This is a genomic window from Providencia rettgeri (genome assembly GCF_001874625.1).
In the GTDB taxonomy this organism is placed as follows: domain Bacteria; phylum Pseudomonadota; class Gammaproteobacteria; order Enterobacterales; family Enterobacteriaceae; genus Providencia; species Providencia huashanensis.
Genome location: NZ_CP017671.1, coordinates 3,689,596 through 3,747,266, shown reverse-complemented (window position 1 = coordinate 3,747,266; position 57,671 = coordinate 3,689,596). Strand labels below are relative to the sequence as shown.

The following is a 57,671-nucleotide window of genomic DNA, read 5'->3' as shown; positions in this document are numbered from 1 at the left end:
CGCACTAGTCACATACTTATGTATGCTCCTAGCGACTCATTTACTTGCCGCCTAGCGACAACATGAATTATTTAAAGTATGGGTTATTCGTAACCCAATTCGTGGTTTTAGTTTAGGGTTTAAATAGTTATAGATTTAATAAAATATTTGTTTAATTACAAAGGGATACTTTTATTTAAAAAATAGATATCCCTTAATTTTTATAAAACTAAATTTAAAATAAAGTTTTAGTTAAGTTTGGTTGATTTGATACTTTTGGTCTTTATTTTTTGCTAGTTAATGAATATTTGGCTTATTCCTTTCAGTTACAAGTCATGTTTTTTTAGCATTTCAAACCTTAACTTTTACACCATATAGTCAATTTTATATTTCATATAATAAGTTTATATAAAGATGGGTGAGCAAGATGGATTATTTACCGTTATTTGTCGATGTGCGTACGCGCAAAGTAGTGTTGATTGGCGGTGGCATAGTGGCTGCACGCAAAGCTGAATTGCTCATCAAAGCACAAGCTCAACTTGTGGTTATCTCCCCGTCGTTATGTCCTCAATTACAAGCTCAGTGCCAACAAAACCATTTTATTTGGTTCGCTGAGGAATATCGCTCTTCTTTATTGGATGACGCTTTTTTAGTGATTGCGGCGACGGATGACACGAAACTTAATGAAACCATTTTTTACGATGCTAATGAGCGAAAAATTTTTGTCAATGTAGTGGATGATCAACCTTTATGCTCGTTTATTGTTCCTTCAATTATTGACCGTTCTCCGGTGATTGTGGCGGTTTCCTCTGGGGGAACAGCACCCGTTTTAGCCCGTTTATTGAGAGAAAAATTGGAAACAATGCTTCCTGCTTCTTTGGGGAAAATGGCTGAAATTGCTGGGCGTTGGCGCGGTAAAGTCAAAGAAACGCTGGTCAATATGCGGGAAAGAAAGCGCTTTTGGGAAAAAAGTTTTAGTGGGCGCTTTGCATCACTAGTTGAAAAAGGCCAATTAAGCGAAGCAGAGTTGCAATTAGAACGCCAACTTTATGAACCCGATAACCATGGTGAGTTAATTCTTGTAGGAGCCGGGCCCGGTGATGCGGGGTTACTTACGTTAAAAGGGTTGCGTGTTTTACAAAGTGCCGAGGTGGTTTTATATGATCACCTTGTTAGTGAGGAAATTCTGGAATTGGTACGTCGTGATGCCGACAAAATTTGTGTGGGTAAACGAGCTGGCAATCACAGTGTTTCTCAAGAAGAAACTAACGCATTGATCGTGAAATTTGCTCAGCAAGGCAAAAAAGTTGTTCGCCTTAAAGGGGGGACCCGTTTGTTTTTGGTCGCGGAGGTGAAGAGCTACAAGTTGCTGTTCAGGCAGGGGTCCCATTTCAAGTGGTACCAGGGGTGACCGCGGCGATTGGTGCAACTGCTTATGCAGGGATCCCGCTGACGCATCGGGAATACTCTCAGAGTATTACATTTATTACTGGGCATTGTCGTGAAAATGGCGCTGATTTGGATTGGCAGGCACTTGCTCGTGGTCAACAAACCTTAGCAATTTATATGGGCACAGTAAAAGCAGCCAATATTAGTGAACAACTGATTAAATTTGGGCGAGCGAGTGATACCCCTGTCGCTGTTGTAGGTTGTGGGACAAGGCGTGAGCAAAAAGTGGTTACAGGTAGTTTATCTGAGCTGGAAACATTGGCACAGCAAGCACCATCACCTGCTTTGATCGTGATAGGTGAAGTTGCGGCATTACATAAACAATTAGCATGGTTTGGCACACAAACTGAAGATATCAGTTGGCGTAGTGCTGTACTGGAATTGGCTTAATTTAGGAGGCGCTTGTGAACGAAAAAACATTGACTCACTTACAGCAATTAGAGGCAGAAAGTATTCATATTATTCGAGAGGTTGCCGCCGAATTTGCTAACCCAGTGATGCTTTATTCTATTGGAAAAGATTCGTCTGTCATGCTGCATTTAGCTCGGAAAGCTTTTTACCCTGGGAAATTACCTTTTCCTTTGTTGCATGTAGATACAGGATGGAAATTTCGCGAAATGTATGAGTTTCGTGATGCAACAGCACAGAAATATGGCTTTGAATTATTGGTGTATCGTAACCCTGAAGGGGAAAGATTAGGGATTAACCCATTTGTACATGGCAGTGCAAAACATACCGATATCATGAAAACCGAGGGGCTAAAGCAGGCTTTAGATAAATATGGCTTTGATGCGGCATTTGGAGGGGCACGACGAGACGAGGAAAAATCTCGAGCAAAAGAGCGGATCTATTCTTTTCGTGACCGATCTCACCGTTGGGACCCGAAAAACCAACGCCCAGAACTTTGGCATAATTACAATGGGCAAATAAACAAAGGTGAAAGTATCCGTGTATTTCCATTGTCAAATTGGACTGAACTCGATATTTGGCAATATATCTATTTGGAAAATATCGATATTGTTCCATTGTATTTTGCAAAAGAGCGGCCTGTTATTCAACGAGAAGGGGCCTTGTTGATGGTTGATGATGACCGTATTGATTTACAAACGGGGGAAGTTATTCGCCAGCAAACAGTACGTTTTCGAACTCTTGGCTGCTGGCCTCTTACGGGAGCCGTACCATCAAATGCGCAAACCCTGCCTGAAATTATTGAAGAAATGTTGGTTTCTACTACCAGTGAACGGCAAGGGCGGTTAATCGATAGCGACCAGTCAGCATCGATGGAACTGAAAAAACGCCAAGGCTATTTTTAAGGACTGTGGGGAAGGTTAATACATAACGTCAGGGTCAATACGTAAGGTCAGGAGAAAAATCATGGCACAGGCCGTTTATAACGAATCAATTGCACATCAAATTGAGCAGCAAGGTGGTGTGGAACCTTATTTACTGGCTCAGCAGCAAAAAGGGTTATTACGTTTTTTAACTTGTGGCAATGTAGATGATGGCAAAAGTACTTTAATTGGCCGTTTACTGCATGATACCCGCCAAATTTATCAAGATCAGCTCTCAACACTGCAAAGTGATAGTAAGCGTATAGGTACGCAAGGCGAAAAACTGGATCTTGCGTTATTGGTTGATGGGCTCGCAGCAGAGCGTGAGCAAGGGATCACCATCGACGTTGCTTATCGCTATTTTTCCACGGAAAAACGCAAATTTATTATTGCCGATACACCTGGTCATGAGCAATACACGCGTAATATGGCGACAGGCGCATCAACATGTTCACTTTCTATTTTGTTGATCGATGCGAGAAAAGGGGTACAAGAGCAAACTCGACGCCATAGCTTTATCAGTACTTTGTTGGGGATACGCCATCTTGTTGTCGCCGTAAATAAAATGGATCTGGTAGGTTACAGCGAAGCTGTATTTGAGAAGATTAAACAGGATTATCAACAGTTTGCAACAGAATTACCCGTTGAATTGAATGTATGGTTTGTGCCAATTTCAGCGCTTGATGGCGACAATATTGTGAATAGCAGCCATCACTTACCTTGGTATCAAGGCGAAACACTATTATCGATTTTAGAAAATGTTCAAGTGGAACAAAAGGCCGTAGAACAGGCAATGCGTTTTCCAGTGCAGTATGTTAATCGTCCAAACTTAGATTTTCGAGGCTACAGTGGAACGTTATCGTCAGGTATTGTACGGGTAGGGCAAAACATTAAAGTCTTACCGTCGGGGGCGACATCTCAAATTAAACAGATTGTGACTTTTTCTGGTCCACAAGAGTTTGCTATTCCGGGGGAAGCTATCACGCTCGTTTTAGCGGACGAAATTGATATTAGCCGCGGTGATTTATTGGTTGCAGAAAATGAAACCTTACAAGCGACACAACATGCGTCAGTTGATGTTGTGTGGATGTCTGAGCAGCCTTTAGTCCAAGGGCAGCAACTCGATATAAAAGTGGCTGGTAAGCGTAGTCGAGCCAAGGTTGAAAATATTCAATATCAAGTTGATGTGAATAATTTAACGCAAAAAGTTGCCACAGAGTTACCTCTAAATGGAATAGGTTTAGTGGAGTTTTCTTTTGATGAGCCGCTATTGTTAGAAAATTATCAGCGTAATGCGGATACTGGCGGTATGATCCTGATTGACCGGTTAACTAATGTCACCGTAGGAGCAGGGCTAGTTCGCGAGACACAAGCCCCTATTTTTGAGCCAACTAGTGAATTTAGTGAATTTGAAATTGAATTAAATAAATTAGTTCGTCGTCATTTTCCGCATTGGGGCGCTCGTGATGTTCTTGGTGGAAAATAACTATGATGACAAAAGCAAATAATATAGTTTGGCATCAACATGCTGTGACTCGACAGCTACGGGAAAGCAATAATGGGCACAAAGGTGCAGTATTGTGGTTTACAGGGTTATCGGGTTCAGGGAAATCTACCCTTGCAGGGGCGATAGAACATCAATTAGCTTCAATGGGGAATAAAACCTATTTATTGGACGGTGATAATGTTCGCCACGGGTTATGTCGTGATTTAGGTTTTAGCGAAGCGGATCGGCAAGAAAATATCCGGCGGATCGGGGAAGTGGCTAAATTAATGGTAGATGCAGGCTTAATTGTTGCTACTGCATTTATTTCCCCGTTTCAACATGATCGGCAAAAGGTGCGCGATTTATTTGAGCCGAACCAATTTTTTGAATTGTATGTGGATACTCCTGTCAGTATTTGTGAACAGCGCGACCCAAAAGGTTTATATCAACAAGCCCGAGAAGGTAAAATCAAGCAGTTTACAGGGGTTGACTCCCCTTATGAAGCCCCGCAATATCCGGAGCTACAGCTTAATGGTCAACAACCGATTTCAGACTCCCTTTCTCAAATTATTGCGTTATTATTGCGCAATCAAATCATTCAAGTGGATTATTAATTGCCTTTAAATATCCCTCTTTTTTATTAAATGGTAAAATAAGAGGGAATATTTAGTGCATTTAAACCAGACTTATTCTGACTTTTTATCACTATTTTAGTATCACAGTAGCGTCATTCGTTGAGTTATGGGATGATTAGCAAATCATTTCAGGGGGCAAGATGGGTAAATTAACGCTACTATTAATCGCGATATTAGCATGGTTACAATATTCCTTATGGTTAGGTAAGAACGGCATACATGATTACGTACAGGTCAAAGATGATGTTGCTGCTCAGGAAATTGTTAACTCGCGCTTGAAAATGCGTAATGAACAGCTATTTGCGGAAATTAATGATTTAAATGATGGGCAGGATGCGATTGAAGAACGAGCTCGTAGTGAGCTTGGGATGATCAAGCCTGGGGAATCTTTTTATCGGGTGGTTAAAGAAAGTAATAACCAAAAATCCACACAATAATAACGATGCAAAAATGGTATGCCCATTAGCCTGATTATTTCTGATGTAAGAATCTAATAATGATAAATCCAGACAATACCCCACAAACCCGAGCCCTACAAAACAATGACCCTCAAATTGTTGCGCTAATTCCTGCGGCAGGGATAGGGAGCCGCATGAATGCCGATTGCCCCAAACAATATCTACGGGTGGCTGGCAAAACGATCATTGAACATACACTGAGTGCATTGCTAGCAAATAATAATGTTAAACATATTATCATTGCACTAAGCTCAGAAGATGAATATTTTCAGCAGCTAGCTATTTCAACAAACCCTCGAATTACTGCGGTTATTGGTGGAAAGGAACGTGCAGATTCGGTCCTTGCCGGTGTCAATTTTTTAGCGGCGCAACCTGAACTCTCAAATTGTTGGGTGTTAGTCCATGATGCTGCTCGTCCTTGCCTCCACCAGTCAGATTTAAATAAAATTATTCAATTAACAACAGAACAAAACTGCTGTGGTGGGATACTCGCGGCGCCTGTTCGTGACACCATGAAACGCAGTTTAAAAGCCAGCCAGTTAATCGACCATACTGTTGAACGTGAGGCTCTATGGCATGCGCTGACACCACAATTTTTCCCGCTATTATTATTACGGGACTGTCTAAGTAAAGCCTTGAAAGAAAATGCAGTGATCACAGACGAAGCCTCTGCACTTGAATATTGCGGTTATCAACCGGTATTAGTTCCGGGGCGCGCAGATAATCTAAAAGTGACACGCCCAGAAGATCTCACCTTGGCGGAGTTTTATCTTTCAAGAATGAACAATTAAGGAAAAAAAATGAGAATCGGACACGGTTTTGACGTACACAAATTTGGTGGTGAAGGCCCTATCATCATTGGTGGCGTGCGCATCCCTTACGAGCAAGGCCTACTCGCGCACTCGGATGGTGATGTTGTATTGCATGCATTAACTGACGCAGTACTCGGTGCTGCTGCGTTAGGAGATATCGGTAAATTATTTCCAGATACTGACCCTGCATTTAAAGGGGCTGATAGCCGTGTGTTACTAAGGGAAGCCTTTTGTCATGTACGTGCTAAAGGTTATCGTATTGGTAATATTGATATTACCATTATGGCTCAAGCGCCTAAAATGTTGCCGCATATTGCTCAAATGCGGGTCAATATTGCTGAAGACCTTGAATGTCATATGGATGATGTTAATGCGAAAGCCACGACGACGGAGCAGTTGGGGTTTGTGGGGCGTAAAGAAGGCATTGCCTGCGCCGCGGTTGTTCTTTTAGTCAAAGATAATAGTAATGAAAGCAATGAATGTTCAGTACCTGCATGGTAAGCCGTTGTCTTCTGGTACGCTAAAAAGTGTTCCTGAAGATTTTATTGTCAAAGAAGATTTAGGCTTTGAGCTCGATGGTGAAGGCGAACATGTCATGGTTCGTGTCGAAAAAACAGGGTGTAATACGCTGTTTGTTGCTGAGCAATTAGCAAAGTTTGCTAAAATTTCAGCTAGAGCTGTCAGCTATGCAGGTTTAAAAGATAGGCATGCGGTGACTGAGCAGTGGTTTTGCTTACAAATGCCGGGTAAGGAAACGCCAGATTTTTCTGCATGGCAGCTTGAAGGATGCCGCGTGCTTGCCACTACACGGCAAAAACGGAAATTACGTATTGGTTCCTTGAAAGGAAATCAATTTGAAATCACTTTGCGTGATATTTCAGATGCGAAAGATGTTGAACAACGCTTAGAAAAAGTCGCATTATCTGGAGTACCTAATTATTTTGGTGAGCAACGCTTTGGTCGTGGTGGGCAGAATCTGACCCAAGCATTACGTTGGGCAAACCAAGAGATTCATGTTCGTGAGCGGAATAAACGCAGTTTTTATCTTTCTGCGGCTCGCAGTGCAATGTTTAACCATATCGCGAGTGAACGTATTGCGAATAATACGGTACATCAAGTGCTATTAGGGGATGCATTACAGCTAACGGGTCGGGGGAGTTGGTTTGTTGCAACTTCGGATGAGTTATTAACACTGCAAGAACGTGTGTTATCAACAGAGTTAAGTATTACTGCCCCTCTTCCTGGTGATGGCGAGTTAGGTTCGCAAGATGACGCATTAGGGTTTGAAATTCATTGCTTAGAAGATTATCAGCCATTTATGGCTTTAATGAAAAGTGAACGCGCATCTTTGGTGAGAAGAGCCGTTATTATCAAGCCTCAGGGATTGCAGTGGCAATGGTTAGATAACACGACAGTAAAGCTAACATTTTTCTTAAACTCAGGTAGTTTTGCGACAAGTGTAGTAAGAGAAATTATCAATCAAAATGGGCAGGATAATGCCGATGCTAAAGATTTTATTGAGTAATGACGATGGCGTAAATGCACCGGGTATCCAAACCCTAGCGGCTGCGCTACGCCAATATTATCATGTTCAAGTGATTGCCCCAGACCGCAATCGCAGTGGTGCGTCGAATGCACTAACATTAGATAAGCCTTTGAGAATTCAAACGTTAAGTAATGGTGACCTTTCGGTACAAGAAGGCACGCCAACAGATTGTGTGTATATCGGGGTAAATAAAGTGGTGCGCCCACGGCCTGATATTGTGGTCTCAGGTATCAATTGTGGGCCGAACTTGGGGGATGACGTGATTTACTCAGGTACAGTCGCTGCGGCTACTGAGGGGCGTCACTTAGGCTTACCGTCGATTGCCGTGTCATTAGATGGAGATACTCATTATGAAAGTGCGGCAAGGGTAACATGTGATATCTTGATGTTGCTGCAAAAGAGCCCTCTGCGTGCGGGTAATATTTTAAATATCAACGTACCTGATATTCCTTATGAGGATATTAAAGGTATCAAAGTGACTCGCTGTGGAAGCCGGCATGCTGCATCTGAGGTATATAGCTTAGAAGACCCGAAAGGTAATATGCTGTATTGGCTAGGCCCTGTTGGTGAAATTCGAGATGCTGGTCCGGGGACCGATTTTGAAGCTGTACAACATGGCTATGTTTCGATAACCCCATTGCAAGTTGACTTAACAGCCTATAAAACGCACACGTTAGTGGAAGAATGGCTAGAAAAATCAGGAGTGCTAGTAAAATGATAACAGGGCTCATGAAAGATCTTTTGGCTCAATTACGCCAACAGGGAATTCACGATGAGCGCCTATTAGACGCAATTTCACTCGTGCCTCGAGAACGCTTTGTGGATGAAGCTCTTTCACATAAAGCGTACGATAATATTCCATTGCCGATAGGCTATGGTCAGACTATTTCGCAACCATACATAGTGGCTAAAATGACCGCCTTGCTGTCTTTGTCACCGAATGACAAGGTGCTTGAAATAGGGACAGGGTCTGGCTATCAAACGGCAGTACTTGCTCATTTAGTTGAGCATGTTTTCTCTGTTGAACGAGTGAAAAGTTTGCAATGGTCCGCAAAGCGGCGTTTAAAACAGCTTGATTTACATAATGTGTCAACTCGCCATGGTGATGGTTGGGAAGGGTGGCAATCAAAGGGCCCTTTCGATGCTATCATTGTGACAGCTGCGCCGACTGAAGTGCCAACCATGTTACTGGAGCAATTGAAAGATGGTGGGCGGATGGTTTTACCTGTTGGAGATAAAGAACAATCTTTAAAGCTCATTACCCGTCGTGGTAATGATTACCATGCTAATGTCATCGAGAAAGTGCGTTTTGTTCCATTAGTTGCGGGTGACCTTCTTTAATCTATTTGCAATGGTATTTATCCATCACCGCACTGGGTAATTTTGTATCATTAGTCTACATAAATACTATTGCGAATACTTCATTAACTCAAATAGCAGTAAAACTATTCTAAATATGATAGTTTAACCCTCTTAAATTGGATAATAGGCTCAAACTATTGAGTCATAATCTCAAATTGTTATATTTTTGATATATTTAACTTGTTCACTATTTTGTATTTCTGTTTTAATAAGTGAAATATTTTATGGTATCTCTATTACTGACATTATTTTGCATTGTCACGTCAGATTTTTCTTCACGGGAGAAGAAGCATGAAAATTGTTAGCCCTATAAGCAGAATTCGATGGGCAGTCATCTTTTCATTTAGCGGAGCACTATTGGCAGGCTGTTCCACGCCTTATCATACGGCAGCACCTATTTCCAGTGTGAATGATAGCCAATCTCGCCAGCCAACGACGCAAAGAGTGGCACCCGTATCGTCATCAAATACGGGGGTGAGTACGGCAATGCCGTCTGCACGCCCAAATTTATCAAGTAATACCAATACACAACCGGTTAGTCGTACTTCATCTTCAGGGCCTGTTACGACCAATGGAGAAGGGCGTATTGTGTATAACCGTGACTACGGCAATATACCAAAAGGCAGTTATAGCGGTAATAGTTATACTGTTCAGCGCGGTGATACGCTATTTTACATTGCTTATATAACGGGTAATGATTTCCGTGAGTTAGCATCTCGAAACAATATTCCTGAGCCATACAGCTTAAATGTAGGGCAAGTTATTAATATTGGTAACACAAATGTGAACTCGAGCACTCAATTAGCCTCAAATTCATCAAATAGTCATCAGCAACCGGTTGATCTTCGAACAACTAATGCGTATCCTGAAAATAGTGGTGGTCAAACTACGGGTAAGATGTTGCCTAATAATAAGAAACCTGCAACGCAAGTTTCAACGACGACAACAGCTCCGACGACCACAACTGCTTCAACCGCAGCTAGTAGTACAAATAATTCGTCAATAAAATGGCGTTGGCCGGCAGATGGGAAAATGATTGAAAGTTTCTCAGATGCTCAAGGCGGGAACAAAGGGATAGATATTGCAGGTTCTCGTGGTCAAGCTGTACTTGCTGCTGCTCCAGGAAAAGTCGTTTACGCAGGTAATGCTTTGCGTGGATATGGAAATCTAATAATTATAAAACATAACGATGACTACTTGAGTGCCTATGCACACAACGATACGTTGCTTGTGCGTGATCAACAGGATGTCACTGAAGGTCAAAAAATAGCCACCATGGGTAGTACTGGAACAAGTTCGGTTAGATTACACTTTGAAATTCGTTACAAGGGAAAATCAGTAAACCCGTTGCGCTATTTGCCGCAGCGATAAACTGGGCGGAATGCTTTGACATTCTGTCCGCATTATCAAGGGTAGGAGTCACTGATGAGCCAAAGTTCGCTGAAAGTTAACGAGTTATATAATGACCTCGACGAAAGCAATTTAGATGATGCATTTGATGAGAGTCAGTTTAAAGAAGAGGATCTAGTTTCAGAGCAGGATGAAGAAATGGATTTACTCCAGAACACAAACCAACGTGTTCTGGATGCCACCCAAATTTATCTCAGTGAAATTGGATTCTCACCGCTCCTTACAGCTGAAGAAGAAGTCTTTTATGCAAGGCGTGCATTGCGCGGTGATCTTGCGTCGCGTCAACGCATGATTGAAAGTAATCTTCGTTTAGTTGTAAAAATATCTCGCCGTTATAATAATCGAGGTCTTGCTTTACTCGACTTGATCGAGGAAGGGAATCTTGGGTTGATCCGTGCTGTTGAGAAATTCGATCCTGAAAAAGGGTTTCGATTTTCGACGTATGCAACATGGTGGATACGTCAAACGATAGAACGTGCTATCATGAACCAAACTCGTACAATTCGCCTTCCTATTCATATCGTTAAAGAACTCAATATTTACCTTCGTACTGCACGTGAATTAGCCCAAAAGCTGGACCATGAGCCAAGCCCTGAAGAAATCGCTGAACAGTTAGATAAACCTGTCGAAGATGTCAGCCGGATGTTGCGCTTAAATGAACGTATTACGTCTGTTGACACTCCAATTGCAGGGGATTCAGAAAAATCTTTGCTTGAGGTATTGTCTGATGATAATGATTCAGGTCCAGAAAATACAATTCAAGATAATGATTTAAAAGAGAATATTGTTAAATGGTTATTTGAATTGAACCCAAAACAAAGGGAGGTTTTAGCACGACGTTTTGGGCTTTTAGGTTATGAAGCAGAAACTCTGGAAGAGGTTGGGCGCGAAATTGGGCTCACTCGAGAAAGGGTTCGTCAGATCCAAGTCGAAGGTTTAAGGCGGTTAAAAGATATTTTACATGGTGAAGAGCTGACATTAGAAGCATTATTCAACATGTAGAGCACTAACTAGGTTAGTTATTCAAAATCCCTATAGATGAAAGTTTATAGGGATTTTTTTATATCAATATGCACGAGTTAAAGTGATTGGTACACCACTATGAAACTTAAAATCATCATCAGGGGTAGAAATTAGTTCAGCTTCAATAATACCAAAGTAATTAATACGTTCAGTGATATCCTGTTTGCTAATTAATTGCGCTAAGTGTAAATAATCTTGGTAATGACGTGCCTCAGAACGCAATAATGAAATATAAAAGTTAGCCAGTTGCTCATCTAAATAAGGTGCCAGTTTCGCAAAGCGTTCACATGAACGGGCTTCAATATAAGCACCAATAATGAGTTTATCAACCAAGGTTTTAGGGTCATGAGGGCTAATATAGCTAAATAAGCTTTTTGCATAACGCCCTGCGGTTATCCCATCATAGGGAATATTCCTTTGGTGCATAATTTCAAGAACTTGATAAAAATGGTGAAGCTCTTCTTTGATAAGCAATACCATTTTATCAATTAAGTCTTGGCTATAAGGCGATTGTTTTTTCGCGAGTATTTGCTTGGAAATTTGGTTTTTATTTTTTAACGTATATATATCGCCAATTCGATCATAAGCGAATGCTTCATAGGGTTTAAACCATTCAAGTAATACAGTAGCACTTTGCTTATCTACCGCATATTTGCGAATTAAAAACATGGCACTTTGCGCGGCTTTTAGTTCGCATAATAGGTGGTCTTTTAAAATAATGGGTAAGCTTTCAGGTAAACATGCTTTTTGCACCCAAGCATCGGGTGTTTCACATTGCAAAAACTGGCGGATTGGCGCCAGTAATTGTTGATACTCATTCATGTTATATATTCATGTCCTTTAAACGATAAATCCAATCAAGGGCTTGGCGAGGTGTGAGTTTATCCGGGTCAATACTGTCTAATGCCGCTAGTGCGGGTGAGGGCTCGGCTTCTTCTGTGGTTAAGAAGCTAAGTTGCGCACTATCAACATGGCTGGTATTGGCATTATTGGAGATAACCTCAAGTTCTTTCAATTTCTGTTTAGCTCGCTTGATGACATCCTTAGGGACACCAGCAAGAGAGGCTACTGCTAGGCCATAACTTTTACTGGCGGCACCATCTTGGACATTATGCATAAAGGCAATAGTATCACCGTGTTCAATGGCATCAAGGTGGATGTTGACAGCACCTTCGAGCTTTTCTGGCAGTGTAGTTAACTCAAAATAGTGGGTAGCAAATAATGTCATTGCTTTGATTTTATTCACTAAGTTTTCAGCACAAGCCCAAGCGAGTGAAAGCCCATCATAGGTGGAAGTCCCTCGTCCTATTTCATCCATTAATACTAAACTATGTTCAGTTGCATTATGGAGAATATTCGCTGTTTCAGTCATTTCAACCATGAAGGTTGAGCGGCCAGAAGCAAGGTCATCGGAAGCCCCAACACGGGTAAAGATCCGGTCAATTGGACCAATAACCGCTTTACTCGCAGGCACAAAGCTACCGATATAGGCTAGCAATGTGATCAATGCAGTTTGGCGCATATAAGTACTTTTACCACCCATATTTGGCCCTGTGATGATCAGTAGGCGACGCTGCGGTGACAGTGATAGAGGGTTAGATATAAAGGGTTCACTCAGTACTTGCTCAACAACTGGGTGGCGGCCTTCAGTAATCTGAATACCTGCTTTTTCAGTGAGTTGTGGGCAAGCATAGCCTAAAGTATCTGCGCGTTCAGCAAGGTTTGCTAATACGTCTAGCTCAGCTAGTGCTTCTGCACTGGTTTGTAATTCAGCAAGATGAGGAAGTAACATATCAAATAGCTCATCATATAATGCTTTTTCAATTGCTAACGCTTTCCCTTTTGATGTCAGTACTTTATCTTCATATTCTTTTAATTCAGGAATAATATAGCGTTCTGCATTTTTTAGGGTTTGACGACGAACATAGTGGATTGGAGTTAGGTGGCTTTGACCTCGGCTGACTTGGATATAGTACCCGTGCACCGCGTTATAACCAACTTTAAGTGTGTCTATCCCCAGTTTTTCCCTTTCGCGAATTTCCAGTTTATCTAGGTAATCTGTAGCACCATCTGCGAGTGCACGCCATTCATCGAGTTCACTGTTATACCCTGGGGCGATGACGCCGCCATCACGAACTAAGACTGGCGGAGCATCGATAATAGCTCTTTCAAGTAACGCTTGTAGTTCGTCAAATTGGCCAATCCGTTGTTGTAAATCTTGCAAGTAGGCGCTATTGGATTGCCCCAAGATTTGATGAATATCTTGGTATTGTTGGAAAGCATGGCGCATGCGCGTTAAGTCACGAGGCCGTGCAGAACGTAACGCAAGACGGGCCAATACACGTTCTAAATCCCCAATTTGACGTAAAAAAGGTTGCAGTTCAAAACCACATTCCTGTAGAGCCCCAATAGCTTGCTGGCGGTTATTCAAGACTTGAATGTTTCTTAAAGGTGTATGCAGCCAGCGTTTTAACATGCGGCTACCCATTGGGGTGACACACATATCTAAAATTGCGGCAAGGGTATTTTCTGTACCGCCGGCTAGGTTTTGTGTGATCTCTAAATTTCGACGAGTTGCTGCATCCAAAATGACATTATCATTTTGTTTTTCCATCACAATACTGCGAATGTGGGGTAACGAAGTACGTTGTGTATCTTTCACATATTGCAGTAAACAGCCTGCTGCACGAAGGGCTTTGTGGGCATTTTCGACGCCAAACCCGACTAAGTCTTTGGTACCAAACTGTAAGCCAAGCTGCTGTTTTGCCGTATCGAGTTCATATTCCCATAATGGGCGACGACGTAACCCTTTATTATGTTCAATAAGTGACATGCTAGCGAAGTCTTCTGGGTACAGTAACTCAGCAGGGCGAGTGCGCTGAAGTTCAGCTTGCAGTGCTTCTTCGTCGGCAATTTCGCTAATAATAAAACGCCCAGAGGTAATATCTAAAGTGGCATAACCAAAACCTTGTGGGTCTTGCCAAACCGCGGCCAGTAAGTTGTCTTGCCGCTCATTTAAAAGAGCTTCATCAGTAATGGTGCCGGGGGTGACAATGCGTACGACTTGGCGCTCTACCGGCCCTTTGCTTGTTGCTGGGTCGCCAATTTGTTCGCAAATTGCGACAGACTCACCCATTTGCACCAATTTGGCTAAGTAGCCTTCGGCGGCATGGTGAGGAACCCCAGCCATTGGTATAGGTTGCCCCGCAGATTGCCCGCGTTTAGTGAGCGAGATGTCCAATAATTGAGAGGCTTTTTTTGCATCATCGAAGAAGAGTTCGTAAAAATCACCCATACGATAAAACAGCAGTATGTCTGAATGTTGTGCTTTTAGTTTTAAATACTGCTGCATCATGGGGGTGTGGGATTCGAAACTTTGCTTATCAGTCATAATATTGTCTGTTCTAACGTATTGAGTTAACTAAATTCTGTGAGTTTATTCGAAGATTGTATTCAGGTAATAAAATACCACAGATCGTAATAAATGAGTGTAGATAAAAGTACATGTCGCATAATTCGCTATAGTATGACGTGGTTATGAGCAGGGGCAACAGTATTGGGAAATAAAAGCTCTGAAATGTGTGTATTCTCTCGGGATGTTGATCCGGTGAATATCTTATGATTGTTTTATATTCAAGAACAATTTAGTTTAGAATTATATTAGAGGAAGGAGTTAGCTTTGCTAGCTAAATTAATTTAATGTATATGGTTATTTGTAGACGATAAATCTCAGCTAATATTTTTTTATTAATGTTAATCAACTGGTTATGGATGGGCGCTGACCTTTATCCAGAATGGATTTATTACGAAGAATCGCTTAAATATAGGTTCACAAAAATAACTAAGACTAATCCATAAATCAGGTACTTGTGTAGACCTTAATATTAGAATGGGTTAAAAAGTTAATTCATATACGAATTGAGAGGTTTTCATGAAATTTAGCACATCAAAAGCGCTAATTATCGCTACGGCAATTGCTATACCGGCATTCTCTTATGCTGATGCTACCCCAGATACTAAAGTCACAGAGGGCCCTCTCAAAGAATGCTATGAGCAAATTGCAGATGCTCCACGAACTGCGGTTCAAGCTTGTTTGCAAAGTAAATTAGATAAAGCCGATGAGCTAATGAAGCAAGCACTTACCGACAATGAAACACATCTAAAACAGTTGAATTCATCTGCGACGACACAGGCGATTACATCATTAAAAAAATCGCAGGATGATTTCCTTGCATTTAGAGTTAGTGAGTGCCAACGTCAGGCAGATGCATTACTCGGTGGAACCGGAATGGGGGATGTAATGCTAGCGTGTAAAGTGCAGCTAACTTACTCACGAATTGAAGCGCTTAACCCATAAAAGTTGTTCTTATCGGGGTGCCTTAAGTTTTTTATGCATATGGCAGTAAATTGCTTTCGTCATGGTTGCGATAAACAAGATAAGAAATGTATCCAATATGGGAATTCACCCTTATGACTGGCAATTTGAGCCCCTTAAGTTCGTATTAAGGGGCTTTGTTGGTTATTGCGCTGCCTTTTTCAGCTTTTCAACTTGCTCAACGGTAACAGGGGTACTTTGTCCTCCCCATTCGGCTCGCGCCCATGAAATTAAATCGGCTATCTCTTGTGATGTTAAATCATCTGCAAAACTTGGCATGGCGTACATACGTTGGCCATTAGGGAACGTTGTTGTCGGGATACCGGTTAATACCACACTTATAAAAGTCTCGGGGCTATCCATTGCTAAAATAGCGTTACCTTTTAAGGCTGGAATGCCATTAGGAACGCCTTCCCCTGTGATGCCGTGACAGCCTGCGCAGGTCGACATATACATCAGACGCCCTTGCTCCATAGTCCCTGCGGTATCAGCCATTTGTTGGCTATTAGCTTCAGGAAGTGGAGCTGGCGGCTCTTTTTTGCCAAGTACTTTTCCTTGTTTATCGGTCATTAAATAAATAGCCATATCATCGACATCACTTTTTTTCATCTGACTAGTGGAAAAGTGTGTGACAGTGCTCATATCTGCAAAAGCAGAGCCTTGTGGTGCGTTACCTGTGAGTAAAAATTGGCTTAGTGAGGCAGTATCATAACCATGCTTAGACAGTGCTGCGGCAGTAATATTAGGAATTGCCAAACCTGCTTCCTCTCCACCTTGAAGTGAACGTGAAAACTCTACGCCCATCATAAGGTTACGTGGTGAATGACAGGCGCCACAGTGAGCTAACCCTTCGACAAGATAAGCACCGCGGTTCCATTCGGCAGAACGTTGCGGGTCATGTGGTGCATTTCGTTTCGGGAAGTTCAGTAGTGTCCAAAAATTCATAAACGGACGAACTGGGAGGACAAAAACCCCTGTATTTTCTTTGTTTGGCACCGCCATGGGAGGAAGTGACATCACATAAGCATATAAGGCATCAATATCTTCTGATGTTGTCATATGTGTAAAGACAAAAGGCATCGCAGGATAGAGGTTCCCTCTTTCTTTGCCAATACCGTCTTTTAATGCTCGATGGAAATCGGCACGCGTATAGTTACCGATGCCGAATTGTTTGTCGGGGGTGATATTGGTGGAATAAATGGTCCCAAATGGCGTTTCAATGGCTCGTCCTCCTGCCGCTAGCGGCCCCTCAGGCAAAGAATGACAACCAAAACAGTCTCCTGCTGTTGCCAATTCTTGGCCTCTAGGCAGTAATTTTGCGATTTCTTCTGAGGTCAGTGGTTTATCGATATTAGTTGCGATACTTGAGGTTCGAAATGCACCGAATAGGATAGCAAGCATAAGCGCTATGAATATTACGATGATGATATAGAACGTTTTACGTATGGAGCTAGATTTAGTCATTGTCTTTCCCCTTAGTCTATTACACAGCCGGGGGTGTCGAGAGCAACTTTTCTCACCGCTTCATAATAACGTACATAGCCGGTACAACGGCAAATATGTTCGTTGAGAGCTTCTTCTATTGCATGTTCTAGCTCTGCGCGTTTAATTGGGTGTTTCTTGAGCTTATCAAGAAATACCGTCGCGCCAGTGACAAAACCAGGGGCACAATACCCACATTGGAAAGAGAAGTTTTCGATAAAGGCTTGCTGGATTGGTGTTAATTCAATGACGTTGCCTTGTTCATCAAGTTTAGCTTGCCCCTCGATGGTGACAATATTTTTATGATTAAAGTAATGAGCACCAAAGATGCAGGTGCGGCTTTCAATCGTTGAGCCATCGGGTTGAATTTCCATGATGGTGCAAGCGTGGCAGATCCCTTGCCCACAGCCGAAGTGAGTACCAGTGAGGTCTAAATATTCATGTAAAAATTCAATCATTGGCATACCAACAGGGACATCAATAGGACCAATTTTTTTGCCGTTAATGGTCAGTGTTAATGGCTTGCGCTCAATAATCGGAACGGCATTTTTGATATTCATGAGAGGGCCTTTTTAATTTTATCAACCGTAATCGGGAATTCGTAGAAACGCTTGCCTGTAGCGTGGGTTAATGCATTACTAGTCGCTGGTAAGATGGGGATCATTCCAAGTTCAGCCATACCTTTTGGTGGTGAGGTCTCAGAAAGGGGCGGTAAGTAATCGATGGTTTGCTGCCATACGGCGACATCTTTAGCTCGAGGCAGAACATAGCGGTTAAAATTCCATGTTCCATTACCGGGGCCATCTTCATATAACGGGAGCTCTTCCATTAATGCGTGACCAATCCCCATTGCGGTGCCACCTTGGATTTGCCCAGATACTAATTCAGGTACAATCATAGTGCCGGGGTCCATAATCATATGGTGACGCATGATCTCGACTTCGCCAGTCATGGTATTGACATTGAGCTCAACTAAACAGGATGCGGGCGTCACTGTAGTCGGGTCGGCTTTTGCGCGCTGTGTCGGCGGGTAGTAGGCAATATTACGTTTAATGAAATGATAACCGCCTGTTGTCATTTGTTTTTTCAATTTTTGTGATGCACCATCACCATAACGTACAGATATCGCATCAAGAGGGAGGTTTTTTAAGCCAACAGTAGGAATATCAAATTCTGCACGAGCCCATTGCCAGCTTGAGTATCCATGTACGGCGACGCCTGTAATTAACCCCATTTCATGAGCTCTTTTTGCAAGTTTGTCGAAGGGAATTGGTTTCATGCCTCCGCCGCCAATACCTTCAGGCCCTACTCGGATATCTGCGAATTCGACATTTAAGCCATTGAAAGCTCCACCACCAGGACCTTCACTCCAAATACTTTTTGCGGCAGGCCAGAGTGTGTTTTCCAATAGAAAATGCCCGGCTTGGCGAGTACCGAAACCAATGTAGTAAACGCCACTAGATGAGCTCATATCAGGGATAAGAGCGGGCGTCCAATAAGGATCAGTTTTAGATAACTCATCTTGTTTTTTCTGGTCTGCCCAACTGGTTTTAAGGGGTAACTCCTCAAATTCAGTGACGCCAAACTCGACAACATCAGGGGCTTTACTCAGCGCCTGCCATACCATCACTTGTTGTGCGGTTGTGCCGCCAGTACCAATTTCTTGCATACAATGGCGCATGGTGAGTTTGCCATTGGCGTCAAATTCTAGGGAGAGGATAGTAGGAACGCCACTTGAGCCGTAAACTTGTTGTACTTGAGCAAAACCAACACCGTAGAGTTTCCCCGGGTTTTTTGCTTCATATTCTGCTTTATTTTTATTACGTTCGACCCAAATTGGGTGGTTTTCTGCTAGGTTTAACATTTCTACATTGCGAGGATCGCCTGCAATAACACCACCTTGAGTATTTGGATAACCTTCTAAAATAGCGTTACGGCGGCGTAACTCGATAGGGTCAATGTTAAGATCATGGGCGATTTCATCGACCATTAACTCGGTGACCGCCATAGATTGTAATGACCCAAAACCACGCATAGAGCCGGCTTCAACTGCAGGGGTCGCCATTGCTAAGGCTGTTAAGTCCGATTTAGGGAAATAATAAATCGATTGGGCTCCACGGACAGCAACGTGAGATACGGCAACGGAAAGGTTTTCACGACCTCCTCCATTACAGTTATAAGTACCTTTTAATACATCAAATTTACCCGTTTTTTTATCACCCACAATGGTGACATCCATTTCAATGGAATGGCGTTTCATCCCCATTTGAAATTGTTCATAGCGGTCGTTTGCCATACGTACTGGTAGCCCATCGGCATAGAAACTTGCCACCATAGAATAGAACGGGAAAACCGAATAGTCTTTTGAGCCATAACCTACCGTAGAGCCAGTTAATAGCACAATATTCTCGACTGAAAAGTGTTTATTGTTTTTAGATAACTCTGCTGCTGCATTTACTACACCAGCAGGTGATTGTGTCGCGGTTAAAATATGCAGTGTTTTGGTTTGTGCATCATACCAAGTGTTACAGTTATCTGGCTCCATAGCACAGGGGTCGATAGACTGAGAAAAACCGTGGCGTTCAATGACAAATTTATTGGGGTCCTGTTTTGCAGCTTCGACCTCTTGCTCAATTTGCCGTGCGTAATCCATGGCTTTTTCTTGTTTATCGGGGTGTTTTTCTGCTTGGTGTAAGGCTTGAATAAAACCACCCCCGCGATCTTTTCGAATGACGGGTGGAATGGTTAGTGCATGTTTAGGGTCATAAGGGGGCCAAATGGGGGTATTACCATCAAAACCGCCTTTAATTCCTGAATCTTGGTAAGGAGAAAAAATGGAAGGGGAAAGTGGTGTTTCACCCCCAATGCGAACGTAACGGGCTGCTCCATAGTTAGCTGGCGGTTTGGGGCCGGTGACGGCACCGTATTTTACCGTGTTCGTTGCAAACCGTAGCATTCGTTGTGCAGCACTAAAATGATCAAAATCCTGATAAATTAAGATGGCAACAGGGTGGCCGATAATAGGGGGCGTCTCACCAAGAGGGACTAAAATATTGGTGCCATAGAACCCTTTTCCCATACTAGTATCTTGAGGAATATTTAAACCATCTCGTATAAGGTCTTCTTGCAAAACAATTTTATCGGGTTGTAGATTTGGCCCTAGCATTGAAATGTCGATGCCTTCAAAGGTTTTATTCGCTTCCGTTGCTTTTAACATAAAGGCATAACTTTGTTTTTTAGGCCAGCCAGGAATATCTTTTGCTCGGTAATCGCGTGCAAAGTTTTTGCGTCCTGTTATCTTCTCCACACCGTCCCAACGAAAACGAGCTTTACCATTTTGACCGATCCAAGCTGTTGGGGGTGAATCTGAATCAAGCTCCATTGCACTAGCAAAAGGTAATTTACCGACCATAACAGCAATACCTGCAATGGTTCCGAGTTTGATAAAATTGCGTCTAGAAATTTGTCCCGACATTTAGTGCTCCCTGATTATATTCTTAGGAGATTTTATTAGTGATGGAGATAAATAATTCATCTTAATTGTTAATAGTAATATTATTTTGTTTCGATGATATCTATTCTAAAATTGATGATTAATATCAGATTGCTCAGTAAGTTAGATAAGAAATTATGTAAATAGTAAGGTTATCTATAGAGGTATATCAAGAATGAGTAAAGGGATTTATTCAAGAAAGTGAATAATATTGTTAGAGTCATCTTAATATGACAGTATTGAATAAAGTCACTGAGTTTTATCAGGGTATGATTTAATTAAATCAAATGAAATATTATTAATAAATACATAAAATCAACATGTATTTAATGATATAGAATCAGTTGTTATGCGCTGATTTGGTGGCGAACTATCGAGCTTGTTAATATTGCTACAAGCTCGATAGCTGCTTTTTAGTTGTTACTGACGTAATGCTTTAATTTTATCTGGGGTGACATCTGCGGGTTGTCCCCCCCATTGGACCCGAAGGAAATTTACCAAATCACTGATTTGCTCATCTGTAAGTTGGCCTGCAAATCCAGGCATACTTTGCATGTTTTGGTTATTTGGGAATGGTTGTTCAGGTAAACCATCCAAAATGGTATTAATTAAATTAGTACTATCTACATCACGAAGCGTTGAATTACCTTTTAGCGCAACAGCGACATTAGGTTTTCCTTCTCCATCGTATGAATGGCAGCCAGAGCAAGTTTCCAAGTAAATTTGGTGGCCCTGTGGAGAACCCTCACCTATATTTAATGGTGAAGTTGCGGGTGGGTTGTCGCCCATTAAATAGGTCGCAATGGCTTTGTTATCTTCAGGTGTGAGATGTTGTGAGCTAAGATAAATCACCGGGTGCATATCACTGAAAGCAGACCCTTGCGGAGCGATACCGGTCATAAAAAATTGTTGCAAGTCCTTTGTTGTCCAACCGCGAGCTGCGAGAGCTTCAGGTGTAATATCTGGCGCCATAAAACGGCCTAAAGACCCACCTTTCATAAAGTTATCTAAATCCATTTCACCAAGTTTTCCTCTTGGAGTATGACATTCAGCGCAGTGCTCTAACACATTGACTAAATACTTTCCTCGCAACCATTCAGGAGAGCTACCTTGTGAACTATTTGGTAGGGGCTTATCGTTAAAAAACAATAAATTCCAGCCAATCATTGCCATACGTTGGTTTAGTGGAAAGGGCAGTTCGTTCTCAGGAGGAGCGACATCGACAGCAGGTTGGCTCATGAGGTAGCTGTAAATAGCATCAGAATCTTCACGCGTTATTCCTTTATAAGAGGTATAAGGCATGGCCGGATAAAGGTGCTTGCTAGGGGGAGAAATACCCTGAGTCAAAGCGGTATAGAACTCGTCTTTTGTCCAACGACCAATACCGAAATCAGCGGATGGCGTTAAGTTACTGCTGTAAATTGTCCCGAATGGCGTATCCAGAGGGAAACCGCCTGCCAGTGGTGCGCCATTGGCACTTGTATGGCATGCAGCGCAGTCACTCGCAAGGGTAAGGTAATGGCCTCGTTCGATTTCTTGTGCTGTCGCGGTAACTTTTTGCACTGGGCCATCTAATGTACGGCTTTCGTACCAATACAGCACAGCCCAAACGATAACAATGATGGCTATAAGCCATAATAGAATGCGTTTAATCATTTTATGGTCTCCTTGAGTAACCCTGGAGTACTGAGGACCACATCGCGTACGGCTTCGTAATAACGCACATAACCGGTACAGCGGCAGATATGATTATTAAGGGCTTGTTTAATCGCTTCTTCTAAATCTTCTTCGGCAATTGGGTTTTTCTGCAGTTGCTCAATAAAAATAGTTGCAGCATTAACAAAGCCGGGGGTGCAATAACCGCATTGAAAACTAAAGTGTTCAACAAAAGCTTGTTGCACTGGGGATAAAGTAATGTCGCCGTTTTCTTCTTTAGTTGCAGTGCCTTCAATTGTGCGAATACTTTTATTATTAAAAAAATGAGCCCCTGTGATGCAGGTTCGTATTTCTTCACTTGTACCGGATGGGTTGTCTAATATCACGACACAAGCGTGACAAATACCTTGCCCACAGCCGAGCCTTGAGCCTGTTAGGTCTAGGTATTCATGTAAGAAATCAATCATCATTAGGCCAGCAGGGACATCTATCGGTCCATAGGATTGGCCATTGATAGTTAGGGTGAGAGGAAGGAAGTTTATGCTCATGATATTACCTCTATGATGTCTTCAGGGCGAACTGGCAGGCGCAGGAAGTGATGTCCTGTTGCGTCAGCAATGGCGTTAACGATAGATGAAACGACAGGGATCATTACGACCTCTGCGACACCTTTAGGGGGATCTGTTTCTGAAAGCCCCGGTAGGATTTCATTTGTCTGCTTCCAGACGGCAACATCACTGGCTAACGGCATATGATAACGGTTGAAATTCCATGTTCCGTTACCCGGTCCATCTTCATAGAGAGGTAAATATTCGTGTAATGCGTGGCCTATCCCCATCGCGAGTCCACCTTGGATCTGCCCTGAGACAAGCTGAGGTACAATAAGGTTGCCACATTCAACAACAGTATGATGATCTAGAAGTTCAACATGTCCCGTTGCCTTATCAATTGAGAGCTCAGAAAGTGTAGCAACAGCACTGTAGTAGGTGACACCTGCATTATTACGTTGTGTGTCAGGATAATAGGCTTTTTCACGATGCCAAACTTGGTAATCTTGATCTGCAAAGCGTAAAGAAAGACCATCAATGTATAAACGACGTGTCTCACCATTAATTTTGAAGTCAGCTTCAGCCCATTGCCAGCGGTTAAATACGTGGCAAACAGCGCCTGTAACCCCACCCATTTGAAAAGTTCGTTCAACTAAGCGAGATAAACTCAGTACTTCTAATCCATTAGCGGTTAAGCCATTTTCAACCCAACGCGCATCTTCACGTCGAACAACGAGAGGAGCGGCTTGTCCATTACCAATACCTTCTTGCCAAATAGACATCGCAGCAGGCCATAAACCATATTCGAATATTAATCGAGCGGCTTCATTCGTACTTTGAGTGAAATAATAAGCGGAATTACTCGCACTTGCTGGTGAACAATAATTAGGTGTCCAAAGAGGGTTCTGTGCTAAGCGTTCCTGTTCTTCTTGTGACATAGCGAATGGATTACCACTCGAAACCATCGGTAATACAGACCAATCAACGACAGAAAAATGAGCTTCTTCTGCAGGTTTACCTAGCCATTTAGCGCAAACCACCGACTGAGAGGTTGACATACCTGTGCCAATTTCCGCTCCACTGTGATAGATAGCAATTTTACCTTCAGGAGTTAGCTCGACGCGGGCAAATGAAGATTCAGCTCCTGTACCAAAGTCTTTTTGTACGCATGAAATACCTGTGCCAAATAGTTTTCCACTATTTTTTGCTTCAAAGTCGGCTTTACGTTTGGCTCTTTCTAGCCACATGGGGTGCTCAGCGCAACGGGATAGCACTTCATCGGCACGAATTGCGCCGCCAGGGATAGCGCCTTGGGTATTTTTCATACCTGATTTAATCAGGTTTTTCATTCGAAACTCTATAGGGTCTGCATTCAGTAATTTTGCGGCTTCTTCCATCAACATATCGGTGGCAGCCATTGCTTGCAAAGTCCCATAGCCACGAGCTGAGCCAGCATCTACAGCCCTTGACGCAATCCCGACTGCTGAGAGATCACTACGAGGGACGTAGTAGATTGCTTGGGCGCCAGTTGCCCCGACCATAACAACCGAAGGGGTAAAGTTACAGCGCCCGCCACCATCGCCAATGAATGATGCAGAAAGCGCTTCGATTTTGTGGGTTTTTTTATTAACGGCTAACGTGTAATCCATATCAAAAGCATGGCGTTTAATACTGGATTGAAATTGCTCATAGCGGTCATTGGCTAACCGAATTGGTACACCATCACCATAGAGTGTTGCCATAGCACCATAGTATGGAAATGGTGCATGGTCTTTGGAACCATAACCCACGGTAAAACAAGGATGTAAGAAAATTTGTTTAATCGGAAATTTTGATTTTGCCAACATCTCAGGTAGCGAAGCTGCGACTTCTTGAGGAGATTGAGTTGGAATAACTAAATGGAATGATTGGTTTTTTGCATCATACCAACCATTAGCATTATCAGGCTCAAGTGCTGCGGTATCAATAGATTGTGAGAAATAGTTACGTTTAATAATTAGCCAATCTTCAGGTGGGTTTTCTAACTGCTTGGCGAGTTCATCAGCATAAAACATGCCTTCTTCGTCCAGTTTTCCGCCTTCACGCCCTTCGGGCCAAACTGGTAGATGTTTTTTCATCCCGATAGGGGAAATTGGCATGTCTTTTAAACTAGAGTATACATCTGGTGAATAAGGCGTTTCTCCGCCAATTCTTACACCGCGGTAAGTTCCCCAAGGATTGCGTTCGAGAGGGCCAGTATAAGCGCCATATTGAATGATATCATCACGGAATTTTAGCGTTTCTTTCGCGAAGTTAAATCTAGCGAAGTCATGATAAATCAATAAAGCGACCGCTTGACCTAGATATGCGGGGGTTTTCCCTGTAGGTAACAACATGTCATCACCATAAAAGTCAGGGAAGGCGACACCATCTTTTTCTAAATCTGCTGCCGTCACAAGGCGATCAGGCATTAACCCATCTTTAAGACGACTGAGGTCAAAACCTTGATAGATTTTATCGGCTTGAGTAACTCGAAGTAGAAATGCATGACCCTGTTTTTTGGGCCAGTGAGGGATATCGCGAGCGCGTATATCTCGAGCAAATACTTTTTCTCCTTGAACTTTGGAAAAACCATCAATTCGAAATTTTATTTGCTTATCTACGGGATTCCAATCTGGAGATTGAAGGATTTTTTCCTCGAATAGCACGTCAAAGGCACGGCTATACAAAGGCGCTAAATAAACAGATATCCCAGCAATAACGGCACATTTTAGAAAGTGTCTGCGGGAGAGTTCGACATTGCTTTTGCTCATAATACACCCTTACACTTATTTTTACTGTATCAGTGTTTTTATTTTTATAATTGCATTGATATTTATTCTATATCCATTTAACTATTGTTCAACTACTAATAATTAGCAAATTAATGAAAACTAAAGCTTGTTATCTTATTGAATATACCTTATCTATGAGATACGCAATAAATATATATACACATAACGTAACCTATGAATATTGGCATTTTAATATTAGCAGCAGGAAAAAGTGAACGTTTTCAAAAGGCTGGAGGTAAAGGTAGTAAATTAAATCTCGTGCTTGATAAGCAAACAGTTTTTGAGAAAACTTTATATAATTCAATGGGTAGTGGGCTTCCGATTCATGTGGTTACTCGCCCAAATAATGTTGATGTTATTAATAATTGCTTACAGTTTAACATTTCATTTTCATTGTTAAATAGTGATGGGCTGGGTGATTCTATCGCATTAGGTGTTAAAGAAACATGGCACTTAGATGGGTGGTTGATTCATTTGGCGGATATGCCATATATAAATAGTGAGTTATTTGTATGTGTAGCTAATGAATTAAATTATCATTCATTAGTAAGACCTATATATCAGGGGTGCCCTGGTCATCCTGTGGGGATATCTGCTAAATACTATTTAGATTTAATTAGATTGACGGGGGATGAAGGTGCAAAATCGCTATTACACCATAATGTTGTTTATGAAATGGATATAAATGATAAAAATGTTATTAAGGACATTGACTATCCAAGTTTTGATAACAAATAGGGAGCAAATATGTTGCGTGAAGATGTTTCTGTTATCTCTCAAGCGGTTGTTTGGATAAAAGAAGGGCCTATCTGGCTATGTACCGTATTGAATACTTATGGCTCTTCACCTAGAAGCCCTGGCTCTCTTTTGGTTGCAAGAAGTGATGGTCAGTATTCAGGCTCGCTTTCTGGAGGTTGTATTGAGGAAGACTTTATTCAACGAATTAAACAGACTGAATATACGGATAGCAGCCAAGTCGTACGTTATGGGCGAGGTGGCATCGAAGCCAAAGTAAATTTACCCTGTGAGGGGAGTTTAGATGTTTTAATAGAATATTTACCAAATAATGAAAAATCACTTAATTATCTAATCGAAATTCAAAATGCATTATTGGGTTATTCTGCAATTATCAAAAAAGTGACATTGCCGCAGCCCGGAATGATTAATACGGTAAAGGATATTGAGTTTTCAACACAGATAGAACGAGATGGTCACGATATTCAATTATACATTGCAGCTCCCCCAAAACTGATTATTGCTGGCATTTCAACAGTTGGCGCTTATTGTGCTAATTTTGCACTCACTTTAGGCTTTGAAGTGATTATTTGTGATCATAGAAATGATGAGTTATCACGTTTTTCGCAGCAAATTCCCTCTCAGATAGAAACTATACCTGTATTTCCTGCCCGTTATTTAGAAGAAAAGGGGTGTTCTCCTAATAGTGCAATAGTTTCATTAACTCATGACCCGCGGATCGATGATTTGACATTAATGGAAGCGGTAAATACAGATGCATTCTATATTGGTGCAATGGGCTCTGTAAGAACAAGCGCTCGTCGAAGAGAGCGTTTAGTTGAGACGGGCGGTATGTCAGTCGATGAAATTAAGCGTATTCATGCACCTATTGGTATTCCTATTGGGAGCAAAACCCCCCCTGAGATAGCATTAGCTATTATGGCGGATATTGTTGCTTATAAAAATGGGGTGAATTTGTCTAATCAGGTATGTGATAAGAAAAAGTTGATGACGACAGCTTAAATAGCATGTGATATTGAAAACTAAAGTTTCCTAACCATGGCTTGGATGAAAAAACAGTGAGCCTTTAATTTTAGGCCTCACTGTTTTTATTGATAGCGAGGTATACAGTTAAAGTATATTAGGACTGGGAAGCAATAACCATAATCTCAACAAGTACTTGGTCACGAGCCATATTAGCTTCAACCGCTGCACGCGCAGGGCTATTTTCTACAGGCATCCAATTTTCCCATGCTGCATTAAAGGCGGAAAAGTCTCTCGCCATATTTTTAATCCAAACTTGAGCAGATAAAATACGGGTTTTATCACTGTTGCTTGCTGCTAATAAAGCATCTATTTTCGCAAAAACTTCTTCAGTTTGTTGCGTAATATCGCCAGTTAAATCATTCGGTACCTGCCCTGATAAATAAACAATGCCTGCATGTTCAACACTATCAGCTAAGCGTGGTTTTGGGTTATTACGTTTAATGGGCATAGTTACCTCGTGAATCCAGTTAAAGAAATAGGTGATTTTTGTTCTGTAATAAGTTTAGTTAATATTTCTGCACTACCAGCAGCGAGTGTGAAACCTAAACTTCCGTGACCAATATTTAGCCACAAATTGTGGTATGCAGTTTTTCCTAAAATTGGGGGTCCTTTAGGTGTTGATGGACGTAAACCAAACCAACTTTCGGCGCTATCAACTTGTGGTAGCTCAGGAAAGGTTTTTTTTATGATTTTTTTGAGCGCTTTTATTCTATTTTCGCGTAAGCCAGCCGTGTCATATCCAATATCGACCATGGCAGCAATACGGAGTTGGTCATTAAGTTTGGCATAGACAATCTTATTTCCGTAATCAGTCACGTTAATTTTAGGTACTGTATTTTCTGTTTGTGGATATTTCACACTTAAGCTATACCCTTTAAGACCTAATATTGGCACATTAATTTTGAGCGACTTCAATAATTCACGACTGCCGTTACCTGCACAAACAATAAAATCATCGGCTTGAATTATTCCCTGGTGTGTCGCTACGCCTGTAATACGGTTATCTTGTTTAATGAAATATTGGACTGATTGTTGTAAACAAAGATTAAATTGCGGTTGAGTTTGCAAATATTGCAGGAGATTTTTACAGAACAAATAACAATCAGCACTTTCATCATCAGGAGCATAGATGGCACCGACTAATTGGGACTGTATATGTTTTAAAGAGGGTTCCAGTTCGATGATTTCAGCGGGTGTTAATGTTTTTTGGAATTGTTTATCGGCGGTTTCGCTGGCTTTTAGAAAGCTTTTCGAATCACGGTGGATAATCAGTTTGCCTGATTTTTCCCACGCAAAATCGCCTAAATCACCTTTTTGACGCCATAAATTCATCATATTTTGGCTTAATAATGATAAGCGTAAAAGATGGTCTCCGTTGATTCTATTGGTTTTTCGGTTACAAGCTAATGTGAATTGTGCTAACCAAGACCATTGGTGCACAGACGGGGTTATCTTTAAATTTAAAGGCGAGTCGTTTTTCCCCATCCAACGCAAACCTTGTAAAGGCACACCAGCATCGGCGAGTGGGGACACATAGCGATAACTAAGCTGACCACCATTTGCAAAACTGGTGTGCATTCCAACATCTGTTTCAGACTCAATTAACGTGACAGTTTGCCCCGCTTTAATTAATGCATATGCGGTACTTAGTCCAATCACACCGGCACCGATAATCACCACATGTTTAGCCATAATATTCTATAACCAATAATCACTAAGGAGTTATTATTTAACGGTGAATAGGTTAACTAAACAATTGAGTTTTCATTACCAGAGTATAACTTTTGGTTAACTGTTTTATTCCTTTTTTCCAAAGTTAACGTCAATGTATTGACGTAATTTTGTGCCGCTTTCGTTAATGGTCTATCCGCGCGATGAAAGACGGAGACTGCGAGCTGTAAATCTTCTTTGAGAGGGTAAATCATTGATTCGGGTAAGGTATGCTCAGCTGAGAAAATATCGGTGATGCTACACCCCAACCCAGCTTGGACGAATTCAGCTGCCATATGATAAGTATGAACGCTAATGTTTGACTCTAAAAACTCATGGCGTTCTTGTAATAATTGAGCCAATGAATCTGAGCCAGGGTGTATCCAACGCTGTTGATCAATATCGATAAGAGAAACAGGTGAGTGTGATGGTGGTTTACTGTCTACATAGACCAACGGAATATTAGCAATCGGCAGCATTGTGATCCCACCTTCAATACTTAAGTTGAAGCCTATGCCAATATCTAAGTCTTGCTGAGTTAATAACTGCATAATATCTGTTGTGTGATGTGTTCCTATGGTCAGTTTAATATTGGGATGTTTTTTTATAAACAGAGCCGTTACTTCGGGAACGAGGTTTAACCCCAAGCTGGGGAGACACCCTACAGCAAGTTTACCCTGAGGGTTACGTGATAAGTTTTGTGCTAAAATTCTTAGCTTTTCTAAGTTGTGATAAACTTCTTTGGCTTCTTCAAACAGCAAATTGGCTTCATCAGTAGGGAGCAATTTCCCTCTTATCCGCTGAAATAACACTAGCCCAAGTTGTTGCTCTGCATGTTTTAAGGCTTTACTGGCTGCTGGTTGTGAAATATGTAAAACTTCTGCTGCACGAGTTAAAGACCCACAGGTCATGACTGCATAAAAAATATCAAGATGCCTTAATTTCATTGTATAAAACCTACTATTTTTCGCTATATCACTATGTTAGCGAAATCATTTAAATTAATCCGGATAAGTCATCACGTTGTTACGATGAATGTGAGCGATTACTCTATTTTTCGCTAATCAAGTTTTTCTTAGCGCAAAGGAACCAGTAAAGTTCAATAGTCTTTGAGGGGAAACGTGGGTAACTGAAAAGAAACAGAGAAGCGAGCCTATAGCTTTTTGTTATAGGCTCGCAAGTTATACTATCGTGTTAAGTAAAGTAAGTACCGATTTCAATAAAGATCTTAATTATGATGCTATTTGCAATATCAACAATAAAGGCTCCAACCATTGGAACAACTAAAAAGGCTTTATGTGATGGGCTAAAAGCTTTGGTAACTGTTTGCATATTGGCAATAGCTGTAGGGGTTGCCCCCATACCAAAGCCACAATGCCCTGCACTAATAACGACAGCATCATAATCTTTACCCATCATCTTAAAGGTAACAAAACAAGCGAATAGCACCATAACCATAGTTTGTACGGCAACGATGATTAAAACAGGCCCAGCCATACTCGCTAATTGACCAAATTTGAGTGACATTAATGCCATGGCTAAAAATAGTGATAATGCGACACTACCTAATACATCAACGGTTGGCTCAAAAACCTCATGCTTAAATACATGGGTTAATACATTACGGATAATAATACCAACAAATAAACACCACACAAAAGTAGGTAAATGCAACACGGTATCTTTAAATAATTCACTGATATATCCACCAGCGACGATGCAGATAATTAACATCGAAATGGTCTCAATCACATTATTTGCATTAATTTTCCGCTTAACGCTAGGTTGTTCAAAAGCCTCAATAATTGTTTCTTTTTCAAGTTCAGTGGCTTTTGGAATAGTGACTTTTTTCAATAAGTGACGAGCAACAGGACCACCAATTAACCCACCTAAGACTAAACCGAGGGTAGCGCAAGCCATCGCTAATTCAACTGCACCTGTGACACCGTATTTATCAGCCAGTATTGGCCCCCAAGCTCCTGCATTACCATGCCCACCGGTTAACGTCACTGACCCCGCAATTAAACCAATAAATGGGCTTTCATTTAATAAAACCGCCATTCCCATTCCTACTGTATTTTGAATGGTAATCAAAATGGTTACTGCGATGGTTAATAAAACGAGAGGTTTCCCTCCTTTTATTAATCGAGAAAAATCTGAACTTAACCCAATTGATGAGAAGAAGGTGATCATTAGAATGCTTTGTAGTGAAGCATCGAAAGTAAATGAATAACCTACTGTTTTATCAACGATTAATAAAATTATGGCAACAATAAACCCACCGACAACGGCTTCAGGAATATGGTTTTTTTGAAGAAATGGTGTGTATTTAACGACAAACATACCAATCAATAGCGCCAAACAAGCGACTAATAAAGTGTAGCTGGCATCTAGGATCATTATTTTACCTCAAGTTAGTTTACCAGAACTTTCACTGTTGTTATTTAACATTAGCGACAAATTAAATTACTTTGCTTAACTTTTGTTTAACAATGAGTTTTGTTTGGGTATCTATAACTTTTAGTTAACCATGATCTATAACACTATTTAGATATTGTTTTTTTCGTCGTTGAGTATTTTTGTGAGAATATCACTAATTATTTGTTTTTATGGTTTTTTTTGTTTTTGTGCCGTTTTTATATCGTAATGATAATGGTGTAAATGAGGTGTTTTTTTATCTGAGAAAGGTAAAGAGATAATCGAAAGGAATGATAAGAAGTGTGATGTGTGACATAAAAGAAAACCGCCACTAGTAAGAAAACAAAATAGTAATCTGTATGAATAATATAAGGTTTGTATCAAAAAATTAGCATTTTAAATAGTGACAATACCGATTTTAAATTTATGGCTTAGAATTAAATAAATAACATTATTATTAACAAAAATCACAGTTTAATTTTGTTTGTATATTGTTATTTAGTGTTTTTCAGCATCTTTTTATTATTATCATAATAGGTTAATAGTTTAACTATTTGTTTTTTATCTTAATAAAAGATTGTTGACACTCATTTTTATTTTAAAGTCTTATTTTTTCTTAATATAGTGAGAATAAAATTTTTGCTATGATGTATTACTAAAGCTTATGTAAATCAATGGAGAATGTAGTTTGATCAAGGCTTATAAGATTACTCGGTAGCCCACTTAGTTATGATGATTTTTATGGAGTGTTTTAAATGAAAAAAACCATTCGGCAGGTAACATTCGAATTATTACGTAAATTAGGTGTAACAACCGTTTTTGGCAATCCAGGCTCAACAGAAGAAACATTTTTAAAAGATTTTCCGAGTGATTTTCGTTACATCCAAACTTTACATGAGTCTTCGGCTGTTGCCGCAGCTGATGGTTATGCTCAAGGTATGCGTAAGGTTGCTATGGTGAATGTACATACATCAGCAGGTTTAAGTAATGCGATGAGTAATATATTAACCGCCTATATGAACCGGACACCATTGATTATTACTGCCGGCAACCAAACGAGAGAAATGTTATTAATGGAACCTTGGCTGACAAATATCGAACCCGAAACACTTCCGAAACCGTGGGTGAAATGGAGCTATCAGCCTGTACGTGCTGAAGATGTCCCTGCTGCATTTATGCGGGCTTATGCTATGGCGTTGCAACCACCCGCAGGGCCTGTGTTTTTATCAATTCCGCTGGATGACTGGGATAAAGAGACACAAATGACTATGCCAACTGTTCGTTCAGTTTCGGAGCGTATTGGTTATGATCCTCTTCGTTTACAGGAATTTGCAACTGCTTTATCTAACGCTGAAAACCCCGTTTTGATTTACGGTTCAGCAATTGCAAGGGGACAAGGGTGGGATGTGGCTATTCAATTGGCTGAAAAAATCAATGTACCAGTCTGGTCTGCTCCTGCATCCGAACGGCCTCCATTTCCTGAGGATCATCCTTTATATGCTGGTGGATTGCCTTTTGCGACAAAGCCATTATCAGAAAAACTGAAAGGTCATGATTTAGCTATTGTGGTCGGTGCACCCGTTTTTCGCTACTACCCTTATGTTGCGGGAAGCTATATCCCTGATGGTATGCGCTTATTGCATATTACAGATGACCCTATTGAGGCGGGGAGAGCCCCTGTTGGTGATAGTTTATTAAGTGATGCCGTTTTAGCGCTGGAAGGGTTGCACCAATTGGTGATGCCAAGAAAAATGGCTAAAACAGTGGTTAAGCAACCGCATGGTATGGCTCCTCATTCTACAGCAGAGACTCAGAACACTTCGGAAATATTAAGTGCCTCTCAGTTATTCCGCGCTCTGAGAGAGGTTTCCCCAGAAGATACTGTACTTGTTGAAGAATCCCCGTCTAATTTAGGCGAGTTACACCAAGAATGGCCGATAACGTTACCCGACTCTTTTTATACATTTGCGAGTGGTTCGTTAGGTTGGAATTTACCCGCGAGTGTTGGTATTGCACTAGCAGAGAGAGACAGTGGGCGGCATCGTCCTGTGATGGCAATTATTGGTGATGGTTCAATGCAATATTCTATTCAGGGTTTATGGAGCGCAGCTCAACATAATTTACCGATTGTTTTTGTGATACCTAAAAATAATGAGTATGCGATTTTAAAATCATTTGCGGTACTTGAGAAAACACCGGGGGTACCGGGGCTTGATATTCCAAACCTGGATATAGTTGCATTGGGTAAAGGATACGGTTGCAGCGCGGTAAGGGCTCAAACCGTTGATGAAGTCAAAAAAGCCTGCCAAGAAGCATTTAATCGTAATGGACCCACGGTGATTGAAGTTCCTATTTTACCGTCTATTCCTCCACTTATCTAATTAACAAAAATAGTCCCTAGAATGGGGCTATTTTTGCCTATCTTTTATTGTAATAATAGCTAAATTAGCGTCACTCATGTGGAGTTAGAAAACATTATAAAAAGGTTTTTAGAGCGTTATGAAAAATTCATATCAGGTAGCGCAAATATTGTCGATTTTACAACGGCATCTTTGCGATTCATTGATTGCCGTTTACCTTCATGGTTCAGGCGTGTCTGGCGGTTTAAAGCCGGCAAGTGATATTGATATATTAGTTGTCATTGATAAAGAAATGACTCATGACCAGAGAACGCTACTAGTTTCTGATTTTATGGTAATTTCTGGGCTTTATCCTAGCGATCCTCAAGGGCGTCGGCCATTAGAAATAGCTGTTTTTGTTTCAGGCGAGTTAGCCTCTCTTTCATACCCAGCAAAATGTGAACTAATGTATGGGGAATGGTTACGGCAAAGTATTGAGCAAGGGCAGTTGGAAGGTCAAGTTTACGATCCTGAATTTACTTTGATGTTAGCGCAAGCACAGCAAGAAGCTGTTAGTTTATGGCAATCAAAAGAATATCAACTCCCTGTTGTTAATGAACAGCAAATAAAGCAAGCGATGTTAGATTCTCTCCCTAATTTATTGTCATCTTTAGACAGTGATGAGAGAAATGTTTTACTGACATTGGCTAGAATGTGGAAAACCATGGAAACTGGGCAGTTTGTGACAAAAGATAAAGCCGTTGATTGGGTCATAAACCGGGTTCCGGATGAACTACAACCCATCCTAATAGGTGCCAAAATGGCTTACTTAAATGGCATCCCAACTGATTGGATAAAGAAAAAAATTGAAATACAGAAGCTAGCAAAGTTTATGGAACTCGGTGTCATGAATAGTTTTAAATAAACTTTATCAATATATGTAGCTTTAAATACGTTATTTGTTTCAACAGATAGAATTTGTCTGATACTTAGATACTTTAATAGAATTTTCTTTATAATTTACAGTTGGTTGATATTTTAAAACGGATAAAAAATGACAAAAAAATTAATTAACCCTAAAACGGTATTTAACTCTTTGCAGTATGGCTTTAGCCAAGCAATAGAAACGAGTGGAACACGCCAATTATTTTTATCGGGGCAGGTTGGTGTAAATGCTGAACAAGAGACTGTAACTGGTGGGATGTATGAACAAACAGTTCAGTCACTGATTAATATTGAGCATGTATTACGTGAAGCGGGTGGGGATTTATCCCATGTCGTGATGTTACGTATCTATATTAAAGCAGGTTATGATAGTGACGAAGAGCAGCTTGCTATTACAAATGCATTAAAAGAAAAGTTTGGTGAAATGCCTCCCGCCTCTTCTTGGATTATTGTGACAGGCCTTTCATTGCCAGAATGGCTAATAGAAATAGAAGCACAAGCGGTATTAAATTAGTGTTAGCTTAATTAAAAAAGGCCGCTGATTATGAGCTGACCCCAGTCATTGGGTAACCAATTTCTGGGGTTCACGTCATTATTTAAACTCTGGCCTTTTTATCATTCAGTGAGTATTAGTGTTTTACTAGTGTTGAGAAATAATACACGAGAGGGACTGCTAGAATCCATAAACTGATAGGGATCTCGCGCCATTTACCAGCAACAGCTTTAATTAAAATATAGAATAACAACCCGCCAGCAATCCCTGTTCCAAAGCTATTGGCAATTAAGGTGATCATCACCATCATTAAAACAGGTAACCCATCAGTAAAGTTGCCTAAATCAACTTTACGTAGACCACTAAACATATTTAGACCAATCAAAATTAATGCGGGCGCGGTGGCTTGTGCTGGGATCATTAATGCAATAGGGGTAAATAATAACATTAATAAAAACATAAATGCTGCGGCAAGAGCTGTCATTCCTGTTTTACCACCCGCTTCAGCGGCTGCCGACGACTCTATTAATGCTGTTGCAGCTGGAATGCCGACCATTGGCCCTAATGCTGCTGCGATTGAGTCAACGATAAATGGGCGGTTTATATTCGGCATATTACCTTCTTTATCTAATAGACCTGCTTCGCCGCCAACGGCTAATGTTGTTCCCATGGTAGAGAAAAATTCAGCAGCAAAAAAGACAAATAAGAAGGGTAAAAATGCAATATTCAACGCACCAATTAAATCAACTTGCCCAAGAACTGGTGCGATAGAATGAGGAACACCAATAAAACTTTCAGGTAGTTTTGTGACACCAAATGGAATACCTAAAATAGTCGCAAATAAAATGGCCCATAATATTCCACCGGGAATTTTACGCGCTTGTAATGCGATAGCGACAAAAAAACCTGCAAGGGCAACTAAAGCACCCGGTGAAAGGAAATCACCTAACATTAATGCATTAGTTTTTGGATTGGCTAATACTAGCCCAGCATTGCGAAAGCCTAATACAGCAACAAAAAGCCCAATTGATGCAGTTAATCCGAGTTTAATTGATTGAGGTACTGAACGAGTTACTACTTCACGTAAGCCGAATTTGGTTAACAGAAAAAATAAAATACCAGACCAGCACGCAATACCTAACCCTATTTGCCAATCTATTCCTTCGCTGCCCGCTAGGGTAATACCAACGAGTACCGACCCGCCAATTCCAGGACCCACAATAAAAGGTAAATTTGCATAAAAAGCCATTAATAAGCTGGCAAGCACAAAGACAATAATGGTCCCTGTTGTTGCAGCGCCTTTATCCATTCCACCCGCGGCTAATAAACCAGGAATTACCACCAATAGATAAGCGGCAGCTAAAAAGCCCGTGATACCCGATAAACACTCAGTTTTAATTGAACTTCCGCGTTCTTTTAATGCGAAGCGTTTTTCTAACCAACTCCCTGATGTTGGCGTATTTATTGAATTTTCAGCCATTAATAGGCTCTCCTGTCATTATTTTTGGTATATTCGTATTTTTAGGTCATTAGTGCTCGGAAAAATGAAGAACGGCATCAACAAGTTGACGTGTTGTTCCATCTGTTAATCCTAAGTCGGTTAAATGTGGCCCTGCATTACAGGCTAGACAAGTTCCTTCTATCGCTTTGAAAACACGATAAGGCGGTTCCCAGTCAGCAATTTTATGGCTTAACTCACGTAATTGACGGAACTGCTCGGCGAGTTCTGAGGCGGGTAAATCCGATAACATGCCCGCAATTGGCATAGCTACATGGGCTAAAGTTTGTCCATTTTGGACTAAGGCCATGCCTCCACCGCTTTCTATCAATAAATTGGCGGCAATCGCCATATCCTGTGGGTCACGACCGAGCACGACAAGGTTATGAGAGTCATGTGAATAGCTAGTAGCGATGGCGCCGCGTAATTCACCCCAACCTTCGAGCAGGGCAATCTGTGGTCGTGCATCATGACGCCCATGGCGGTGCTGAACGCGAATAAAACTAAAATTATCAGGAAGTTGTACTATGCCATTAGTAACTTGCACATCAACTTCTCCCCATTGAGTAAAGCGGGCGCCATGGATATGCCGCAATCTAGCTATTCCGTTATTCACTCCATCAATTTTAAGTTGGCAATCATCCGCGGTAATTGGGGAAAGATGCATAGTATCTCGAGGTGGTAAAATATCTGATGGAGAACTAATGGCATGTATTAATTTGCCTTTTTCTGCAATTTTTTTACCTGCTACATAAACGGCTTGTGCTTTTAACGTTGTCAGTGAGTCAAAGAGTACGAAGTTAGCTTTTCTGCCTGCGGCAATTAAACCAAGGTCATTACGTTGTAAGCGAATAGCCGCATTGAGTGTTGCAAAGCGCAGTGCATCAGTTGCTGGCATGCCATATTCAATCAATAGGTTGAGTAAAGCGATAATACCACCTTTTTCTATCAGCATATCGGGTGGAACATCGTCGGTACAGACTGTGATTTGCGATGATAAATGGGGCAATGATCTCAGTGCATTCACAATGTCAGGGAGTAAGTAGGGATGGGAGCCTCGAATTTCTAAAGTAAGGCCCGCTCTGAGTTTTTCCAGCGCGTCATCAGCGGAAGTTAACTCATGGTCTGAAGTAACGCCTGCCGCGAGGTAAGCCTGTAATTCGGCACCTTTTAACCCTCGAGCATGCCCTTCTATTAATTTACCGGATTGGAGCCCTGCATTCAGCACTTCCTCCATTTTTTCGCTGCCATTGAGTACGCCATGCATATCCATAACCTCGGCGACCCCCCGCACTTCAGGCCAACTAAGCATAGTTGACATTTCTTTGCCTGCGAAATCTGCCCCCGACATTTCCAACCCTGGCGTAGATGGGACGGATGATGGTGCAGCAACCATAACGTCTAAAGGTAAATTACGACTAGAGTCAATTGCATAGCGGACTCCCTCTAATCCTAATACATTAGCAAGTTCATGGGGGTCCCAAAAGACGGCAGTTGTCCCTTGAGTTAGAACGATTTCTGCATAACGAGCTGGTGGAAGGTGAGAACTTTCTAAATGGACGTGAGTGTCAATTAACCCAGGTGAAATAAAATAACCCGATAAATCATGAACTTCTTTTGCATCAGTGCGTGAACCTGTTGGGTGGACACTTGCAATCAAATTATCTACGATACCGATATCTGCGGAGCGTATCTCGCCTGTTACCATATCAACGATATTGGCTTGTGTGAGTAAAAGGTCAAAAGGAATATTGCCTTTTGCGGCTTGAATAGCATTACGCCGAGTTTGCTCTGTTATGTTCATAAAAATACCATTTATATGATTTATGGTTGCTACTTTATGAGCAAGGCAAACGTTTGCCAAGATGATAAAATTTATCAGGCTATAAGAGAAGGTTATGATAGGATGAATATTCCATGATTATTCAATCTGCAGACAATTAACGATTATGACAGAACCTTGGCAACGGCTGCCGGCACTGACGCTCAAACAATTACAGTATTTTGTCACTTTGGCAAAGCTGCGTCATTTTACTGAAACAGCTAATCGTTTAGCTGTAAGTCAGCCTGCACTTAGTAGTGCTTTACGGCAAATTGAATCTGTTTTAGGTGGAAAGCTAATTAATCGAACGGCATCATCAGTCACATTAACGGAACTAGGTGCTGCTATTTTACCTCATGCACAGCAAATCCTCAGTGTGTCGCATCGTGCATTTAGTGATATTCAAAAAATTATCGAGGATGGTGGTGATGGTATAGTGCGTATAGGGCTTGTTCCTTCTGTGAGTTCATTAGTATTTCCATCTGTTCCTGAACAATTAAACCAATTATTTCCTAGATTAAAAACCGAGTTTTATGATCAAACTAATGACTCACTCGTGAACCAGATAATTAATCATGAAGTTGATTTTGGCATAGGGGTTCTAGACAGTTCAGTTCCACAAGAGCTGAGTATTTCCCCATTACAAGATGACCCTTTTGTTGCTGTTATTCATCATGATGACAGGTTAGCGAACAATGAATTTCATTTACCTTGGAAATTACTGAATAATCGCGACATTGCTGTATTTTCTAAAGGGAATATTCAACGTTTAGTTGCTGCAACAGTAGAAAGCCATCGGCTCAAATTAAATATTCGTTATCAAGTTGATTATATTGAAACTCTATATGGTTTAGTTCGTTCTAAACTAGCTATTGCCATCCTACCTCAACTTTATACTGTTCATTTACGTGACCCTGAACTGAAAGTATTACAACTTCAGCAACCTGAATTAACTCGTACAGTCGCTTTAATGCGTAATAATCAGCCTCTTACACCAATGATGGAGGATGTTTATCAAGTATTATTAAAAGTATTACGTGGTCATAATGGATAATATTTAAACTATTTTAGGGTGTTGATTGCAACAAAATAGATAGTTAACAGTAAATTAGTTAGTTAAAGCACTTATCGTAAAGTTATTTTTATCAATATCAATTAATAATATACTGTTAGCATTGCTGGTAATATTTAAAGTGAGAGATAACCCCCCCTCATTCAGGTGTAACATTCTGATTATTTAGAATAACTATAAAATTATCATTTGGAAATAATATTATGAAAATCATCCTAAAAATTATTTGGTTTATTGCCGCAGTCATATCTATTTCTGCTTGTGATGATTTTCAGGCGTTAGATGGAAAAGGTAAATTCTATTACACTAATCCTAGTACAGATACAATGACCTTTAAGTTAGATGGTAAAGCTTATGATATTTTACCGGATGGGAAAGGGGTTATTTTAATTTCTAGTGGGTTACATCATTTAGAAGATGAAAAAGGGCATATAACTGACTTTTTTGTTTTTGAAAATAATTCAGGTGGGATTATTAACCCAAATCAGTTTGTTTATTATACTTTATCTGAAGTGTATGCGGTTGATGGTAAAGAAAATAGGTTTCAGCCTGCTAGTTACCCTGTGACCATTAATGGTCATGAGTTAGAAATGCCTATTCGAAGCTCAAATGCCACGATCATTGATGCAAATATATTTAGATGTAGTTACCCTGTAGGGGAAGCATTTCCTGAGTCAATTACCCTTTATGACGATAATTTAGATGGGAATATTAAATCTAAGTGCTTTGATAAGCTTGAATTAATTCAATATATAAAAAATGAATATAACAAAAACCTATTACCTCAGAAAAATCATCATGGTTTTTTAGATTCCGTGAATATAGATTTTATGTATGTAGAACCCACCGCTGATTTTGCTAATGCTAATGTGCAATTAAAAGCAGAAAAACTAGTAAAATTGGTTAGAAAGCTGAAAGATTCTGATGATGCTGATATACATAAAAAGCTGAATGAAGAATTCTATCAAGCGACAACTGAATTAGTTCATGAATATGCGCAGAGTTCTGCATCTAATACCGTTTCTGAAAATGTGAAATATAATGAATTTATCCAACAAATTAATTTACTCAGGGAAAATGGTATTTGGGTAAGGTAAATTTAACTTATTCTAATTACAGTGATATTTCTACACATAAGAGCTAATTATTTAGTAATGGTTCGTCTCATTCTTAATTAAGAAAAAGCTTATTAAGTAAGCAGAGTAATCTTATTTGAAATAATAGTAGGAAAAGAGACATTGGATATGGAAGTCTTTATATCAACCATACCAAGGAACTCGGCAATGAACCTATCAAAGCAATCTGTTTTTGCTGTTATATCAGCAGCATTTTTATTGTTGTTCACTACTGTTGCAAGTAGCAAATCAGTTGTCGAAATTAAGAAAGAACCTGATGTTTTAGATCTCGTTTTTATTCTCGATAAAAGTGGATCAATGTCTGGTTTCGAATCAGATACTATTGGCGGCTATAACAGTGTTCTTGCTGAAAATAGAGACAAAAAAGCCAAAACTTACATTACGACACTGCTATTTAATGATAAAACAAACCTGCTCTACAATAGGGAACCTATTGATAAAGTAGCTAATTTAACGCTGGATGATTACCCAGTTGGCGGTTATACCGCACTATTAGATGCAATTGGGGAAGGCATCGAAAAAATGCGTGAAAATAGAAAAGTGACTAAAAATAATAATGTTCTATTTATCATTATTACGGATGGTCAAGAAAATAGCAGTCGTAAATATTCTCAAGCTAAAATTAAAGCGATGATTAAATCAGCGGAAACGGAAGATAAATGGGATTTTATTTTCTTAGGTGCAAATATTGACGCAATTTCTGAAGCTGAAAACATTGGCATTAAAGGTGCTAATGCGACGGGGTATGTCCAAGATGGTACGGGATATGATAAAGCTTATCGTGCTGTCAATAAAGCGGTTGAATCAAAGCAGATGTCTGCACCAATATCAGAGGATTGGAAACAGGAAGTTGAAGCGGATGTGAAGGAACGCCAAAAATAATAAATGCAGTAAAGCCTAAACAACAGTGATGAATAGATAATATTTAGGTGATATAGCCAATGGCTAGTGATTAAGAATATTAATTGTAAATGGTAAAAGCCCCTCAGTAATTGATTGTCTAACCACTGAGGGGCCTTTTACATGATAGGAGAGTTAAATCACTTTATTTGGTTTGTTTTAATGCTGTAAACATTTTTTCAGCAAGATAACCTTGTGAATTTTTTACCCCCGGCAAGACGAAGTAGTACCCACCACCGAAAGGCTTTATGTATCTCTCTAGGGGTTCACCATTGAGACGTTTTTGAGTATCAATAAAACCCGTTTTTAAATTTTGTTGAAAAGATACAAAGATTAGCCCCATATCTAGAGCACCAGACTCTGTTAAGCCTAAAGAATAGCTGTAACTTCTGCGCCTAAGCTTGGCAGTATAACGTTCAGGATTACGAGGCTCAGCACGGCGCATATGAGAGTCAAACAATATACGATCGCCATGTGGGTCTTTTTCAAAGGCTGGGTCATCATGTTCATTTTTCATCCCTATTGGTGCTCCGGAGTCTTTATGACGTCCAAAATCGTTTTCTTGATCTTCTAATGGCGTTCTATCCCAAAATTCAAGATTGAAGCGTATTAAGCGCACGGCTTGGTATGTACCGCCATCACACCAAGAAGGTTCTTTACTTCCATCTGTTATCCAAATCAGTTTATTCATCAATGATGTGTCAGAAGAGGGGGCATTGCCCGTTCCATCCTTAAAACCGAACAAGTTAATTGGAGTCGAGTGATTGTCGATATCTCGTGCAGGTAAGAAACCGTCAATTTTCCATAATGGGAAGCAATAGGGAGATACATGGCGTAAAATATCCCTTAATGCATAAATAACACTTTCTTGGCTGTTGGCACATATTTGTAGTAAAAAGTCCCCACCACACCATTTTTTCTCTAGCCTATCGTTAGGGAAACTCGTCATTTCACTGAGGTATTTAGGTTTAATTTTGTTGAGACCAAATCGGTTATCAAAAAGGGAGTTTCCTAGTGCCACAGTGATAGTGAGTAGGTCAGGTTGCAAATGTGTCCCGAGAATACCGGACTCAGCTGGAGGCATTTTATCATTTTCTGTTGAAGGTATTGTTTGTGGTTGGGTAAGGTATGCAATGCGCTCGGTTAACAAAGCGAAAATAGTTTGTAGTTCTTCAACAGTATTCGACGTAATATTGAAAGCGATAAATGAGGCATTTTTAGGCTCGGGTGTTAATACACCGGCTTGGTGTTCTCCAAGATAATTAACCGCTTTATTGTAAGTGGGTTGGCAATCAGCGAATTTTTCTTTAGCTTTTAAAGTTGGAATAGTTAAAACCGCGCTACCAATAGCGAAAGCTTTTAATGCATTTCTTCGTGACATTCCTGTTACTTGCAAAATACTTCTAGGTTTAGCTTGCATAAATTTATGCCTTAATATTTATAGTAAACATCAACATCGAGCTGAGCCCGTAACTTTGCTAAAGTTTCGGCTTGTTGAGTGAGTAATGAATAAAGTGCCATTTTGTCTTGTTGTTTTAGCTGGCTATAAGGTTGATATGTGCTATCAGCCATATAATATGGCTGCATGATTTTATTGATCCGTAGAGTATTTTCTTGTAATTGCTTAAGTGTATTCTTTTCAATAAAAGGTTGAATAACGTTGATGATTTCTTGCGAACCTTTTAAGTTAGCAGCAATATCGGTTAAATCAGATAAGCTGTAGATATTTTCTTTACCCTCTAATTTTGTTTCTAGGATCATTTCAATAAAGTCAGCGGAAGCTTGTACTAATTTAGGGATCTCAATAGTTTCTGTTGTGACTCGTTTATGCAAATCGCGCCCTTTAATGAGTAACTCTTCATTAGCCGCTAATGCTTGTGTTGGATCTTTTGCAGCAAATAATTGGTATTCAACAAGATGAAACCCAGTAAAGCGATAGTCTTTTTCTTTATCGAGAAAATAATCTGCCCTAGGGTTAATGGTTCTATCTGTGTTACCGAATAACACTATAATTGGACGAACAGTCTCGTAGTGTTGATGGGCTATGATGTAAGCGTGTTGAGCTGCCGATAGCTTCCCTTGTTGTAAATTTTGCTGTAGTAACTCTAGCTGGATAACCATTTCTGCTAATTCAGCAGTGATAAAATTCATGTAGGTATGGATTGAATCTTGGTATTTCTCTGGAGTGGGGATATCCCCTTTAGCAATAATGATGTTATCCCCAGTCTGTACTGGGGACCTTAGTGCTTTGCCATAACTTAATGAAGGAACAACGACCCCTAATATTAAGCTAAAAAATAACCATTTGAATTTATACCTTAGCAAGCTGCACATTTTTTTTGCTCCTTGCAAATAGCGGTATCACAATTACCCAATAGAGAATAAAGGTTATTACACTTAGCCATATCGGTTGTGAGCGATAGGCAAAGAAAGAGGAAATAAAATTCCCCGCAATACCTGAATCATCCAGTAAAGCGGTAGTATCCCAAGCGGGATAAATTAAAAACTCGGGGATAGCAAAATCATACTCAATCAGCAGGTTAGCACTTTCTTCCACCCCTTTTAGTAGAAGTGATAATGCAAGGAAAAGTAGGATCACCCCTGTAACTTTGAAAAATATAGCCCAAGAGATTAAGCGATTGGTCAATAAAAAAGCGTAAAGGGTCAGGGCAGCAATTGCTATTCCGCCAGCGACTTCGATAAAGAATTCAGATGCATTATTGGTTGTTAATGACATAATAAAACTAGAAAGGAATACCACAATTTCACTCCCTTCACGGGCAATTGCGATGGCGATAATGAGTGAAGCTCCCCACCAGTTATGGTGTGCAGCATTGCGGTTAATCCCCGACTCAATTTCTGCTTTCATAGAACTACCGTGTTTATTCATCCAATAAACCATTTGGACGATAAGAACACAGGCAAGTAATTCCATAAAGATCATAAACAATGATTGGCCTGTATCATCGAGGACGTTAAATACGCCATAGATAAGCAGTGCAAGCAATATGGACATTGCTAGCCCAAGGGCAACGCCCCCCCATAGGTATTTCATGCCATTACGAGCATCAGGGTGACGTTTTATCCACGCATAGATGATACCGATAACTAAAAGCGCTTCAAAACTTTCTCGCCACACAACAAAGAGAACTTGCCCCATGTTACATCCTTTTATTTAGCAATGATCTCGCCTTTCGGGTGAGAAAGGTGAAAGTCATCGAAGAAGCTATAAGTACCTGGTTTTAGCGGCGCAATGACAACAACAGAACTTGCGCCTGGCGCTAAAACTTTTTCTTTTCTCAATTGAATACTTTCAAATTCAGCAGGTTCTGTACCCGTATTTGTGATTTTAATGCGAATAATTGTTTTGGCGGGGACTTCGAGCACTCGAGGAATGAGGTCTCCATTTTTCATTTCTAATTCGACTGTGAATTTTTCTGCCGCAAGTGAATATTGCGGCGTAATAGTGCAAGCAATAAGCAGTATAAAGCTCAGTATTGTTTTCATCTTGGCTTATCCATTTTAAGCGCAAATAAAAAAGGGCTTGCGTGGAAAGATTCCCCGGTTAAGCCCTTAACTAATTTGGTGAGAAATTAGTAACTACCTTTACGACCAATACCCGCGTAGTCAAAGTCCCAAGAGACTTCAAAAGGCTGGAACCAAGGAGCGACACCTGTTTCTTTATCAATATGGCGACCAAAGGCAACATCTTTATTGTGTGAAGGTGGATAAATTTTGTAGACCACACGATATTTACCATTGCCGTCTAATTTGATGTTTTCCCCATAGTGAGGGCCATCACTCGCTACCATTGGCATAAACGTACCTGTTTGCGTTTGTGGTTTATCACCAAGTTTTGTAACGGAATATTCGATTGTTAGGTAAGGGACCCAATCGCCTTCGGCGAAGCCATTCGGATTATCTTCAACAGCATGGATATCAGCTTCCAAATGAACATCTGCTTTGTCTGCGGGTAAATGAGACATTGCATGGTGACCTTCTTCAGTATCCATTGTGATGGGTTGTAAATAGACCCCTTGGATTTCCATTCCATTTTTGATCACTGGGTGGCCAAGTGGATATTCTTGAGCGAATGCAGCGATTGAAAATAGCGTGAGACCCGAAACAGCAGCTTTGTATGCGAGTTTCATTATTTCGTCCTTACCATAAGTAATATTGAGTCGTAATGATAATCATTACTATTGGTAAAAAACAAGCAGTAATTTTTAATGGAATAGGCATTAAAAGGGTAAAAATACACTTTTTTTATAAAAATCTATATGTTAGAAAAAGTTATTATTCTTAAAAAAATAACTTATTCATAATGTGTTCTATTAGGCAGTTTATAATTTTATACATGATATATTTCGCTGATTGTTATGAAATTAGTTAAAGTTCTTTTAATAAATTCTTTTGATTGATAAAGAAAGGGACAACTATGCAAAAACGTTATCTTGATTGTTCAGCCTCAGAGATTGCCAAGCTAAGTAAAAAGACGCTATTAGAGTCAATTAAGGCCAGTGAGGGGCGGCTATTGGTTTCTGAAACCATTGGCACTATTCAACCCGTATTAATGACAGTCACGAATGCGGAGTTAGCCGCGAGCCAAGGTGCCGATATTTTGCTGTTAAATGTTTTTGATGTTAATCAACCTATCCTACAAGGGTTACCAGAAGGAACGGCTCCTGAGGCGGTGATTCGCACTCTTAAGCATTTAACGGGTCGGGCGATCGGTGTGAACCTCGAACCAGTTCCAGCAGGGTTTAATAACCCAACGCAAGATGCACAGTGGAAAATATCGGAAGGGCGCTTGGCAACAGTAAAAAATGCACTGAAATTAAAAGAAATGGGGGCTGATATTATTGTTCTAACGGGCAACCCCGGGAACGGTGTTACCAATGAAGAAATTAACCAAAGCCTTAAAGAGCTTAAAGCCGTGGTAGGCGAAGATATTGTTCTTATTACAGGGAAAATGCATGCAGCGGGTGTTTTGAATGCTTCTGCTGAACAATTAATTACGGAAGATGATATTCGGGCATTTATTGCCAGTGGTGCTGACATTATTTTATTACCAGCGCCCGGTACCGTCCCTGGGATTTCATTAGAATTTGTACAAAAAATGGTTGGTTATTGTCATTCTCAAGGGGTTATGACAATGACAGCAATTGGAACCTCCCAAGAGGGAGCTGACTTACAAACGATTAGGCAAATTGCGTTAATGTGTAAAATGGCAGGGACTGATTTACATCATATTGGCGATTCGGGCTACAACGGAATTGCATTACCAGAAAATATTTTAAATTATGGTATTGTGATCCGTGGTGTTAGGCATACTTACTCGCGTATTGCCCGTTCAATCAATCGTTAGTGCAATTTATTTTCTAGTTAAAAGGGCTATTCTGATTGGCTCTTTTAGCTTTAAAAATTCATTATTATCGCTAAAAATTTATACAATTCCTTTTCTTCTTCAGGTAAAATTTCGCCCATTTTTCTAAAATAATAAAAGAAGTGAGTTATGTCGCAAAATACTAATTCGGTGCCTAAAATTGGCTTCGTTTCCCTTGGTTGCCCGAAAAACCTAGTTGATTCAGAACGTATTTTGACTGAGTTACGCACAGATGGCTACCAAGTGGTGCCAAGTTACGATGATGCAGATTTAGTCATCGTCAATACCTGTGGTTTTATCGATAGCGCAGTACAAGAATCGTTAGAGGCGATTGGTGAGGCGTTAAACGAAAACGGCAAAGTTATAGTGACTGGGTGCCTCGGCGCAAAAGAAAATCAAATTCGTGAAGTTCATCCAAAAGTCTTAGAAATCACAGGCCCACATAGCTATGAACAAGTACTAAACCATGTTCATCACTATGTCCCTAAACCAGAACATGACCCTTTCTTTAGCTTAGTTCCCGAACAAGGGGTTAAACTAACGCCTAAACATTATGCTTATTTAAAAATTTCGGAAGGGTGCAATCATCGCTGTACTTTTTGTATTATTCCTTCAATGAGAGGGGATTTAGATAGTCGTCCAATTGGTGATGTATTAAATGAAGCGAAGCGTTTAGTTGCATCTGGCGTAAAAGAATTACTCGTGATTTCACAAGATACTTCTGCGTACGGTGTTGATGTTAAACATAGAACGGGGTTTTGGGATGGGCAGCCAGTAAAAACCAGCATGGTTGGTTTATGTGAACAACTTGCTTCTATGGGGGTATGGGTGCGTTTACATTATGTGTATCCATATCCACATGTTGATGACGTGATCCCATTGATGGCTGAAGGAAAAGTATTACCTTATTTGGATATACCTTTGCAACATGCTAGTCCAAAAATCCTCAAATTAATGAAACGTCCTGGGGCAGTGGAAAGGACATTGGAACGGATTAAGCGTTGGCGAGAAGTTTGCCCTGAGTTAACGTTGCGTTCGACTTTTATTGTTGGCTTTCCAGGGGAAACCGAGGAAGATTTCCAAATGCTATTGGATTTCTTAGCTGAAGCTAAGCTAGATAGAGTCGGGTGCTTTAAATATAGCCCAGTAGAAGGTGCGAAAGCGAATGAGCTTGAGGATCAAGTACCTGAAGAAATTAAAGAAGAGCGCTACCATCGTTTTATGCAATTACAACAACAGATTTCAACGCAGCGTTTACAAGATAAAATTGACAGTACAATTTTAGTGATTATTGACGAAGTTGATGATGAAGGGGCTGTTGGGCGTAGTATGGCAGATGCACCTGAAATCGATGGTATGGTTTATCTAAATGGTGAGTTTAATGTTAAGGCCGGTGATATTGTTAAAGTTAAGGTCGAACATGCTGATGAATATGATTTATGGGGCTCGATAGTTACCGATTAATAACTTATTGATTAGTACATTTTATAGCCTGCTTAAAGATAAAAAAAGCAGGCTATTTTTATTCATTGATGGCGAACTATTCGATTGCGTGTGGTAAATTGATGTAGATCAATGGTGAAAAAACTATCAATAAATAACTTGATCTAGAATATAAAAATTAAATGGGAAATTGACATAATCAAATAACTCTTATCGAAGAATAAGGATGACTATGTCGGCTCATTTAATATTTCCAACAGCAATATCGAATAAATTTAATCATTATAATTCAATTGATTATGATTTTATGATGAACCTTGTTAGTGGGACCATCATGGATGGATTATCGCCATTATATAATTTCAACATCGATGTTTCATGCATTAGCACGCAGGGCGAAACGCTATGGCTAAGTAATGAATCGAAAGGCGCTTTTGAAATTGCAAACCTATTATTAGGGGATATGACTGAAGGTGCGAGAACAAGGTTATTTGCCAGCCCAATTGAGTTACATGGTACATTCTATTATTTAGCCCCTGTATATTGGCCTACCGATGAACTATTCCTGATCGTGGCTTTTTCAACCGTTGGAGATAACGGTAATCTTCTGCTCGCGCTAGCTCAATCTCTTGCTAGAGAAGCAAGTGAAAAACTAAAGTGTCACTATTATTTGCAGAAAATACCGTATGAAGCGAAAGGGGAACAACGTTTTGCTAACATGGATATTCAATCTGTTGAAAAAGAATTGATTATTGAAGTCGCGCAAGCCTGTAAAGGTAAAATCCAACAGATGCATCAGGTGCTCAATATGGGGAGAACAACGCTGTGGCGTAAGCTAAAACAATATGAGATCAATATTAAAGAATATAAGTAATCTATAGCCTAGTTGTATCACTGCATAAAGCCAAAAAGAGTGCGCTTCTGACTACTCTTATGGCCAGTCATGAGCCATAAAAATAGTGAAGCGCAAAAGAATTAGCCAATATTGTGATCGGTCGTATGGAAAGGCATATTTAGCTTACCTCCCTGTACTGCTATCAGATGTATTGGGATAAAGAGAAATGAAAAAGTAAGCTCATTATGACGAAGTAGTTGAGGTATGTATGTTGTAAAAAGCTTTATTTTTTTATATTTTCGCTCGAAGGAATTGTTAGCAAAAAAGCAACAGATTTCATAAAAATATGTTGTATAAAATATTTTTGAACAGTAGCTTAATAAAGCTTAATTCTATCATCTTATTAGATAAATTCGGAAGGTTATCATTACGACTGAAATTATTAATTAACTTAAGTGGCTCTTTAGTCAAATATAGTGTATTTATATTTTTTCTGTAATTTATAAATTTTAGTTATTATTTTTAAATATACAGGATTTTAATCTATATTTATCTTAGATTATATAGATTAATCATTTTTAAGGGAGAGAATTTCTGATGGTTTAATATCAAACCATCAGAAATAATAATTTACATAAGAAAGGAAACATATCATATAGATTAAATATGTTTAGGATAGGTATTGATATAGTCGTATTCTTGAATAAGCTGAGGAAGTGATTTAATACCTAGTTTTGTATAAATATTAGAGCGATGAACCTCTACAGTTCTAGGTGATAAAGAGAGTTTTTCTGCCGTTTCTTTACTCGTATTACCTTCTAATATCATATCCATGATTTCTCTTTCTCTAGTCGAGAGGCGAGCAAACTTATCAGATAGATAGGTATATTTTTTGTGCTCTTCATGCATAGAGACGAACAGTTCTGTTGCATTACTAATAGCATTCAAAATTTCAGTGTCTTTGAAAGGAAAAGGAAAAAAATCAAAAGCTCCAGATTTAAAGCTTTCGCGACACAGATTGATAGAAGGCTCTTCAGCAAGTACAATAAATGGTACAATGCCGAAATTGCTACTTATATTGTTTAATCTATTAATACGGTTCTCATCATTATTTAAGAATAATAAAATACATTCTTTCACATTGTTCTCGAAAGGGTAAGTATAATTACTCATAAATGTTTCTTCGTTATTATAAAATTTAAAGAGGAAACCAAAAGATTCCATCATTAATTTCAGCTTATTCTTAAAGACATTATCACTATCTATGATTACGTGAATGGTGTTATTCATCACCATACTCCTGTTAAACTGATTTGATATTCATATTAATTTGATAAAATACGTAGGTAAATAAACCGAAAAATGAATTTGACGGTAATATTTTCTACTGATCGTTGTTCTTTTTATTAATGTATTACTGACCTTAATTTATATTAAAAATATCATCTAGTTAAATTTAATATAAAAATAGAAACAATGGTTAAAGTTTGTGTCAATGCGTAAGATTCGATTAATGTTATGTAACATATTAGGTGGTTTTACTTGTTTAACGAGTTTTTTCCCTAACAAAATATATAAAAAATTTATAAGTTCTTCCAATAATATCGCAAATAGCTAATCATAAAAAGTCTAAAATGTGGGGCTGAGCGAAGTTTTGTTAAGTATTTATACCTGTTTTAGATTGATTAACAGTGGGTGCTTTTTATATCTAACATGCTAAAATTTATCCTCGACCTTTTTTAATGAGTGAATATACTTAATGGCTTCTTTAAAAGATGTAGCGCGACTAGCAAATGTTTCATTGATGACGGTATCAAGGGCAATTAATAGCCCTGGCTTGCTCAAACCTGAAACATTGAAACAGGTTCAGCAAGCTATTGAGTCACTTAATTATGTCCCAGATTTTTCTGCTCGGAAGATAAGGGGGAAAAGTTCAAAAATTTCTACAGTAGGTGTTTTAGCGCTCGACACAGCGACAACTCCATTTTCAGTAGAAATGATCCTTTCAATAGAACAAACAGCAAGGCAATTTGGTTGGAGCAGTTTTGTGGTTAATATCACATCAAGTGAAGACAGCGAAAGAGCGGTTCGCCAACTATTGTCCCAACGTCCTGATGGTATTATTTATACCACAATGGGGCTTCGAGAAGTCTCTATTCCAGAAACGCTACATAATAACCGTCTTGTTTTAGCTAATTGTGTAGATAAAGAAAATAAATTTACGGCCTATATACCAGATGATTTTAATGGCCAATATAATGCAGTTGAACGTTTAATTGATAAGGGATATCGCCATCCATTGTGTCTTTATATCCCACAAGAAACATTGGCTGGGAAAATTCGCAGTGAAGCAGTTGAGGCGGCGTGGAATAATGCTAATTTACCTAAACAATCTTTAAAACAATATCATTTAGAACTAGGTGATGAACATTATTTGGATGTTATAAATTTAATCAATCGCCACTTTAAAAATAAGAAACCAGATTTTGATGTCGTCATTTGTGGAAACGACCGCATTGCATTCTTAGCATATCAAGTGTTGCTTAGCCGTGGATTACGCATCCCTCAAGATATTGCGGTGCTTGGTTATGATAATATGATTGGTGTTGGGGAATTATTTTACCCACCATTAAGCACTGTGGTATTACCGCATTATCAATTGGGGCAACAAGCCGCTTTACATATTATAGAAGAACGCCAGTTAGATGGGGTTCAATACGTTGCATGCGACTTGTTAGAACGTAACTCATTTTAATATGAAAATGTTTAGCTATTTCAAGAGGTTGTTGGCTAGTGGTGTAGTAACAGCTTCTTAATATTTCCAACAGAACTTCTCTACTTATACGATAGCCTTTTCGAGATGCCAATAGGTTGCTTTCTCTAACTTTGCTTGGTTATTTATTGCAAATAGTTTTAAATCTCGCTCCCCTTCATGTGGGTAGATACGGCAACTAAAATTAACGTCACCATCGTTAATGAATATTTCAAGACTGGAGCGATCAACAAAAGCATGTATTTTTAGCTGCTGGGTTTCAGGTAATGGAACACTGCGGCTATCACTAATTGTATATTCAGGATAATGGCGCATTAAGGTTAATCGTTGGTTTTGGTTATCAATATAAAATTGCACTCCGTAACCAATCCAAAAACCAAATTTCTCCGCGGGGCTCTGTTGTAAATCCCAAATAAGTTCTAGTTCACAACTGGAGGCATCTTCATTCACTAAAACCGTTGTGTTCTTTTCTAAATTTATTGTGGGTAAGTGCGTAGTGGATTGCCGTAAAGACTTTAATTCTTCAATAGGTCTAGAAATAATTTTGCCTTGTTCATTAAGAGTAAGCTCTCTGGGTAAAGTAAAACAGCCTGACCACCCATCTTTTTGGGATGGCATATGACTTTCCCACATATCCATCCAAGCTATTGCAATACGGCGACCATCTTTCGATAAAAAAGTTTGTGGTGCGTAAAAATCCTGCCCAAAATCTAATTCGGTAAATTGGTGAGTAATTGTATAAGGGGAGTTTGGTGACCAATTCCCGACTAAATAACCATTTTGAAAAAGATTACGATATTGGTACTTTTCAGCTTTTTTCCCTTGAGGTGAAAATAAAGCAATAAAATGTTTCCCTAGAGGAAAAAAATCAGGGCATTCCCACATATAAACACCCTTATCATCAGTTTTAGCCAGCACTTGGTAGTTTTGATCCCAATTTAATAAGTCTGAAGTGCTAAATAAGAGTATTTGACCATGATTATGGGGGTCTCTTGCACCGACCACCATCCACCACTTATTGTTTTGCTGCCAAACTTTTGGATCACGGAAATGCATAAACCCTTCAATTGGCGGAATGACAACTCCTTTTTTTTCAAAATGAATACCATCTGTACTAATCGCAACGCATTGAGACTGAATAATTTGGCTGTCATCACCTTGATTACCCAACCAAATATGACCCGTGTAGAACAGATAGAGTTCACCGTTATGGCTAACTGCGGAACCCGAAAAACAGCCATCACGGTCATACTCTTCACTAGGTGCTAATGCAATAGGTTGGTGCTGCCAGTGGACCATATCAGTACTTGTTGCATGCCCCCAATGCATAGGCCCCCAGCTAGCGCTAAATGGATGATGTTGATAAAAAGCATGATATTGACCTTGGTGATAAATCAACCCATTTGGGTCATTCATCCAGCCAGCAAAAGGAGCGAGATGATATTGAGGATAGAATTGAAAATCTAGGTTTTTTCTTGATGTTTGAATGGTGTTATTCGCTAATTCAAGTTGATTTTTCATTGTGCTTCCTTAGTTATTTCCCCATACCGAAATGGATAAATAAGATGAGATAACTCGTGCGTTTCTTTAATGATGTATTTATATTAATGTTAACGTTAACAGTTTGCTAGTGAAAATTTCATTAGTAGGTAATGTATATATTCATTAATAGATAATAAAAACACGTAGTCAGTAAAGGAGATATGATGAAAGTCTGGGCTTTAGGCGATGCAGTAATTGATTTGCTCCCCCTTAAAGGGATGCAGTATGAAGCTTGTGCTGGTGGAGCCCCCGTTAATGTCGCCGCTGGTGTTGCACGTTTAGGGCAAAACAGTGGTTTTATTGGCAGGGTAGGGGAAGAGGCTTTTGGGCATTTTATGCAGGAAACCTTATTTGAACTAGGAGTGGATACCAGTGCGATGGAGTTTGATGACAAATATAAAACGAGTACCGTTTTAGTATCATTACATGAAAATGGTGAACGTGAATTTTCTTTTTTAGTTTCCCCTTCAGCAGATCAATTTTTAACTGCAAAAAACTTACCTAAATTTGGTAATGATATTTTGCACTTTTGCTCATTAGCATTGGTACATGAAACCTGTCGGGCATCGTTATCAACAGCAATAAAAAATATACAGCAAACGGGGGGATTACTGAGTTTTGATATCAATATTCGCCCACAAATGTGGGCTGATCCCGATGAAATGCATTGTGTTATCGATACTTTTGCAACGCAAGCAGATATTTTAAAACTATCGGATGATGAATTATTGTGGCTAACAAAGGAGAGCTGTTTTGATGATGCGATTTCTAAATTACAAAAGTATCCTGCCAGTTTAAAAATAGTCACTCAAGGCGCTAAAGGTTGCCAAGTATTTACGTCCTACACATCTATAGCAGTTAGTGCCTATTTAGTTGATAGCATTGATACAACAGGGGCTGGCGATGCTTTTATGGCGGGTTTACTTGCGGGAGTTTCTCAACATGGTTTGTCAAATACTGGCGACAGCTTAATGAAAATTATTTCTCAAGCGTCAGCTTGTGGAGCTTTGGCAACGACTAAAAAAGGGGCGATTTCAGCAGCGCCAACGCAACAAGAATTAATCGAATTTATACAACAGCAACCACTATTATCCCAAAGAGAAATCCTTTGAAAAGTATCTATATGGAAGGTAAATAGAAGATGGTTGTCTAATCCTCTTTTATTTATATTTACTTCGATATAAATCGACCAATATTGGAGGTGCAATCAGTTTTATTTTCTATATTTTGGCGTATGATACGAAGCTAATTTCACTTAATTAGTTTTTATTGCGGGTAAACTATGTTGCTGCGTTCAGGAGTGGCTCTTGCCATTTTTTCTTATATTCTATGGGGTATAACACCGTTATTTTACCGTTTACTTCCTGGCGCCGAACCTTTAGAACTACTTGCTGAACGTCTTATTTGGTCAGTACCAATACTTTTTTTTATTCGTTTAATTATTAAGAATAAATCTTTATGGGGCCAAGTCTGGGCTGACAAAAAATCAATTGTTTTATGTTTCTTTAGCTCATCGATTATGGCTATTTCATGGACTGCATTCACTTATGCGTTAACTCATGGACAAGTTCTAGCGGCAAGTTTGGGCTATTTTATTAACCCTTTATTTTCAATTTTACTCGGGGTTATCTTTCTCAGAGAGCGACTTGTATTTTCTGAAAAAATGGCCGTTATTTTTATATGTGCCGGTGTCGGTTATCAAATATGGCAGTATGGCGAACTACCTATTCTAGCGTTAGTGATGGGGAGCGCATTTGCGATATATGGATTAATACGTAAATTTATTCGGTTTGATGTCATTACTTCTTTATTTTTAGAAGCTCTTTGGTTATTGCCAATAGCAATAGGAATAACTTGGTGGTTAAACTCAAATGGTTTAAGTGCGGTAGCAGAAGGGGATTGGCAAGTTAAAATTCTTTATATGCTAGCGGCTCCGGTAACGATTATCCCATTGCTATTTTTCACGGCTGCAATTAAAAGAACTTCATTGACTGTAATTGGTTTAGCACAGTATATAGAACCCACAATCCAATTTTTACTTGCGGTATTTTTATTTAATGAGCTATTTGATTGGGTAAAAGGTGTTAGCTTCTCATTAATATGGATTGGTTTGATGTTCTGTATTTTAGCGATTTTGCGCAAGCAATATACTAAGTTCTCTCATAAAGATCCCTTTATTACTGGGCGTGATAAGACACCATTAGGCTAGATACTAGGCTCAGCATTCATGAACTTTGTTTCCTCTGATAGTAAAAGCAAACGATTGCGTATATAATCACATTTATTATTTTTGCGGATAAGGTCATTAATCATGAATCAATTGGGTACTGCGCTGTGCGCTTCAGCAACCAAAGTCATGTTGCTTGGGGCGGGTGAACTGGGTAAGGAAGTCGCTATTGAATGCCAACGTTTAGGCATTGAGGTGATTGCTGTTGATAGATACGATAATGCGCCAGCTATGCACATTGCTCACCGCAGTTACACAATTAACATGCTTAATGGCGAAGCATTAAAACAGCTTGTTGCCTTAGAAAAACCTGATTTTATTGTCCCTGAAATTGAAGCTATTGCGACAAAAACCTTAGTTGAACTGGAAGAACAAGGGCAAAGAGTCGTGCCATCTGCGAAAGCCGTTTTTCTTACCATGGACAGAGAAGGGATACGTCGCTTGGCAGCGGAAACGCTTCATTTACCGACCTCTAATTACCAATTTGTTGAAAATAAAGCGGATTTTATTACTGCAGCAGAGAAAATCGGTTTTCCTTGTATTGTAAAACCAGTCATGAGTTCGTCAGGAAAAGGGCAGAGTGTTATCCGCTCGGCAGCAGAATTAGAACAAGCATGGGAATATTCTCAACAAGGTGGGCGCACGGGACAGGGCCGCGTTATTGTTGAAAAAATGGTTAATTTTGATTTTGAGATCACCTTGTTAACAGTCAGTGCAGTTGATGGCATTCATTTTTGTGCTCCTGTTGGTCATCGCCAAGAGAAAGGGGATTATCGTGAGTCTTGGCAACCGCAACAAATGAGTGATATTGCATTGAGGAAAGCACAAGAGGTTGCCCAAAAAATAGTTAGCGCATTGGGAGGCTATGGGGTATTTGGTGTTGAGTTATTTGTGTGCGCAGATGAGATCATTTTTAATGAAGTCTCACCCCGCCCTCACGATACAGGAATGGTGACGTTAATTTCACAAAATTTATCTGAATTTGCCTTACATGTTCGGGCTTTCCTAGGGTACCCAATAGGCGCAATTCGTCAATATGGGCCAAGTGCTTCTGCGGTTATTTTACCTGAATTGCATAGCAGCGATGTAGTATTTGGTCATATTGATACTGCATTTGGGTCGGATATCCAGTTACGTTTATTTGGTAAACCTGAAATAGCAGGAACTCGTCGACTCGGGGTTGCTTTAGCTGTTGCTGATTCTATTGAACAAGCATTGGAAATGGCTAAGACTGCGGCTGATAAAGTTAAAGTATCAGGTTGATTTCTAATAAAAAGAGCTCATTCACATTATATGAATGAGCTTTTAACTATTAAGAATTAAAATGATAACGAAGGGTTATTCAAGGAAAAATTTTGTTGTAAAGCAGCAGTGGTTATCTCTCTGATAAATGGTATAAGTCATAAGCTTGCACTAATATGACGGTACCTGCATAATTTTAAAAAAGAATTTAATTGTTGCATTAGGTTATACTTTTTTATTTTAGGCGACT

At 39.9% G+C, this 57,671-nt stretch carries 49 protein-coding genes and 1 pseudogene (1 of these 50 running past the window's edge); 28 read left to right on the top strand and 22 right to left on the bottom strand.

What is annotated here, in order from left to right:
• Positions 1-406 precede the first annotated feature (406 nt).
• The 12 genes and pseudogenes from cysG to rpoS all read left to right on the top strand — a co-directional run bounded on the left by cysG (position 407) and on the right by rpoS (position 11,470).
• Positions 407-1,818 (top strand): annotated as a pseudogene (gene cysG, locus RB151_RS17355) (siroheme synthase CysG).
• Between the two features lie 14 nt (positions 1,819-1,832).
• A complete protein-coding gene (gene cysD, locus RB151_RS17350) occupies positions 1,833-2,741 on the top strand; it encodes a sulfate adenylyltransferase subunit CysD (protein WP_042848936.1) in 909 nt (302 codons plus the stop codon).
• A gap of 61 nt (positions 2,742-2,802) precedes the next feature.
• The gene (gene cysN, locus RB151_RS17345; protein WP_042848935.1) at positions 2,803-4,245 is read left to right on the top strand and encodes a sulfate adenylyltransferase subunit CysN; all 1,443 of its coding nucleotides are present in this window, start codon (positions 2,803-2,805) and stop codon (positions 4,243-4,245) included.
• A gap of 5 nt (positions 4,246-4,250) precedes the next feature.
• The gene (gene cysC / locus RB151_RS17340) at positions 4,251-4,859 is read left to right on the top strand and encodes an adenylyl-sulfate kinase (RefSeq protein WP_094301238.1); all 609 of its coding nucleotides are present in this window, start codon (positions 4,251-4,253) and stop codon (positions 4,857-4,859) included.
• A gap of 161 nt (positions 4,860-5,020) precedes the next feature.
• Positions 5,021-5,317 carry a cell division protein FtsB gene (gene ftsB, locus RB151_RS17335; protein WP_042848932.1) on the top strand — a complete coding sequence of 99 codons (297 nt, stop codon included), beginning with the start codon at positions 5,021-5,023 and terminating at the stop codon, positions 5,315-5,317.
• Positions 5,318-5,376: 59 nt separating this feature from the next.
• A complete protein-coding gene (gene ispD / locus RB151_RS17330) occupies positions 5,377-6,129 on the top strand; it encodes a 2-C-methyl-D-erythritol 4-phosphate cytidylyltransferase (protein WP_071548561.1) in 753 nt (250 codons plus the stop codon).
• Positions 6,130-6,138: 9 nt separating this feature from the next.
• Positions 6,139-6,651, top strand: coding sequence for a 2-C-methyl-D-erythritol 2,4-cyclodiphosphate synthase (ispF, locus tag RB151_RS17325; protein ID WP_042848930.1), 513 nt, complete (start codon positions 6,139-6,141; stop codon positions 6,649-6,651).
• Positions 6,617-7,675: a tRNA pseudouridine(13) synthase TruD gene (truD, locus tag RB151_RS17320; protein ID WP_071548560.1), complete on the top strand. Its 1,059-nt coding sequence runs from the start codon at positions 6,617-6,619 to the stop codon at positions 7,673-7,675. The genes ispF and truD overlap by 35 nt, the downstream gene beginning before the upstream one ends.
• Positions 7,653-8,414, top strand: coding sequence for a 5'/3'-nucleotidase SurE (surE, locus tag RB151_RS17315; RefSeq protein WP_042848928.1), 762 nt, complete (start codon positions 7,653-7,655; stop codon positions 8,412-8,414). Before truD ends, surE begins: the two co-directional genes overlap by 23 nt.
• Positions 8,411-9,037 (top strand): protein-L-isoaspartate(D-aspartate) O-methyltransferase, encoded by a 627-nt coding sequence (locus RB151_RS17310; protein ID WP_042848927.1) that lies wholly within the window; start codon positions 8,411-8,413, stop codon positions 9,035-9,037. The genes surE and RB151_RS17310 overlap by 4 nt, the downstream gene beginning before the upstream one ends.
• Before the next feature lie 312 nt (positions 9,038-9,349).
• The gene (gene nlpD / locus RB151_RS17305) at positions 9,350-10,429 is read left to right on the top strand and encodes a murein hydrolase activator NlpD (protein WP_048608194.1); all 1,080 of its coding nucleotides are present in this window, start codon (positions 9,350-9,352) and stop codon (positions 10,427-10,429) included.
• A 54-nt stretch (positions 10,430-10,483) separates the two neighbouring features.
• Positions 10,484-11,470, top strand: coding sequence for an RNA polymerase sigma factor RpoS (rpoS, locus tag RB151_RS17300; protein WP_042848924.1), 987 nt, complete (start codon positions 10,484-10,486; stop codon positions 11,468-11,470).
• A 63-nt stretch (positions 11,471-11,533) separates the two neighbouring features.
• On the opposite strand, the gene miaE is transcribed toward rpoS, so the two are convergent.
• On the bottom strand, positions 11,534-12,313 hold the full coding sequence (gene miaE, locus RB151_RS17295; RefSeq protein WP_042848923.1) for a tRNA isopentenyl-2-thiomethyl-A-37 hydroxylase MiaE: 780 nt from the start codon (positions 12,311-12,313) through the stop codon (positions 11,534-11,536).
• Position 12,314: 1 nt separating this feature from the next.
• Positions 12,315-14,882: a DNA mismatch repair protein MutS gene (gene mutS / locus RB151_RS17290; RefSeq protein ID WP_042848921.1), complete on the bottom strand. Its 2,568-nt coding sequence runs from the start codon at positions 14,880-14,882 to the stop codon at positions 12,315-12,317.
• A gap of 540 nt (positions 14,883-15,422) precedes the next feature.
• On the opposite strand from mutS, the gene umoC reads away from it, so the two are divergent.
• The gene (umoC, locus tag RB151_RS17285; RefSeq protein ID WP_048608137.1) at positions 15,423-15,848 is read left to right on the top strand and encodes a lysozyme inhibitor LprI family protein; all 426 of its coding nucleotides are present in this window, start codon (positions 15,423-15,425) and stop codon (positions 15,846-15,848) included.
• Positions 15,849-16,010: 162 nt separating this feature from the next.
• Here the strand turns inward: umoC and RB151_RS17280 are convergent, their stop codons facing one another.
• The 6 genes from RB151_RS17280 to RB151_RS17255 form a co-directional block, all read right to left on the bottom strand.
• Positions 16,011-17,330: a cytochrome c gene (locus RB151_RS17280; RefSeq protein WP_071548559.1), complete on the bottom strand. Its 1,320-nt coding sequence runs from the start codon at positions 17,328-17,330 to the stop codon at positions 16,011-16,013.
• Positions 17,331-17,341: 11 nt separating this feature from the next.
• Positions 17,342-17,908: a (2Fe-2S)-binding protein gene (locus RB151_RS17275; RefSeq protein ID WP_042848919.1), complete on the bottom strand. Its 567-nt coding sequence runs from the start codon at positions 17,906-17,908 to the stop codon at positions 17,342-17,344.
• Positions 17,905-20,823, bottom strand: coding sequence for a xanthine dehydrogenase family protein molybdopterin-binding subunit (locus RB151_RS17270; protein WP_071548558.1), 2,919 nt, complete (start codon positions 20,821-20,823; stop codon positions 17,905-17,907). Before RB151_RS17270 ends, RB151_RS17275 begins: the two co-directional genes overlap by 4 nt.
• Positions 20,824-21,261: 438 nt before the next feature.
• On the bottom strand, positions 21,262-22,497 hold the full coding sequence (locus RB151_RS17265) for a cytochrome c (RefSeq protein WP_042848917.1): 1,236 nt from the start codon (positions 22,495-22,497) through the stop codon (positions 21,262-21,264).
• Positions 22,494-23,045 carry a (2Fe-2S)-binding protein gene (locus tag RB151_RS17260; RefSeq protein WP_071548557.1) on the bottom strand — a complete coding sequence of 184 codons (552 nt, stop codon included), beginning with the start codon at positions 23,043-23,045 and terminating at the stop codon, positions 22,494-22,496. Before RB151_RS17260 ends, RB151_RS17265 begins: the two co-directional genes overlap by 4 nt.
• A complete protein-coding gene (locus RB151_RS17255) occupies positions 23,042-25,837 on the bottom strand; it encodes a xanthine dehydrogenase family protein molybdopterin-binding subunit (protein WP_048608130.1) in 2,796 nt (931 codons plus the stop codon). Before RB151_RS17255 ends, RB151_RS17260 begins: the two co-directional genes overlap by 4 nt.
• Positions 25,838-26,032: 195 nt before the next feature.
• Between RB151_RS17255 and RB151_RS17250 the strand changes: the two genes are divergently transcribed.
• A complete protein-coding gene (locus RB151_RS17250) occupies positions 26,033-26,596 on the top strand; it encodes a nucleotidyltransferase family protein (RefSeq protein WP_071548556.1) in 564 nt (187 codons plus the stop codon).
• A 9-nt stretch (positions 26,597-26,605) separates the two neighbouring features.
• On the top strand, positions 26,606-27,616 hold the full coding sequence (locus tag RB151_RS17245) for an XdhC family protein (RefSeq protein WP_071548555.1): 1,011 nt from the start codon (positions 26,606-26,608) through the stop codon (positions 27,614-27,616).
• A 118-nt stretch (positions 27,617-27,734) separates the two neighbouring features.
• On the opposite strand, the gene RB151_RS17240 is transcribed toward RB151_RS17245, so the two are convergent.
• The 4 genes from RB151_RS17240 to gltS all read right to left on the bottom strand — a co-directional run bounded on the left by RB151_RS17240 (position 27,735) and on the right by gltS (position 31,750).
• Positions 27,735-28,088, bottom strand: a complete 354-nt coding sequence (locus tag RB151_RS17240) for a RidA family protein (protein ID WP_042848912.1) — start codon at positions 28,086-28,088, stop codon at positions 27,735-27,737.
• Between the two features lie 2 nt (positions 28,089-28,090).
• Positions 28,091-29,332 carry a D-amino acid dehydrogenase gene (locus RB151_RS17235; RefSeq protein WP_042848911.1) on the bottom strand — a complete coding sequence of 414 codons (1,242 nt, stop codon included), beginning with the start codon at positions 29,330-29,332 and terminating at the stop codon, positions 28,091-28,093.
• Between the two features lie 56 nt (positions 29,333-29,388).
• Positions 29,389-30,297, bottom strand: a complete 909-nt coding sequence (locus RB151_RS17230; protein WP_048608127.1) for a LysR family transcriptional regulator — start codon at positions 30,295-30,297, stop codon at positions 29,389-29,391.
• 247 nt (positions 30,298-30,544) lie between these two features.
• The gene (gltS, locus tag RB151_RS17225) at positions 30,545-31,750 is read right to left on the bottom strand and encodes a sodium/glutamate symporter (protein WP_042848909.1); all 1,206 of its coding nucleotides are present in this window, start codon (positions 31,748-31,750) and stop codon (positions 30,545-30,547) included.
• Positions 31,751-32,523: 773 nt separating this feature from the next.
• Between gltS and mdlC the strand changes: the two genes are divergently transcribed.
• From mdlC to RB151_RS17210, 3 genes are all read left to right on the top strand, one after another.
• Entirely contained in the window at positions 32,524-34,149 is a 1,626-nt protein-coding gene (mdlC, locus tag RB151_RS17220) for a benzoylformate decarboxylase (RefSeq protein WP_071548554.1), read from the top strand.
• A 118-nt stretch (positions 34,150-34,267) separates the two neighbouring features.
• Positions 34,268-35,032, top strand: a complete 765-nt coding sequence (locus RB151_RS17215) for an aminoglycoside adenylyltransferase family protein (RefSeq protein WP_071548553.1) — start codon at positions 34,268-34,270, stop codon at positions 35,030-35,032.
• Positions 35,033-35,161: 129 nt separating this feature from the next.
• On the top strand, positions 35,162-35,566 hold the full coding sequence (locus RB151_RS17210) for a RidA family protein (RefSeq protein WP_042848906.1): 405 nt from the start codon (positions 35,162-35,164) through the stop codon (positions 35,564-35,566).
• Between the two features lie 115 nt (positions 35,567-35,681).
• Here RB151_RS17210 and RB151_RS17205 read toward each other — a convergent pair whose 3' ends face one another.
• Together RB151_RS17205 and RB151_RS17200 are read right to left on the bottom strand one after the other, a co-directional pair.
• On the bottom strand, positions 35,682-37,025 hold the full coding sequence (locus RB151_RS17205) for an NCS2 family permease (protein WP_042848905.1): 1,344 nt from the start codon (positions 37,023-37,025) through the stop codon (positions 35,682-35,684).
• Positions 37,026-37,074: 49 nt separating this feature from the next.
• Entirely contained in the window at positions 37,075-38,847 is a 1,773-nt protein-coding gene (locus RB151_RS17200; protein WP_071548552.1) for an adenine deaminase, read from the bottom strand.
• A gap of 145 nt (positions 38,848-38,992) precedes the next feature.
• Between RB151_RS17200 and RB151_RS17195 the strand changes: the two genes are divergently transcribed.
• The 3 genes from RB151_RS17195 to RB151_RS17185 all read left to right on the top strand — a co-directional run bounded on the left by RB151_RS17195 (position 38,993) and on the right by RB151_RS17185 (position 41,955).
• Positions 38,993-39,919, top strand: coding sequence for a LysR family transcriptional regulator (locus tag RB151_RS17195; RefSeq protein ID WP_042848903.1), 927 nt, complete (start codon positions 38,993-38,995; stop codon positions 39,917-39,919).
• 221 nt (positions 39,920-40,140) lie between these two features.
• Positions 40,141-41,034 (top strand): hypothetical protein, encoded by an 894-nt coding sequence (locus RB151_RS17190; RefSeq protein ID WP_071548551.1) that lies wholly within the window; start codon positions 40,141-40,143, stop codon positions 41,032-41,034.
• Between the two features lie 186 nt (positions 41,035-41,220).
• Positions 41,221-41,955, top strand: coding sequence for a vWA domain-containing protein (locus RB151_RS17185; RefSeq protein ID WP_052219457.1), 735 nt, complete (start codon positions 41,221-41,223; stop codon positions 41,953-41,955).
• Between the two features lie 163 nt (positions 41,956-42,118).
• Here the strand turns inward: RB151_RS17185 and efeB are convergent, their stop codons facing one another.
• From efeB to RB151_RS17160, 5 genes are all read right to left on the bottom strand, one after another.
• Positions 42,119-43,393 (bottom strand): iron uptake transporter deferrochelatase/peroxidase subunit, encoded by a 1,275-nt coding sequence (gene efeB, locus RB151_RS17180; RefSeq protein WP_071548550.1) that lies wholly within the window; start codon positions 43,391-43,393, stop codon positions 42,119-42,121.
• An 11-nt stretch (positions 43,394-43,404) separates the two neighbouring features.
• Positions 43,405-44,307 (bottom strand): EfeM/EfeO family lipoprotein, encoded by a 903-nt coding sequence (locus RB151_RS17175; RefSeq protein WP_052219456.1) that lies wholly within the window; start codon positions 44,305-44,307, stop codon positions 43,405-43,407.
• Positions 44,285-45,133 carry an FTR1 family iron permease gene (locus RB151_RS17170; RefSeq protein WP_042848952.1) on the bottom strand — a complete coding sequence of 283 codons (849 nt, stop codon included), beginning with the start codon at positions 45,131-45,133 and terminating at the stop codon, positions 44,285-44,287. The genes RB151_RS17175 and RB151_RS17170 overlap by 23 nt, the downstream gene beginning before the upstream one ends.
• A gap of 11 nt (positions 45,134-45,144) precedes the next feature.
• On the bottom strand, positions 45,145-45,480 hold the full coding sequence (locus tag RB151_RS17165) for a cupredoxin domain-containing protein (protein WP_042848900.1): 336 nt from the start codon (positions 45,478-45,480) through the stop codon (positions 45,145-45,147).
• 86 nt (positions 45,481-45,566) lie between these two features.
• Entirely contained in the window at positions 45,567-46,124 is a 558-nt protein-coding gene (locus RB151_RS17160) for an iron transporter (RefSeq protein ID WP_042848899.1), read from the bottom strand.
• Positions 46,125-46,411: 287 nt separating this feature from the next.
• Here RB151_RS17160 and RB151_RS17155 point away from each other — a divergent pair, with 287 nt between their 5' ends.
• The 3 genes from RB151_RS17155 to RB151_RS17145 all read left to right on the top strand — a co-directional run bounded on the left by RB151_RS17155 (position 46,412) and on the right by RB151_RS17145 (position 49,676).
• The gene (locus RB151_RS17155; RefSeq protein ID WP_042848897.1) at positions 46,412-47,341 is read left to right on the top strand and encodes a PEP phosphonomutase; all 930 of its coding nucleotides are present in this window, start codon (positions 46,412-46,414) and stop codon (positions 47,339-47,341) included.
• Positions 47,342-47,488: 147 nt separating this feature from the next.
• Complete coding sequence (gene rimO, locus RB151_RS17150; protein ID WP_042848896.1) at positions 47,489-48,823, top strand: 30S ribosomal protein S12 methylthiotransferase RimO; 1,335 nt, start codon at positions 47,489-47,491, stop codon at positions 48,821-48,823.
• Positions 48,824-49,109: 286 nt separating this feature from the next.
• Positions 49,110-49,676, top strand: coding sequence for a helix-turn-helix domain-containing protein (locus RB151_RS17145; RefSeq protein WP_225833041.1), 567 nt, complete (start codon positions 49,110-49,112; stop codon positions 49,674-49,676).
• A gap of 621 nt (positions 49,677-50,297) precedes the next feature.
• Here RB151_RS17145 and RB151_RS17140 read toward each other — a convergent pair.
• On the bottom strand, positions 50,298-50,927 hold the full coding sequence (locus RB151_RS17140; RefSeq protein ID WP_042848895.1) for a response regulator transcription factor: 630 nt from the start codon (positions 50,925-50,927) through the stop codon (positions 50,298-50,300).
• A gap of 469 nt (positions 50,928-51,396) precedes the next feature.
• Here RB151_RS17140 and RB151_RS17135 point away from each other — a divergent pair, with 469 nt between their 5' ends.
• Positions 51,397-52,392 (top strand): LacI family DNA-binding transcriptional regulator, encoded by a 996-nt coding sequence (locus RB151_RS17135; protein ID WP_071548549.1) that lies wholly within the window; start codon positions 51,397-51,399, stop codon positions 52,390-52,392.
• Positions 52,393-52,476: 84 nt separating this feature from the next.
• Here RB151_RS17135 and RB151_RS17130 read toward each other — a convergent pair whose 3' ends face one another.
• The gene (locus RB151_RS17130; protein WP_071548548.1) at positions 52,477-53,931 is read right to left on the bottom strand and encodes a glycoside hydrolase family 32 protein; all 1,455 of its coding nucleotides are present in this window, start codon (positions 53,929-53,931) and stop codon (positions 52,477-52,479) included.
• 185 nt (positions 53,932-54,116) lie between these two features.
• On the opposite strand from RB151_RS17130, the gene RB151_RS17125 reads away from it, so the two are divergent.
• From RB151_RS17125 to purT, 3 genes are all read left to right on the top strand, one after another.
• On the top strand, positions 54,117-55,064 hold the full coding sequence (locus RB151_RS17125) for an aminoimidazole riboside kinase (protein ID WP_071548547.1): 948 nt from the start codon (positions 54,117-54,119) through the stop codon (positions 55,062-55,064).
• Positions 55,065-55,234: 170 nt separating this feature from the next.
• Positions 55,235-56,161, top strand: a complete 927-nt coding sequence (gene rarD / locus RB151_RS17120) for an EamA family transporter RarD (RefSeq protein ID WP_042848890.1) — start codon at positions 55,235-55,237, stop codon at positions 56,159-56,161.
• 102 nt (positions 56,162-56,263) lie between these two features.
• The gene (purT, locus tag RB151_RS17115) at positions 56,264-57,442 is read left to right on the top strand and encodes a formate-dependent phosphoribosylglycinamide formyltransferase (RefSeq protein ID WP_071548546.1); all 1,179 of its coding nucleotides are present in this window, start codon (positions 56,264-56,266) and stop codon (positions 57,440-57,442) included.
• A 227-nt stretch (positions 57,443-57,669) separates the two neighbouring features.
• Here purT and RB151_RS17110 read toward each other — a convergent pair whose 3' ends face one another.
• A protein-coding gene (locus RB151_RS17110; RefSeq protein WP_151457912.1) for a fimbria/pilus outer membrane usher protein crosses the window boundary here: on the bottom strand, positions 57,670-57,671 show a 2-nt sliver of it. 2,554 nt of this gene lie beyond the right edge of the window; just 2 of its 2,556 coding nucleotides fall inside the window; its start codon lies off the right edge, out of view — the gene reads right to left on this strand; only part of the stop codon is in view: it crosses the right edge, with 2 bases visible at positions 57,670-57,671.

Bases quoted from the DNA above. Each gene is read 5' to 3' on its own strand.
- RB151_RS17310 (WP_042848927.1), top strand. From the start codon at position 8,411: ATGATAACAGGGCTCATGAAAGATCTTTTGGCTCAATTACGCCAACAG.
- rarD (WP_042848890.1), top strand. From the start codon at position 55,235: ATGTTGCTGCGTTCAGGAGTGGCTCTTGCCATTTTTTCTTATATTCTA.
- RB151_RS17275 (WP_042848919.1), bottom strand. From the start codon at position 17,908: ATGAATATCAAAAATGCCGTTCCGATTATTGAGCGCAAGCCATTAACA.
- efeB (WP_071548550.1), bottom strand. From the start codon at position 43,393: ATGCAAGCTAAACCTAGAAGTATTTTGCAAGTAACAGGAATGTCACGA.
- ftsB (WP_042848932.1), top strand. From the start codon at position 5,021: ATGGGTAAATTAACGCTACTATTAATCGCGATATTAGCATGGTTACAA.
- surE (WP_042848928.1), top strand. From the start codon at position 7,653: ATGCTAAAGATTTTATTGAGTAATGACGATGGCGTAAATGCACCGGGT.
- ispD (WP_071548561.1), top strand. From the start codon at position 5,377: ATGATAAATCCAGACAATACCCCACAAACCCGAGCCCTACAAAACAAT.
- RB151_RS17175 (WP_052219456.1), bottom strand. From the start codon at position 44,307: ATGTGCAGCTTGCTAAGGTATAAATTCAAATGGTTATTTTTTAGCTTA.
- RB151_RS17250 (WP_071548556.1), top strand. From the start codon at position 26,033: ATGAATATTGGCATTTTAATATTAGCAGCAGGAAAAAGTGAACGTTTT.
- RB151_RS17160 (WP_042848899.1), bottom strand. From the start codon at position 46,124: ATGAAACTCGCATACAAAGCTGCTGTTTCGGGTCTCACGCTATTTTCA.
- RB151_RS17170 (WP_042848952.1), bottom strand. From the start codon at position 45,133: ATGGGGCAAGTTCTCTTTGTTGTGTGGCGAGAAAGTTTTGAAGCGCTT.
- gltS (WP_042848909.1), bottom strand. From the start codon at position 31,750: ATGATCCTAGATGCCAGCTACACTTTATTAGTCGCTTGTTTGGCGCTA.
- rimO (WP_042848896.1), top strand. From the start codon at position 47,489: ATGTCGCAAAATACTAATTCGGTGCCTAAAATTGGCTTCGTTTCCCTT.
- RB151_RS17255 (WP_048608130.1), bottom strand. From the start codon at position 25,837: ATGAGCAAAAGCAATGTCGAACTCTCCCGCAGACACTTTCTAAAATGT.
- mutS (WP_042848921.1), bottom strand. From the start codon at position 14,882: ATGACTGATAAGCAAAGTTTCGAATCCCACACCCCCATGATGCAGCAG.
- nlpD (WP_048608194.1), top strand. From the start codon at position 9,350: ATGAAAATTGTTAGCCCTATAAGCAGAATTCGATGGGCAGTCATCTTT.
- RB151_RS17165 (WP_042848900.1), bottom strand. From the start codon at position 45,480: ATGAAAACAATACTGAGCTTTATACTGCTTATTGCTTGCACTATTACG.
- RB151_RS17230 (WP_048608127.1), bottom strand. From the start codon at position 30,297: ATGAAATTAAGGCATCTTGATATTTTTTATGCAGTCATGACCTGTGGG.
- RB151_RS17245 (WP_071548555.1), top strand. From the start codon at position 26,606: ATGTTGCGTGAAGATGTTTCTGTTATCTCTCAAGCGGTTGTTTGGATA.
- RB151_RS17145 (WP_225833041.1), top strand. From the start codon at position 49,110: ATGATGAACCTTGTTAGTGGGACCATCATGGATGGATTATCGCCATTA.
- RB151_RS17140 (WP_042848895.1), bottom strand. From the start codon at position 50,927: ATGAATAACACCATTCACGTAATCATAGATAGTGATAATGTCTTTAAG.
- RB151_RS17130 (WP_071548548.1), bottom strand. From the start codon at position 53,931: ATGAAAAATCAACTTGAATTAGCGAATAACACCATTCAAACATCAAGA.
- umoC (WP_048608137.1), top strand. From the start codon at position 15,423: ATGAAATTTAGCACATCAAAAGCGCTAATTATCGCTACGGCAATTGCT.
- miaE (WP_042848923.1), bottom strand. From the start codon at position 12,313: ATGAATGAGTATCAACAATTACTGGCGCCAATCCGCCAGTTTTTGCAA.
- RB151_RS17195 (WP_042848903.1), top strand. From the start codon at position 38,993: ATGACAGAACCTTGGCAACGGCTGCCGGCACTGACGCTCAAACAATTA.
- RB151_RS17135 (WP_071548549.1), top strand. From the start codon at position 51,397: ATGGCTTCTTTAAAAGATGTAGCGCGACTAGCAAATGTTTCATTGATG.
- cysN (WP_042848935.1), top strand. From the start codon at position 2,803: ATGGCACAGGCCGTTTATAACGAATCAATTGCACATCAAATTGAGCAG.
- RB151_RS17280 (WP_071548559.1), bottom strand. From the start codon at position 17,330: ATGACTAAATCTAGCTCCATACGTAAAACGTTCTATATCATCATCGTA.
- rpoS (WP_042848924.1), top strand. From the start codon at position 10,484: ATGAGCCAAAGTTCGCTGAAAGTTAACGAGTTATATAATGACCTCGAC.
- RB151_RS17240 (WP_042848912.1), bottom strand. From the start codon at position 28,088: ATGCCCATTAAACGTAATAACCCAAAACCACGCTTAGCTGATAGTGTT.
- cysC (WP_094301238.1), top strand. From the start codon at position 4,251: ATGACAAAAGCAAATAATATAGTTTGGCATCAACATGCTGTGACTCGA.
- RB151_RS17155 (WP_042848897.1), top strand. From the start codon at position 46,412: ATGCAAAAACGTTATCTTGATTGTTCAGCCTCAGAGATTGCCAAGCTA.
- ispF (WP_042848930.1), top strand. From the start codon at position 6,139: ATGAGAATCGGACACGGTTTTGACGTACACAAATTTGGTGGTGAAGGC.
- truD (WP_071548560.1), top strand. From the start codon at position 6,617: ATGAAAGCAATGAATGTTCAGTACCTGCATGGTAAGCCGTTGTCTTCT.
- RB151_RS17235 (WP_042848911.1), bottom strand. From the start codon at position 29,332: ATGGCTAAACATGTGGTGATTATCGGTGCCGGTGTGATTGGACTAAGT.
- RB151_RS17260 (WP_071548557.1), bottom strand. From the start codon at position 23,045: ATGAGCATAAACTTCCTTCCTCTCACCCTAACTATCAATGGCCAATCC.
- RB151_RS17270 (WP_071548558.1), bottom strand. From the start codon at position 20,823: ATGTCGGGACAAATTTCTAGACGCAATTTTATCAAACTCGGAACCATT.
- RB151_RS17210 (WP_042848906.1), top strand. From the start codon at position 35,162: ATGACAAAAAAATTAATTAACCCTAAAACGGTATTTAACTCTTTGCAG.
- RB151_RS17205 (WP_042848905.1), bottom strand. From the start codon at position 37,025: ATGGCTGAAAATTCAATAAATACGCCAACATCAGGGAGTTGGTTAGAA.
- mdlC (WP_071548554.1), top strand. From the start codon at position 32,524: ATGAAAAAAACCATTCGGCAGGTAACATTCGAATTATTACGTAAATTA.
- RB151_RS17215 (WP_071548553.1), top strand. From the start codon at position 34,268: ATGAAAAATTCATATCAGGTAGCGCAAATATTGTCGATTTTACAACGG.
- RB151_RS17190 (WP_071548551.1), top strand. From the start codon at position 40,141: ATGAAAATCATCCTAAAAATTATTTGGTTTATTGCCGCAGTCATATCT.
- RB151_RS17265 (WP_042848917.1), bottom strand. From the start codon at position 22,497: ATGATTAAACGCATTCTATTATGGCTTATAGCCATCATTGTTATCGTT.
- RB151_RS17185 (WP_052219457.1), top strand. From the start codon at position 41,221: ATGAACCTATCAAAGCAATCTGTTTTTGCTGTTATATCAGCAGCATTT.
- RB151_RS17200 (WP_071548552.1), bottom strand. From the start codon at position 38,847: ATGAACATAACAGAGCAAACTCGGCGTAATGCTATTCAAGCCGCAAAA.
- purT (WP_071548546.1), top strand. From the start codon at position 56,264: ATGAATCAATTGGGTACTGCGCTGTGCGCTTCAGCAACCAAAGTCATG.
- RB151_RS17125 (WP_071548547.1), top strand. From the start codon at position 54,117: ATGAAAGTCTGGGCTTTAGGCGATGCAGTAATTGATTTGCTCCCCCTT.